At 38.2% G+C, this 57,671-nt stretch carries 57 protein-coding genes, 1 other RNA gene, 1 pseudogene and 1 riboswitch (1 of these 60 running past the window's edge); of the genes and pseudogenes, 35 read left to right on the top strand and 24 right to left on the bottom strand.

The features are described from left to right. Positions 1 to 24: the start of an S-layer homology domain-containing protein gene (locus M3Z76_RS09845; RefSeq protein ID WP_293926032.1), read on the bottom strand. 1,008 nt of this gene lie to the left of the window's left edge; only the first 24 of its 1,032 coding nucleotides appear in the window; the start codon lies at positions 22 to 24; its stop codon lies beyond the left edge, outside the window. A gap of 142 nt (positions 25 to 166) precedes the next feature. On the opposite strand from M3Z76_RS09845, the gene M3Z76_RS09840 reads away from it, so the two are divergent. Together M3Z76_RS09840 and M3Z76_RS09835 are read left to right on the top strand one after the other, a co-directional pair. Then, a complete protein-coding gene (locus tag M3Z76_RS09840; RefSeq protein ID WP_293926031.1) occupies positions 167 to 1,939 on the top strand; it encodes an S-layer homology domain-containing protein in 1,773 nt (590 codons plus the stop codon). A 102-nt stretch (positions 1,940 to 2,041) separates the two neighbouring features. After that, positions 2,042 to 2,971: an AEC family transporter gene (locus M3Z76_RS09835; protein ID WP_293926029.1), complete on the top strand. Its 930-nt coding sequence runs from the start codon at positions 2,042 to 2,044 to the stop codon at positions 2,969 to 2,971. 152 nt (positions 2,972 to 3,123) lie between these two features. On the opposite strand, the gene M3Z76_RS09830 is transcribed toward M3Z76_RS09835, so the two are convergent. Continuing rightward, positions 3,124 to 4,611 (bottom strand): catalase, encoded by a 1,488-nt coding sequence (locus M3Z76_RS09830; RefSeq protein WP_406601075.1) that lies wholly within the window; start codon positions 4,609 to 4,611, stop codon positions 3,124 to 3,126. Between the two features lie 437 nt (positions 4,612 to 5,048). Here M3Z76_RS09830 and M3Z76_RS09825 point away from each other — a divergent pair, with 437 nt between their 5' ends. From M3Z76_RS09825 to M3Z76_RS09805, 5 genes are all read left to right on the top strand, one after another. After that, a complete protein-coding gene (locus M3Z76_RS09825) occupies positions 5,049 to 6,896 on the top strand; it encodes an SLC13 family permease (RefSeq protein ID WP_293926027.1) in 1,848 nt (615 codons plus the stop codon). Positions 6,897 to 6,998: 102 nt separating this feature from the next. Continuing rightward, positions 6,999 to 8,117 carry an ABC transporter gene (locus M3Z76_RS09820; RefSeq protein WP_293926026.1) on the top strand — a complete coding sequence of 373 codons (1,119 nt, stop codon included), beginning with the start codon at positions 6,999 to 7,001 and terminating at the stop codon, positions 8,115 to 8,117. Positions 8,118 to 8,128: 11 nt separating this feature from the next. After that, positions 8,129 to 9,343, top strand: coding sequence for an ABC transporter permease (locus M3Z76_RS09815; protein ID WP_293926024.1), 1,215 nt, complete (start codon positions 8,129 to 8,131; stop codon positions 9,341 to 9,343). A gap of 13 nt (positions 9,344 to 9,356) precedes the next feature. Beyond that, the gene (locus M3Z76_RS09810) at positions 9,357 to 10,259 is read left to right on the top strand and encodes an ABC transporter ATP-binding protein (RefSeq protein ID WP_293926021.1); all 903 of its coding nucleotides are present in this window, start codon (positions 9,357 to 9,359) and stop codon (positions 10,257 to 10,259) included. A gap of 42 nt (positions 10,260 to 10,301) precedes the next feature. Continuing rightward, positions 10,302 to 10,880 carry a type 1 glutamine amidotransferase family protein gene (locus M3Z76_RS09805; protein WP_293926019.1) on the top strand — a complete coding sequence of 193 codons (579 nt, stop codon included), beginning with the start codon at positions 10,302 to 10,304 and terminating at the stop codon, positions 10,878 to 10,880. 69 nt (positions 10,881 to 10,949) lie between these two features. Here M3Z76_RS09805 and ahpF read toward each other — a convergent pair whose 3' ends face one another. Further along, positions 10,950 to 12,479: an alkyl hydroperoxide reductase subunit F gene (gene ahpF / locus M3Z76_RS09800; protein WP_293926016.1), complete on the bottom strand. Its 1,530-nt coding sequence runs from the start codon at positions 12,477 to 12,479 to the stop codon at positions 10,950 to 10,952. Positions 12,480 to 12,628: 149 nt separating this feature from the next. Next, the gene (gene ahpC / locus M3Z76_RS09795) at positions 12,629 to 13,192 is read right to left on the bottom strand and encodes an alkyl hydroperoxide reductase subunit C (RefSeq protein ID WP_293926014.1); all 564 of its coding nucleotides are present in this window, start codon (positions 13,190 to 13,192) and stop codon (positions 12,629 to 12,631) included. Positions 13,193 to 13,985: 793 nt separating this feature from the next. On the opposite strand from ahpC, the gene M3Z76_RS09790 reads away from it, so the two are divergent. Genes M3Z76_RS09790 through M3Z76_RS09780 form a run of 3 tightly spaced genes read left to right on the top strand, consistent with a single transcriptional unit; the run spans position 13,986 to position 16,806 of the window. Then, on the top strand, positions 13,986 to 15,227 hold the full coding sequence (locus M3Z76_RS09790) for a polysaccharide deacetylase family protein (protein ID WP_293926012.1): 1,242 nt from the start codon (positions 13,986 to 13,988) through the stop codon (positions 15,225 to 15,227). 20 nt (positions 15,228 to 15,247) lie between these two features. Then, complete coding sequence (locus M3Z76_RS09785) at positions 15,248 to 15,745, top strand: sigma-70 family RNA polymerase sigma factor (RefSeq protein WP_293926010.1); 498 nt, start codon at positions 15,248 to 15,250, stop codon at positions 15,743 to 15,745. After that, on the top strand, positions 15,742 to 16,806 hold the full coding sequence (locus M3Z76_RS09780) for a S26 family signal peptidase (RefSeq protein WP_293926007.1): 1,065 nt from the start codon (positions 15,742 to 15,744) through the stop codon (positions 16,804 to 16,806). Before M3Z76_RS09785 ends, M3Z76_RS09780 begins: the two co-directional genes overlap by 4 nt. A gap of 76 nt (positions 16,807 to 16,882) precedes the next feature. Here M3Z76_RS09780 and M3Z76_RS09775 read toward each other — a convergent pair whose 3' ends face one another. Continuing rightward, entirely contained in the window at positions 16,883 to 18,325 is a 1,443-nt protein-coding gene (locus M3Z76_RS09775) for a response regulator transcription factor (protein ID WP_293926004.1), read from the bottom strand. Positions 18,326 to 18,477: 152 nt separating this feature from the next. Between M3Z76_RS09775 and M3Z76_RS09770 the strand changes: the two genes are divergently transcribed. The 4 genes from M3Z76_RS09770 to M3Z76_RS09755 are packed head-to-tail and all read left to right on the top strand — an operon-like array spanning position 18,478 to position 23,709. Continuing rightward, on the top strand, positions 18,478 to 19,800 hold the full coding sequence (locus M3Z76_RS09770; RefSeq protein WP_293926001.1) for a YjiH family protein: 1,323 nt from the start codon (positions 18,478 to 18,480) through the stop codon (positions 19,798 to 19,800). Between the two features lie 12 nt (positions 19,801 to 19,812). Then, a complete protein-coding gene (hutU, locus tag M3Z76_RS09765) occupies positions 19,813 to 21,477 on the top strand; it encodes a urocanate hydratase (RefSeq protein WP_483310160.1) in 1,665 nt (554 codons plus the stop codon). Between the two features lie 4 nt (positions 21,478 to 21,481). Next, complete coding sequence (hutI, locus tag M3Z76_RS09760; RefSeq protein ID WP_293925995.1) at positions 21,482 to 22,750, top strand: imidazolonepropionase; 1,269 nt, start codon at positions 21,482 to 21,484, stop codon at positions 22,748 to 22,750. Then, complete coding sequence (locus tag M3Z76_RS09755) at positions 22,747 to 23,709, top strand: agmatinase family protein (protein ID WP_293925993.1); 963 nt, start codon at positions 22,747 to 22,749, stop codon at positions 23,707 to 23,709. Before hutI ends, M3Z76_RS09755 begins: the two co-directional genes overlap by 4 nt. Before the next feature lie 83 nt (positions 23,710 to 23,792). Here the strand turns inward: M3Z76_RS09755 and M3Z76_RS09750 are convergent, their stop codons facing one another. Continuing rightward, positions 23,793 to 24,077 (bottom strand): hypothetical protein, encoded by a 285-nt coding sequence (locus tag M3Z76_RS09750; protein ID WP_293925990.1) that lies wholly within the window; start codon positions 24,075 to 24,077, stop codon positions 23,793 to 23,795. Positions 24,078 to 24,175: 98 nt separating this feature from the next. Continuing rightward, the gene (locus M3Z76_RS09745; protein WP_293925987.1) at positions 24,176 to 24,979 is read right to left on the bottom strand and encodes a hypothetical protein; all 804 of its coding nucleotides are present in this window, start codon (positions 24,977 to 24,979) and stop codon (positions 24,176 to 24,178) included. Between the two features lie 415 nt (positions 24,980 to 25,394). Between M3Z76_RS09745 and M3Z76_RS09740 the strand changes: the two genes are divergently transcribed. Next, positions 25,395 to 25,868 (top strand): sigma-70 family RNA polymerase sigma factor, encoded by a 474-nt coding sequence (locus M3Z76_RS09740; protein WP_293925984.1) that lies wholly within the window; start codon positions 25,395 to 25,397, stop codon positions 25,866 to 25,868. Further along, a complete protein-coding gene (locus M3Z76_RS09735; RefSeq protein ID WP_293925981.1) occupies positions 25,865 to 26,764 on the top strand; it encodes a hypothetical protein in 900 nt (299 codons plus the stop codon). The genes M3Z76_RS09740 and M3Z76_RS09735 overlap by 4 nt, the downstream gene beginning before the upstream one ends. Positions 26,765 to 27,143: 379 nt before the next feature. On the opposite strand, the gene M3Z76_RS09730 is transcribed toward M3Z76_RS09735, so the two are convergent. Continuing rightward, complete coding sequence (locus M3Z76_RS09730) at positions 27,144 to 27,287, bottom strand: hypothetical protein (RefSeq protein WP_293925978.1); 144 nt, start codon at positions 27,285 to 27,287, stop codon at positions 27,144 to 27,146. Between the two features lie 165 nt (positions 27,288 to 27,452). On the opposite strand from M3Z76_RS09730, the gene M3Z76_RS09725 reads away from it, so the two are divergent. Next, positions 27,453 to 28,493 carry a nitric oxide synthase oxygenase gene (locus M3Z76_RS09725; protein WP_293925976.1) on the top strand — a complete coding sequence of 347 codons (1,041 nt, stop codon included), beginning with the start codon at positions 27,453 to 27,455 and terminating at the stop codon, positions 28,491 to 28,493. Between the two features lie 97 nt (positions 28,494 to 28,590). Beyond that, positions 28,591 to 29,295 carry a toast rack family protein gene (locus M3Z76_RS09720; protein ID WP_293925974.1) on the top strand — a complete coding sequence of 235 codons (705 nt, stop codon included), beginning with the start codon at positions 28,591 to 28,593 and terminating at the stop codon, positions 29,293 to 29,295. A gap of 39 nt (positions 29,296 to 29,334) precedes the next feature. Here the strand turns inward: M3Z76_RS09720 and M3Z76_RS09715 are convergent, their stop codons facing one another. Both M3Z76_RS09715 and M3Z76_RS09710 read right to left on the bottom strand, forming a co-directional pair. Then, positions 29,335 to 29,889: a restriction endonuclease gene (locus M3Z76_RS09715; protein WP_293925972.1), complete on the bottom strand. Its 555-nt coding sequence runs from the start codon at positions 29,887 to 29,889 to the stop codon at positions 29,335 to 29,337. Between the two features lie 62 nt (positions 29,890 to 29,951). Next, a complete protein-coding gene (locus M3Z76_RS09710) occupies positions 29,952 to 31,139 on the bottom strand; it encodes a CynX/NimT family MFS transporter (RefSeq protein ID WP_293925971.1) in 1,188 nt (395 codons plus the stop codon). A gap of 131 nt (positions 31,140 to 31,270) precedes the next feature. Here M3Z76_RS09710 and M3Z76_RS09705 point away from each other — a divergent pair, with 131 nt between their 5' ends. From M3Z76_RS09705 to M3Z76_RS09695, 3 genes are all read left to right on the top strand, one after another. Continuing rightward, positions 31,271 to 31,966 carry an RNA 2'-phosphotransferase gene (locus M3Z76_RS09705; protein ID WP_293925969.1) on the top strand — a complete coding sequence of 232 codons (696 nt, stop codon included), beginning with the start codon at positions 31,271 to 31,273 and terminating at the stop codon, positions 31,964 to 31,966. Between the two features lie 67 nt (positions 31,967 to 32,033). Then, a riboswitch (purine riboswitch) is annotated at positions 32,034 to 32,135 on the top strand. A 119-nt stretch (positions 32,136 to 32,254) separates the two neighbouring features. Then, complete coding sequence (locus tag M3Z76_RS09700; RefSeq protein WP_293925968.1) at positions 32,255 to 32,827, top strand: xanthine phosphoribosyltransferase; 573 nt, start codon at positions 32,255 to 32,257, stop codon at positions 32,825 to 32,827. Positions 32,828 to 32,850: 23 nt separating this feature from the next. Then, positions 32,851 to 34,122 (top strand): nucleobase:cation symporter-2 family protein, encoded by a 1,272-nt coding sequence (locus M3Z76_RS09695; protein WP_293925966.1) that lies wholly within the window; start codon positions 32,851 to 32,853, stop codon positions 34,120 to 34,122. Positions 34,123 to 34,502: 380 nt separating this feature from the next. On the opposite strand, the gene M3Z76_RS09690 is transcribed toward M3Z76_RS09695, so the two are convergent. Both M3Z76_RS09690 and M3Z76_RS09685 read right to left on the bottom strand, forming a co-directional pair. Then, entirely contained in the window at positions 34,503 to 34,814 is a 312-nt protein-coding gene (locus tag M3Z76_RS09690; protein ID WP_293925964.1) for a hypothetical protein, read from the bottom strand. A gap of 72 nt (positions 34,815 to 34,886) precedes the next feature. Beyond that, entirely contained in the window at positions 34,887 to 35,444 is a 558-nt protein-coding gene (locus tag M3Z76_RS09685) for an SLOG family protein (RefSeq protein ID WP_293926082.1), read from the bottom strand. Between the two features lie 77 nt (positions 35,445 to 35,521). Between M3Z76_RS09685 and M3Z76_RS09680 the strand changes: the two genes are divergently transcribed. Then, positions 35,522 to 36,424, top strand: a complete 903-nt coding sequence (locus M3Z76_RS09680; RefSeq protein WP_293925961.1) for a DMT family transporter — start codon at positions 35,522 to 35,524, stop codon at positions 36,422 to 36,424. A gap of 46 nt (positions 36,425 to 36,470) precedes the next feature. Here M3Z76_RS09680 and M3Z76_RS09675 read toward each other — a convergent pair whose 3' ends face one another. The 3 genes from M3Z76_RS09675 to M3Z76_RS09665 all read right to left on the bottom strand — a co-directional run bounded on the left by M3Z76_RS09675 (position 36,471) and on the right by M3Z76_RS09665 (position 39,776). Next, the gene (locus tag M3Z76_RS09675; RefSeq protein WP_293925958.1) at positions 36,471 to 37,037 is read right to left on the bottom strand and encodes a hypothetical protein; all 567 of its coding nucleotides are present in this window, start codon (positions 37,035 to 37,037) and stop codon (positions 36,471 to 36,473) included. A 161-nt stretch (positions 37,038 to 37,198) separates the two neighbouring features. Continuing rightward, entirely contained in the window at positions 37,199 to 38,386 is a 1,188-nt protein-coding gene (locus M3Z76_RS09670; protein ID WP_293925955.1) for an ornithine--oxo-acid transaminase, read from the bottom strand. Positions 38,387 to 38,597: 211 nt separating this feature from the next. Beyond that, the gene (locus M3Z76_RS09665) at positions 38,598 to 39,776 is read right to left on the bottom strand and encodes an MFS transporter (protein WP_293925952.1); all 1,179 of its coding nucleotides are present in this window, start codon (positions 39,774 to 39,776) and stop codon (positions 38,598 to 38,600) included. A 156-nt stretch (positions 39,777 to 39,932) separates the two neighbouring features. Between M3Z76_RS09665 and M3Z76_RS09660 the strand changes: the two genes are divergently transcribed. Continuing rightward, a complete protein-coding gene (locus M3Z76_RS09660; RefSeq protein ID WP_293925951.1) occupies positions 39,933 to 40,532 on the top strand; it encodes a histidine phosphatase family protein in 600 nt (199 codons plus the stop codon). A 19-nt stretch (positions 40,533 to 40,551) separates the two neighbouring features. Here the strand turns inward: M3Z76_RS09660 and M3Z76_RS09655 are convergent, their stop codons facing one another. From M3Z76_RS09655 to M3Z76_RS09640, 4 genes are all read right to left on the bottom strand, one after another. Continuing rightward, the gene (locus M3Z76_RS09655) at positions 40,552 to 41,715 is read right to left on the bottom strand and encodes a YbfB/YjiJ family MFS transporter (protein ID WP_293925948.1); all 1,164 of its coding nucleotides are present in this window, start codon (positions 41,713 to 41,715) and stop codon (positions 40,552 to 40,554) included. A gap of 161 nt (positions 41,716 to 41,876) precedes the next feature. Beyond that, positions 41,877 to 42,404, bottom strand: coding sequence for a spermidine N1-acetyltransferase (speG, locus tag M3Z76_RS09650; protein WP_293925945.1), 528 nt, complete (start codon positions 42,402 to 42,404; stop codon positions 41,877 to 41,879). Between the two features lie 209 nt (positions 42,405 to 42,613). Then, positions 42,614 to 42,803, bottom strand: a non-coding RNA gene (ssrS, locus tag M3Z76_RS09645) — 6S RNA. Positions 42,804 to 43,059: 256 nt separating this feature from the next. After that, positions 43,060 to 44,535, bottom strand: coding sequence for a methyl-accepting chemotaxis protein (locus M3Z76_RS09640; protein ID WP_293925943.1), 1,476 nt, complete (start codon positions 44,533 to 44,535; stop codon positions 43,060 to 43,062). Between the two features lie 107 nt (positions 44,536 to 44,642). Between M3Z76_RS09640 and M3Z76_RS09635 the strand changes: the two genes are divergently transcribed. Beyond that, positions 44,643 to 45,683 carry a DUF418 domain-containing protein gene (locus tag M3Z76_RS09635; RefSeq protein ID WP_293925941.1) on the top strand — a complete coding sequence of 347 codons (1,041 nt, stop codon included), beginning with the start codon at positions 44,643 to 44,645 and terminating at the stop codon, positions 45,681 to 45,683. Between the two features lie 152 nt (positions 45,684 to 45,835). Here M3Z76_RS09635 and M3Z76_RS09630 read toward each other — a convergent pair whose 3' ends face one another. Beyond that, the gene (locus tag M3Z76_RS09630; RefSeq protein ID WP_293925939.1) at positions 45,836 to 46,540 is read right to left on the bottom strand and encodes a CPBP family intramembrane glutamic endopeptidase; all 705 of its coding nucleotides are present in this window, start codon (positions 46,538 to 46,540) and stop codon (positions 45,836 to 45,838) included. Positions 46,541 to 46,625: 85 nt separating this feature from the next. On the opposite strand from M3Z76_RS09630, the gene M3Z76_RS09625 reads away from it, so the two are divergent. Continuing rightward, positions 46,626 to 47,357, top strand: a complete 732-nt coding sequence (locus M3Z76_RS09625) for a MerR family transcriptional regulator (protein WP_293925938.1) — start codon at positions 46,626 to 46,628, stop codon at positions 47,355 to 47,357. 168 nt (positions 47,358 to 47,525) lie between these two features. Here the strand turns inward: M3Z76_RS09625 and M3Z76_RS09620 are convergent, their stop codons facing one another. Next, entirely contained in the window at positions 47,526 to 48,164 is a 639-nt protein-coding gene (locus M3Z76_RS09620; protein ID WP_293925935.1) for a YfbR-like 5'-deoxynucleotidase, read from the bottom strand. Between the two features lie 181 nt (positions 48,165 to 48,345). On the opposite strand from M3Z76_RS09620, the gene M3Z76_RS09615 reads away from it, so the two are divergent. From M3Z76_RS09615 to M3Z76_RS09575, 9 genes are all read left to right on the top strand, one after another. Then, positions 48,346 to 48,783 carry a hypothetical protein gene (locus M3Z76_RS09615; protein WP_293925933.1) on the top strand — a complete coding sequence of 146 codons (438 nt, stop codon included), beginning with the start codon at positions 48,346 to 48,348 and terminating at the stop codon, positions 48,781 to 48,783. 132 nt (positions 48,784 to 48,915) lie between these two features. Then, positions 48,916 to 49,710 (top strand): basic amino acid ABC transporter substrate-binding protein, encoded by a 795-nt coding sequence (locus tag M3Z76_RS09610; RefSeq protein WP_293925931.1) that lies wholly within the window; start codon positions 48,916 to 48,918, stop codon positions 49,708 to 49,710. Between the two features lie 82 nt (positions 49,711 to 49,792). Beyond that, positions 49,793 to 50,497, top strand: a complete 705-nt coding sequence (locus M3Z76_RS09605) for an amino acid ABC transporter permease (protein WP_293925929.1) — start codon at positions 49,793 to 49,795, stop codon at positions 50,495 to 50,497. Then, the gene (locus M3Z76_RS09600) at positions 50,494 to 51,216 is read left to right on the top strand and encodes an amino acid ABC transporter ATP-binding protein (protein WP_293925927.1); all 723 of its coding nucleotides are present in this window, start codon (positions 50,494 to 50,496) and stop codon (positions 51,214 to 51,216) included. Before M3Z76_RS09605 ends, M3Z76_RS09600 begins: the two co-directional genes overlap by 4 nt. A gap of 162 nt (positions 51,217 to 51,378) precedes the next feature. After that, on the top strand, positions 51,379 to 52,350 hold the full coding sequence (locus M3Z76_RS09595; RefSeq protein ID WP_293925925.1) for an ABC transporter substrate-binding protein: 972 nt from the start codon (positions 51,379 to 51,381) through the stop codon (positions 52,348 to 52,350). A gap of 68 nt (positions 52,351 to 52,418) precedes the next feature. Next, positions 52,419 to 53,423: a FecCD family ABC transporter permease gene (locus tag M3Z76_RS09590; protein ID WP_293925922.1), complete on the top strand. Its 1,005-nt coding sequence runs from the start codon at positions 52,419 to 52,421 to the stop codon at positions 53,421 to 53,423. Next, positions 53,420 to 54,454: a FecCD family ABC transporter permease gene (locus M3Z76_RS09585; RefSeq protein ID WP_293925920.1), complete on the top strand. Its 1,035-nt coding sequence runs from the start codon at positions 53,420 to 53,422 to the stop codon at positions 54,452 to 54,454. Before M3Z76_RS09590 ends, M3Z76_RS09585 begins: the two co-directional genes overlap by 4 nt. A gap of 10 nt (positions 54,455 to 54,464) precedes the next feature. Continuing rightward, positions 54,465 to 55,259 (top strand): ABC transporter ATP-binding protein, encoded by a 795-nt coding sequence (locus M3Z76_RS09580; protein WP_293925918.1) that lies wholly within the window; start codon positions 54,465 to 54,467, stop codon positions 55,257 to 55,259. Then, the gene (locus M3Z76_RS09575; protein ID WP_293925916.1) at positions 55,256 to 55,885 is read left to right on the top strand and encodes an IucA/IucC family C-terminal-domain containing protein; all 630 of its coding nucleotides are present in this window, start codon (positions 55,256 to 55,258) and stop codon (positions 55,883 to 55,885) included. Before M3Z76_RS09580 ends, M3Z76_RS09575 begins: the two co-directional genes overlap by 4 nt. Before the next feature lie 54 nt (positions 55,886 to 55,939). Here M3Z76_RS09575 and M3Z76_RS09570 read toward each other — a convergent pair whose 3' ends face one another. The 3 genes from M3Z76_RS09570 to M3Z76_RS09560 form a co-directional block, all read right to left on the bottom strand. Next, entirely contained in the window at positions 55,940 to 56,308 is a 369-nt protein-coding gene (locus M3Z76_RS09570) for a hypothetical protein (protein WP_293925914.1), read from the bottom strand. Positions 56,309 to 56,372: 64 nt separating this feature from the next. Continuing rightward, complete coding sequence (locus M3Z76_RS09565; RefSeq protein WP_293925911.1) at positions 56,373 to 56,687, bottom strand: hypothetical protein; 315 nt, start codon at positions 56,685 to 56,687, stop codon at positions 56,373 to 56,375. Positions 56,688 to 56,697: 10 nt separating this feature from the next. Further along, complete coding sequence (locus tag M3Z76_RS09560; protein WP_293925908.1) at positions 56,698 to 56,946, bottom strand: hypothetical protein; 249 nt, start codon at positions 56,944 to 56,946, stop codon at positions 56,698 to 56,700. Between the two features lie 147 nt (positions 56,947 to 57,093). On the opposite strand from M3Z76_RS09560, the pseudogene M3Z76_RS19830 reads away from it, so the two are divergent. Next, positions 57,094 to 57,671: pseudogene (locus M3Z76_RS19830) on the top strand (IS3 family transposase); the annotation flags it as partial.

Raw genomic sequence — 57,671 nt, 5'->3', positions numbered from 1 at the left:
AATGTTAAAAATAGATCGAAGCAAGAAAATTCCTCCTTCCAAAAAATTCTTACTTATAGTGTAGACGGATATTGTGAAAAATTTCAAGATGGAATTTGTCCTATGTCTTTTTAGTATTTTTGTTTATAATTGTAATTAAGATATATTGTAGCTCGGAGGGGAAAAAATGAAAAACAATCGGTTTGCACAAGCATTGCTATTATCTGCCTCGGTATCTTTAGTTGCAGCTCCTGTTAGCTATGCTGCTGATGCGTCGGATGCAGAAAAACAAGCAGCTGCCGCAGTAGAGACAAAAATAAAAGCATTAACAAGTAGCTCTACAGAGCAGCAAGTAAGAGAGGTACGTCAAGCTTACAATGCACTGTCAGCAGAAGCGCAGAAACTTATTACACCAGCAGTGTTTAATATATTAATAGCGGCAGAAGCGCGCATACAAAGGGAGCAGGAGCAAGCGGAGAAAAAGGCGAAGGAAGATGCTTGGGCTGTTGAGGCAATGATTAATCGCTTAACATATAGCTCTTCAAAAGAGGAAGTGTTTGCAGCCAAAAGTGCCTATGATAACTTATCTGTTGCAGCGAAAAATCGCGTATCGAATTCAAGCTATAATTATTTAATAAAGCTATTACAGGAAATTGCAAAAGAGGAGGCTGCTATTGCAGCGGCAAAGGCGAGTGCTGCAGCCTTTGACCGATATATGGCAAATGTAACGCGACAGTCCTCTGGTACAGTGTTAGCAAATGCCCGTTCCTATTATAATCGCCTTTCTTACGAGGCGAAGCAGTATGTGACGACATTATCGAAGCTAGAAAGACTAGAACAGGCGTATGGCAAAAACCCATCAGGTCCACCGAAGCAGCCTACACATCCGAATACAAAGCAGGAGGATTTAACAGGGATTGTCGACTCGCAGGGTACAAGTGACCCAGTGTCGTTAAAATATATTCCAGATAATGAATTTGGAACGATAGTACCTGGTAGTACGGATTTGCAATTTGTGCGAAGTGGTGATGAATTATTTGCCTATATTCCATCTGATATTATTTATTATCAGCAGGAGCCAATTACGATTACAGCATCGAACGGTGTGAATGTTAAATTACCTATTACTGATTTAAAGGGATATAGTGGCACAGTAGCTGTGGCGTTGACAATTGAAAATGATAAATTCCATCTGTCCGTAAAATCGCGTGGGAATGATATTACCTTTAGAGATTATTTAGAAATCACGATTCCGAAAAAGGAGTTAAAGGCATCTACAAATGCAATTATTTATCAAACAGAGGGTAAATTAAAGCGAACTCGTGTACCGCTAACAATTAAAAATGATGCCTTTGTTGTGAAAACGAAAACGCCTGGAGATTTTGTTGCTTCAGCAATTGACTCTGAGGCAAATTATTCTGATATTGCTAGTGATCCAAATGCCTTTTATATTAATGAGCTAGGGAAAAGAGGCATTTTAACAGGAGCTTCTGGCAGCAGCTATTTACCAACGAAATCTGTAACACGTGCAGATTTTGCAGTAATGCTAGCGAGAGCAGCTAATTTATCCTCTTCAAGCCCAACACCATTTAATGATGTACGTGGCAAAGCCTATGTAAAAGAAGTACAGGCATTACATGAAAAAGGTATTATGCCAGGCTCGGGGAGAGTTTATTATAATGCGAATGGACAAATGACGCGCCAACAAGCAGCAGTTATTTTAGATCGCTATTTAGATTATTTAGGGGTAGATGTATACCAAATATCTAAAGCAGGGAATTTGCATTATAAAGATGTCTATATGCTAACAGAGGCAGAGCAAAAGAGCATCGCATTAATGGATACATTGGATATTTTTACACCGAGCATAAATGGCGAATTTCGTCCAAATGCCACTTTAACACGCTCTGAGATGGCGAGAATATTATATATCACGATGGAGCTAGGTGGGCTACTTTAGAAAGGGAGGTGTTGGGAAAGGGAAATCCTTTTCAACGCCTTTTTTTCAGCTATGCTTGAAAAAATTATACCGAGGTGTAATGGGTGAGAAGGAGAGAGATGGATGCACTATTTATCAATGATTTTTTTCAATATTGTTACGCCTATTTTAGTCTTGCTATTTATTGGGGGAATACTGCAAAAGAAGTTTTCCTTTAATTTAAAGGCGATGTCACAGCTTATTACATATTGCTTTATGCCAGCAGCAGTGCTGCTAAATTTGTATGAAACGGCTGTTCAACTTAGTTTAATTGGGCAAGTCGCACTGTTCATACTGTTTTTTATTGGCTCGCAAATGCTGTTAAGTCATCTGATTGCGAAGCTGCTACGTTTACCCAAGCAGGAGGCGGCTATTTTTAAAAATAGCGTTGTCCTCATTAACTCTGGTAACTACGGTATACCTGTAGCACAAATGATTTTTGCAACACAGCCAATCGGCGTGGCAATTCAAGTGATTATGGTTATTTTCCAAAATGTTACGACCTATACATATGGCTTGTATAATTTAATTTCAACAGCGAAATCAGGCAAGGAAATTTTGAAGGATTTCTTTAAAATGCCGATTATTTATGCATTAATTTTAGGAATTTTATTAAATATGCTGCATATACCAATTCCGCAGCCACTGTATATCCCATTAAACTATGTGGCGGAGGGCTTTGTTGCCATTGCCTTAATTACACTTGGTGCGCAAATTTCCCAAATCGAAATGCGTGCAATGTTTAACAAAGTTATTTTTATTAGCTGCTTTACTCGTTTAATTGTAGGTCCTGCCCTTGCGCTGCTCGTTATATTTGCTTTAGGGTTGGATGGTGTTGTTGCACAGTCGCTTTTAATTGCAAGTGCTTTCCCAACATCACGCAATAGCTCAAGCTTAGCACTCGAATATGATGTGGAGTCAGATACAGCGGCACAAACGGTGTTATTTTCAACGATTGTTAGCTGTTTAACAGTGACGGTTGTTATCTATATGTCGCAAATGTTATTTGGGTAATGAAAAGGCCATCATGAAGCTTCGTGATGGCTTTTAGGCTTATTTGAGAAGTTTAACAAAACAACACCGCCAATAATTAATAAAAAAGTAATTACAGCAAAAGCTGCCGGAAAAGAGGCTTGTTTACTCTTTTCGGTAGCTTTTCATTGTGATTATTTTTTTGTATATGGATTTGTTAAGTCCATGCCATCTAACGTTAAGCCCATCGCTTTTGCTACACCTTCACCATATGCTGGGTCAGCTAAGTAGCAGTGTAAAATATGGCGACGTTTAATGAATTCTTCAACAGGTGCCATTTCAGCAGCTGTTGTTTCAAATAAACGCTGTTGCTGTTCAGCCGACATTAGGCGGAATAGCTTACCAGGTTGCTCGAAGTAAAGGTTATCATCTTCACGGAAGTCGTGAATTCCTGCACCACCTTCAAGCGCTAAATGTGGCTCTGCTAGCTCTGTATTGTGCTCCCACTCACCATAGCTATTAGGCTCGTAGCTTAATGTTGAGCCTAAGTTGCCATCAAAGCGCATTGCGCCATCACGATGGAATGTGCGGAATGGGCATTTTGGTGCGTTAACAGGTAGCTGATAATGGTTTACACCTAGACGGTAGCGCTGTGCATCTGCATATGCAAAAATACGCGCTTGTAGCATTCTGTCTGGTGAGAAGCTTAGACCTGGAACAATGTTTGATGGTGCGAATGCCGCTTGCTCTACTTCTGCAAAGTAGTTGTCAGGGTTGCGGTTTAATTCGAATTCACCAACAGGGATTAATGGGAAGTCACCTTTATACCAAACCTTTGTTAAATCGAATGGGTTGTATGGTAATTTACGTGCTTCTTTTTCTGTCATTACTTGAATGTACATTTTCCATTTAGGGAACTCTCCACGCTCGATTGCCTCGTATAGGTCGCGTTGTGAAGATTCGCGGTCATTACCAATAATTTCAGAGGCTTGTGCACCTGTTAAGTTTTCAATGCCTTGCTCTGTGCGGAAGTGGAATTTTACCCATACGCGCTCGTTATCTGCATTAATCATTGCATATGTGTGAGAGCCGAAGCCATGCATATGACGGTAGCCTTTAGGAATACCACGGTCAGACATAACAATTGTTACTTGATGTAATGCTTCTGGTAATGAAGTCCAGAAATCCCAGTTTGAATTTGCATTGTGCATATTTGTGCGTGGGTCACGTTTTACAACGTGATTTAAATCTGTAAAGTGTAATGGATCACGGAAGAAGAATACAGGTGTATTGTTACCAACTAAATCCCAGTTCCCTTCCTCTGTATAAAATTTTAAAGCGAAGCCGCGAATATCGCGCTCAGCGTCTGCTGCTCCACGCTCACCAGCTACTGTTGAGAAACGTGCGAACATTTCTGTTTTCTTTCCAATCTCAGAGAAGATTTTTGCTTTTGTATATTTAGTAATATCGTGAGTTACAGTAAATGTTCCGAATGCACCAGAGCCTTTTGCATGCATGCGGCGCTCAGGAATTAATTCACGATTAAAGTTTGCTAGTTTTTCAATTAACCAAACGTCTTGTAATAATAGTGGACCGCGTGTCCCTGCAGACATTGAGTCATGGTTGCTTACTACTGGTGCACCACCAGCTGTTGTAAATCGGCGTTGTTTATCCATTGTCATAGTGAATAGACCTCCTAAATATATTTTAAAAACCTTTCGTCTATAACTATACCAAATCTACATCATAATTGCTACTAAATTATAATAATTCTATTTAAGTAATTTATCGTACGTTCAGAAAATTCTATTATTTTAGACGTTTTATTATGATTCACTATAAGTCCCCTCTATAAAAGGGGGATGAATATTTAGATTGCCCTTCATTACAGTAGGTGTCCAAACATTAACTGAATCCCGACGCAATTATACCAAGGCGTAATGGATACAAAATCCTATATCCACATCTTAAATATGTAGAGAAAGCGATATGATTGAAAATGATTTATACTAATTGAAAAAATATATGACATTTTAAAGGCATATTACAACTATAGGCGACCTTTTCGTTGGTTTCTTATAGAATAGAAGGTAATTATAGCGCGAAGGAGTCGCAGTGTATGCAGTTAACATTAACCTTTATTATTTTAATTACGACAATAGTTTTATTTGTTACGAATCGCTTTCGAGCGGATTTAGTTGCCATGCTAGCATTGCTTACTTTTGTTGTCTGTGGCATTTTAACACCCCCTGAGGCACTTGCAGGCTTTTCGAATTCGGTTGTTATTATGATTGCGGGATTGTTTGTCGTAGGTGCAGGAATTTTGCGCACAGGGCTTGCAGGAATGGCAGGAAATTTACTATTAAAATGGTCGGGAAATAGCGAGCGCAAATTATTTATATTGCTTTTAGTCATTGTGGCAACAGTTGGTGCATTTATGAGCAATACAGGCACAGTCGCATTAATGCTACCGATTGTTGTCAGCATTGCCATGAGTATACAAGCGAGCCCCTCGAAGTTTTTAATGCCGTTGTCTTATATAGCGAGTATGTCAGGGCTTATGACATTGATTGCTTCACCACCAAATTTAATTGTTTCGCAAATTTTAGTTGAAAATGGTTTTGCCAAGCTAGGCTTCTTTACGATTACACCAATCGGTATTATTGCAACGATTACGGCGATTATTTATTTAGTGTTGATTCGCAATAAGCTGCTGCCAAATGATAAAAAGCGATTACAAACGAATGCAGGCTATAAGCTATCACCCAAAAAAATAGTGCAGGAATATGATTTGCACGATAAGCTATTTTGTGTAAATGTGCCCGAGGCTTCTTCCATTGTTGGACAGGGACTGGCGGAGTTGAAGCTACCTGCAAGCTATCATATTTTCATTATGAAAATTCAACGTCGTGCAACAGAAGGGATTAATTTGCTGCCAGTGACATATCAAGAAATGGCAGGACCGACAAGTGTTATTCGTCCAAATGACGCCCTTTATGTGCAAGGGACGCAGGAGGATGTAGAGCGTTTCGCAGCTGATTATGGATTAACGATTGACTATACGACAGATGAGCATGTTGAGGAGCTAATCTCAAAAAAGATTGGCGTTGCAGAAGTGTTATTAACACCACAATCAAGTTTAATTGGTGAAACAGTCAGCAAAATGGGCTTTCGTAAAAAATATAATTTAAATATTATCGGTATCAACCGCAAAGGGGATTATATATTGCAGGATATGGCAGAGCAAAAGCTACGCTTTGGGGATGCCATTTTAGTACAAGGAACATGGGAGGAAATCGATTTATTATCGCGTGAAACACAGGATGTTGTCGTGATTGGGCAGCCGCGTGAGCATGCGGGTGTAGCAGCTGCTACAGGGAAAGCACCGATTGCTGGGGCAATTATGGCATTAATGGTCGGTTTGATGGTGTTTGAGGTGTTCGATGCTGTTATTTCGGTTTTAATCGGTGCTATTTTAATGATTATTACAGGCTGCTTGCGCAATATGGATGATGCATATGGCAAAATGAATTTTGAGAGCATTGTACTTGTAGCCGCAATGCTGCCAATGGCGACGGCGCTACAAAAAACGGGTGGGATGGTTATCATTTCTGATGCAATCATTCGTGTGCTGGGGGAATATGGACCATATGGTGTCTTAATCGGTATTTATTTATTGACGGTTGTTTTTGGTCAATTTGTCAGCAATACGGCAACGGCTGTGTTATTTGCGCCAATTGCGATGACGGCAGCGATGACGATGGAGGCAAATCCGTATACATTTATGATTGCTGTAGCTGCCGCCGCGGGGATGGCATTTGCTACACCTATTGCGTCACCAACAAACTCGCTTGTGTTAACAGCGGGTGGCTACAAGTTTATGGACTTCGTGCGAGTAGGTGTACCACTACAAATTATTATGTTTATTGTCATGATGATTGCTATTCCACTGCTATTCCCATTTTAAAAATGAAGGCTGCACCTCTTGTAAAGGTGTAGCCTTTTTACGTTGAAAATATATCCCATTTGCATCCAATTTTACTGTATAATAGTTTGCGGGAGGGATAAAATGATTCGTGCATTAAAAGTGGGACTCAAAATTGAGTTAACTAATCGAAAAAATTTATTTTTATTGCTTATCGTTGCGCTTATTACAATAGGAATGATGTTTTATATTAAGTCGCAATCAGCTGGTAATCAAATCGTAGAAAAAACAGGGGATTTTTATTCTGCACAGGCAGCATTGACGAAGTTTCAAGTAGTAGATGCCTCAGAGGATGGGGATGGAAGCGATTTATATAAAAATTTAAACAAGCAAAAAATTGCTGTCGCCTTACAAATTGCTGCGTTAAAAATGCAGAAGAGCAAAATGTATTATGAAACTTCAATCGAAATCGCTGAATTGCGTGCCAAGGCATATGACTATGAGGAATATGATAAAGTAGCTTCACTCATGCCGTCACGTATAAAAAATACATTAAATCATATGTATTTTACACATTTGCTAAAATCGGAGCAGTCTGTAGTGCAAAATCCGCTACAATTTTTCCCGTTTTTACTGTTTTTCTTTAGTATTGTGGGAGCTGGCTGGTATATTTTCATTAGCTTTTATACAAGCTCTATTTTGTTAGATGATTTCGAGCATTCAAGTATGATTAAAGGCTATCCAATTCGCTTTGACCAATACATATTTACAAAATGTGTAACTTATTTCTTATACATATTAGCATTTATTGTGGTCATTATTGCTTGTGCAACGCCGTTACTATTTATAAATGGAGCGGGAGACGCAAGCTATCCAATTGCGGTTTATGTAGGTGAACCTGCGATTTATTCAATAATTCATTATGTGATTATTAGCATTGGCTACATGATTGTAGTGGCTATTTTTGCAATGCTCTTATCTATTATTTTAAATGTTGTCTTGAAAAATATGTATTTAACACTGTTCGTACAAAGTATTTTATTCTTTTTACCAGAAGTATTCCCATCGATGATTAGCTTTATGCCGTATAATCCGTTTAATTTTTTGAATTTTAACAAGATTTTGAGTGGTTACCCTTTAGAGCTTGCAAAGCCTGTAGATGTGACGATGACAATAGGTTTGATCATCTTGCTTGTTTGCATTGCATTGATGATGTTTGTTATTAAAACATTCTTTTCAACAGGGAAAATAGCGAGAGTATAGGAGGGGTTATCATGTGGGCATATTTTAAATTCGAGCTTGTGCAGTTTTTTACGAATAAGAAAAATATCGCAATCTACGTATTGTTATTATTCGCTGCTTTATTTTATGCAATTAAAATCGCACCTGCCTATGATCCCATTGAGCAGGTAGATGTTGATGAAATTGAGGCACGCTATTTAACGAGAGAGACATTTATTAATCATATGGCTGGGAAGGATTTGCGATTTGTGCATCCAGCTGTGAGAGAGGCATTACAAATGTTCAATGATATTAATCCATTGGATGCCGATCGTTTAGAGAGCTTGGAAAGTGGCGATTTACAAAAATATGCTACTGCAACAAGTAGCTGGTATTACATTACAAATGCCTACACACAGCATAGTGGCAATCTTTACTATAATCCGCGTTACTACACATACGGTAGCCAGTATGCCGATGCCGATGCTTATTATGCTTATTTGGAAGCTGCTAAACGTTACGAGGAGTTTGCACAAGCAGAGTACGAGCTATCAATTAATTTATTTGAGCAAAGAACAGCATGGCAAACAGTAGAACGCTTAATGAAAGGTGTACTACCAATCGTTTTGATTGTTTGTGCATTGCTGTTAGCAGTAGATATTGTGACAAAGGATCGCTTGCATCCAACGCTGTTAAAGGGCTTTCCAATTGCTGATTGGAAAAGGCTGTTGATTAAAGGATTGGTAGTCTTTGTTGGTAGTCTTGTTTTATTCGTGCCACTCGCCATTGGATTTTTAATTGTAGGTATGCAATTCGGCTTCGGTTATCTCGACATTCCGGTGCCACAATACATTGTTAACTATAAAGAACAACAGCAACAAGGCATCTTTACAGTAATATCTTTAGGAGCCTTTTTAGGACAATGTATTCAGCTGTTATTGCTATGGTTTATGGCTATTATTACGCTTGTATTATTATTCAGTGTTGTACTGCGCAATGAAGTAATTAATTTAGGAATTGGTCTTGTGATTATTTTCGCGGAATATTTCTACTTTAGTCGAGGTGTTGGCTTCTTATGGCATATTGAAAATTACCCAACATCGTATATGCAAATTGGACAAATTGTATCTAAATTACGCAATTACTATTACGACACAGAAATAATGTCAGCACAGCTAGGAATGAGGCTGTTAGCGATTTATATAGTAGTTATGCTAGTCATTACACTATGTATCTCACTTAATAAACGTTTTAAATTGGTGAAGTAGGAGGGGAATGGAATTGATTGAACTACAAAATATTAAGCTAAGCTTTGGCGAGAAAAAGGTATTAGATAACATTAGCAATACCTTTCAGCAAGGGGAAGTAATTGGTCTTGTTGCACCTAATGGAACAGGAAAATCTACATTGATGAATGTGATGATGAATTATGCAACACCAAATAGTGGGAAAGTAGTTTTTAAAAATAATTTAACTTATTCCAGCAAAGCGAATGAAGTGAAAATCCATCAATTGATTTCAATGATGCCTGATCAAAGTGATTTGTACAATCATTTAAGCGGTCGTGACCATTTAAAAATTTATTGTACAATGTGGAATTCAGATCCAAAGCTCATTGACACAACGATTGAAGCCTTGAACATGGGGCATTATGTCAATAAAAAAGCTGGTACATACTCATTAGGGATGCGCCAACGTTTATGCTTTGCAATGCAAATTGTTGCCAACACAGAAATTATGTTAATGGATGAAGTGATGAACGGACTTGACCCGATTAACGTAGAAATTATTTCAGGTGTGTTAATGGAGAAGAAGGCTGAAGGTAAGCTTATCGTCATTGCCTCACATTTACTCGATAACTTAGAAAAATATGCAGACCGTATCTTTTTATTTAAGGATGGTCAGCTAATTGATGTCGATGAAGTTGTTAATGGCTTTAGTGGAACTGCTATGACAACAGTACGTGTGAAAAACATGTCAGAGGATATGAAGGCAGCATTCCAAGTACGTTATCCAAACTTGCGCGTCCAAACATTAGTTAATGATATGACGCTGTTAACGCTAGATAAAAAAGATGCAGAAACTCTTGGCGAGATGGCAGTACATCTAGCTGAACTTAAAATTAATGATTTTACGTTTGGCAAAGTAACGTTGAATGATTTGTATGCCATGTATTATGGGTAAGTAAAAGGGAAGTATCATCAATACAAAAGAAGGAGGATGCGTATGAAAAAAGAGGTTCTGGTATTTATTTCAGAGGGCTATGCTGACTGGGAAGGTGCATATATTTGCTCAGAGCTAAATAAGCCAGAAACAGAGTTCGCTGTAAAAACGTTAGCTATTAGCAACATGCCTGTAAAATCAATGGGTGGTTTTAGTGTTGTACCTGATTATTCTATTGATGAACTCCCCCCACATTTCGAAATGCTCATTTTGATTGGTGGCACATCTTGGGCTAAAGGTGAAAATAATCGCATTCAAGTTGTTATTGATATTTGTTTAAATAAAAATATCCCTGTTGCAGCAATATGTGATGCTTGTACTTTTTTAGCTGATAAAGGTTACTTAAATAATATTGAACATACAGGAAATTCAGTTACCTATTTGGAGAAATTCGCACCTCATTATAAAGGAACACAGCATTTTGTTGAGAAGCAGGTAGTGTCAGCGGATGGATTTATTACAGCGAATGGGACAGCGGCGGTAGAGTTTGCAAAAGAAGTGCTGAGCTACTTACATGTAATGGAGCCCGACGTTTTAGAAGAGTGGTATCAATTATTTAAAGTCGGGTTTTATCAAAAATAAAAGAGATTAACCTTAGAAAAACAATAGATAGGTGGCAGAGAAGCAGTGCTTTTCTGTCACCTATAATTTTTAGTTACGAATCAAATAATCAAATGCGCCAAGTGCAGCTGTTGCACCAGAGCCCATTGAAATAATAATTTGCTTATAGGCACTATCTGTACAATCACCTGCTGCGAATACGCCAGGGACGCTTGTTGCGCCATGTCGATCAACAACGATTTCACCAAAGCGTGTACGCTCAAATTCCTCGCCTAACCATTCTGTGTTTGGTACAAGACCGATTAAAATGAAGACACCTTGTACGTCAATATGGCGCTCCTCACCTGATTCACGCTCTACATATGTTAAACCGTTCACTTTATCTGTCCCTGTAATTTCCTTCGTTTGGGCGTTTGTTACAACCGTTACGTTTGGTAAGCTAAACAGGCGTTTTTGTAAAACTTCATCTGCCTTTAATTCGGCGTTGAATTCAATGACTGTTACGCTCTTTACGATACCTGCTAAATCAATAGCAGCCTCGATACCAGAGTTCCCCCCACCGATTACCGCTACATCTTTACCTGCGAATAATGGACCGTCACAGTGTGGGCAGTATGCAACACCTTTATTTTTGAATTCAGCTTCACCAGGAACGCCAACATTGCGCCAGCGAGCGCCTGTTGATAAAATAACCGTTTTACTTTTTAATACGGCACCGTTTTCAAGCTCGACTTCAATGAAATCTTTCTTTTCTAAACGTGTTGCACGCTGTGAATTCATAATATCTACTGGATAGTCCTTCACATGCGCTTCAAGACCTGCTACAACGCGTGGTCCCTCTGTATGTGTTGTCCCAATAATATTTTCGATTGATAATGTATCATTCACTTGACCGCCGAAGCGCTCTGCTACAAGACCTGTACGAATACCTTTACGCGCTGCATAAACAGCGGCACTTGCACCAGCAGGGCCACCGCCAACAACTAATACGTCGAACGGTTCTTTGTTTTCGAATTCAGCAGCATCTGGGCCGCCACCTAGCTTACCCAAAATCTCTTCTAATGTCATACGACCGCTACCAAATGGCTCACCATTTAAATAAACAGTCGGCACAGCCATGATGTCCTTGCTTTCTACCTCTTCCTTAAATGCTGCACCATCAATCATCGTATGAGAAATATTTGGATTCAATACGCTCATAATGTTCAGTGCTTGTACAACATCAGGACAGTTGTGACAGCTTAAGCTAATATATGTTTCAAAGCGATATTCACCTTGAATCGCTTTCACTTGGTCAATAACAGCTTGCTCTACTTTTGGTGCGCGACCACTTACTTGTAATAAAGCTAAAACAAGTGATGTGAACTCGTGACCTAGTGGAACGCCTGCGAAGACGATACCAGTTGCTTCGTTTGCACGGTCGACTGTAAAGCTAGGTGTGCGAGCAAGTGTTGTATTTTCTACTGTAATACGCGAAGACATTGTTTTTAGTTCATTTACTAGTTCAAGCATTTCTTTAGAAACGCTATCATCACCAGCGCTTACTTTTAGTACAATATCACCCTCCATTAATTCTAAATATTGGGCTAATTGTGCTTTAATATCTGCATCTAATAACATCAATAAAACTCCTTGTTTTAATAAATTTAAAAAGCTCCAGAACTATTAAAAGGCAAAAAAAAATCAACATGGCCTTTTATATATTAAAAAATAGCTGTCTGGAAAGTGGTGTGTTAGCCTACTTTCCAGACAGCCTTTGTTTTTGTTGCTTAGATTTTACCTACTAATTCAAGGCTTGGTTTTAATGTAGCAGAACCTTCTTGCCATTTAGCTGGGCAAACTTCGCCTGGATTGTTGCGTACATATTGTGCTGCTTTAATTTTGTTTACTAATGTGCTTGCATCGCGACCGATACCGTCAGCATTGATTTCAACAGTTTGTACAACACCATCTGGATCGATGATGAATGTACCACGGTTAGCAAGACCAGATTCTTCATCCAACACATCAAAGATTGTAGAAATATTGTGAGATGGGTCACCAATCATGATGTACTCGATTTTGCCGATTGCTTCAGAAGAATCGTGCCATGCTTTATGTGTAAAGTGTGTGTCAGTTGATACAGAGTATACTTCAACACCTAGTTCTTTTAGAGTTGCATATTGGTTTTGTAAATCTTCTAATTCAGTTGGGCAAACGAATGTGAAGTCTGCTGGGTAGAAGCAAACAACGCTCCATTGACCTTGGAAGTTTTCTGAAGATACGTCGATGAATTCACCTTTTTGGAAAGCTTGAGCTTGGAATTCTTCTATTTTTTTGCCGATTAATGCCATGATAAATTTCCTCCTTGTTTATGAAAAACTACAATCACTATTCTACACGAAGCGCCTCCAAGTGAGAAATGAAATGCATTATAGACATGCTAAAAGGCGTTGGAGCCATATGTAACAAGCTTAACAATGACAGTGAATGTCAAGCATATTGCATATATAAATGCGCTTTATTAATAGTTATTGCTTTTTTATAATAATTATTGCTTACGACTAAAATTATGGTGGAAAACCATCTATTCTGTCAAGGTTATGGTAGCCAAAAACGAGTGTTTTATACAGAAAGTTTGAAAATTGTTCATAATTGGCGATATTTTGCTGAAAGCTCTTGAATCAGTAAGTGCAGGCGGAGAGGAGCCGCAAATAAATCTGAGAAGTCGCAAATATAAAAGAGAAAGTCGCAAATAAATCCGAGAGTTCGCAAATAAAAAGGGAAAGTCGCAAATAAATCTGAGAACTCGCAAATAAAAAGGGAAGTCGCAAATAAATCTGAGAGTTCGCAAATAAAAAGGGAAAGTCGCAAATAAATCTGAGAGTTCGCAAATAAAAAGGGAAAGTCGCAAATAAATCCGAGAGTTCGCAAATAAAAAGGGAAAGTCGCAAATAAATCTGAGAACTCGCAAATAAATCCGAGAGTTCGCAAATAAAAAGGGAAAGTCGCAAATAAATTTGAGAACTCGCAAATATCCCAGAGAAACTATAAATAAAATAGCTCATAAAAATTTTCCAATTATTTTTTGAAACTATTTTTTCATTTCTCCGTCTGTACGGTGCTTAAATGGCAGAGGGAGGCAAAATGATGAGAAAAGTTTATATAAATGGGCTGTTACTTGTTGGCTTAGTTATATTGATTATAATTATTTACACGAAGTGGATTTCAATTGAAACGGAGGCATTCGCGCAAGGCTTCCAAGCTGAGGAGCGAGAGTTTATCATATTGCAGGAGCGTCAGCCAATTTATATGAAAGATATGACATTCCTGAAAATAGGTGAGATAGAGGCGAATCAGCCTTTTGCAATTATCGGCGAAGATGAGGCTTATTATGAGCTGCGTTTAGGGAAAATGCCTGTCTTTGTTCGCAAAGGGCAAGCGATTGTTGAAAAAAAGAAGATAATGACATCGGTACATACAGAGCAGCATGCTGCAATCAAAACACAACAAAAAACCATTGTTTATGATGAAGCTAATTTGCAGAGTGCAAAGTTAATGTATTTAGAAGCAGGCTATCGTTATCCAGTAGTGCAAGAAGAAAGAGATTGGTATATCGTAAATATAGGGGAACGCTTAGGGTATGTGTCTAAGCAATCTGTTGCTCTTGATGAAGGGCTGCCAGTGCTTGTTTATCATCATATTTTGCCAAAAAGCTTAATGAAAACGACAGCAAGTACAATTTCGCTAGAGGCTTTTGAACAGCAAATGGACTACTTAGCGGATAATAAATTTAAAACATTGACGGCAAATCAATTTTATGATTATTTGGAAGGACGCCTTGTTGTACCAACAAATGCGCTATTAATTACATTTGATGATGGTTTACTATCAACGAAGGAGTATGCCTATCCTATTTTAAAGCAATACGGCCTTACCGCGATTCAGCATATTATTTCCTCGCGTGTAAATAGAGCGCAAGAGGGGCAAGTATTCGATGCAGAAGGGCCACTACAATTTTTCACGAATTCCGATTTGATAGAGCTAGCAGATGTCTTTCAGTTTGAAGCACACACATATGACTTGCATTCACTTAATGAGGGTATAGGAATTGCTTTAGAGCGCTCAGAGGAAGAGATTATAATGGATTTACAACATAATCGACAACAAGTGCCAGACGCCATTTCGTTAGCTTATCCATATGGGCATTATAATGAGGAGTTTATGCGGGCAGCTAAAGAGGTAGGATTATTAATTGCCTTTACAACAGTGGAGGGTTATGCAAATATGAATGCTTCCAACTATGAAGTATGTAGATTTGGAATGACAGAGAAAAAGTCATTCGAACAATTTACCACTTACGTAAACGGTAACATGATATGGCAATAGAAAAGGGTGAGATTTGACAAATGAATGATATTGACCAAATTATTGATGAGCATTCACGCTATTTAGTGCGTATCGCTTATTTATACGTAAAAAATTGGTCGACAGCTGAAGATATTGTACAGGAAGTATTCGTTACATTTTTTCAAAAAAGCGAGCAATTTCGTCAGGAAGCGTCATTAAAAACCTATTTAACTAAAGTGACAGCTAATCGTGCAAAGGATTATTTACGCTCGTGGAAGCATAAAAAAGACGTATTATTTGAAACGATTTTTACATCGACAAAAGGTGTAGAGGAAATGATGTTAGAGCAGGAGCAACTTGCAGCGCTCGAGAAAAATCTTTTTCAGCTACCATTAAAATATCGTGAGCCATTAATACTCTTTTATTATGATGAGCAGTCGATTGCAGAAATAGCAGACTATTTACAGCTCAACGAAAATACGGTGAAAACACGGCTGCGACGAGCGAAGCAGCAATTAAAAGAGTTTTTTGAGGAAGAGGAGGTCGAAAGTAATTGAGCGACTTTAAACGCAAGCTTGATAAAATGATGGGCGACACATCCATGCAGGAGAGACGAATAAAGCAACGTGTATATGAAAACTTGCGAGCGCCAGCGAAAAAGCCTTCTTGGCAAGTACCATTTGTAACCGCAGCAATCGCTGTAGTAGCGCTGTTTCTATTTATTACGTTTAACCCGATAGAGCAGCTTTCATCAAATGAAGGACCAGAAATCCCATATGATCCACTCGATGATTTAGCACAAATTTCTGCCTTGCAAAAAAAGCAGGAGCTATCTTCGATTCGCTATGAGGAATTGGCAGAGCTGCCGCATTTTGATAAAGTGGATGGATTGCATTATGTCGATCGAGAAGCCTTTTCGTTAGAGGGAAGTACAAATACTTTCCATACAGTCATCGAACGCAAAGCGAATTTATATGATGGCGTTGTCTATAAGGCTGGTGATATTGTCCGTACAATGACAAATACGACAAGTCATTTGCCGACATATTCGGATGCTTATTACGAGGTTATTGCTGTGCCAGGAGATCGGATTGTACTGAAAAATGGGCAATTAAAAGTAAATGGCAAGCAAGTGCAATCAGAAATTATGGACTATTATAAAGAAAATGGTGTAACAATTGTAGGTGGCTATGACCAGCTATTGAACGCACGCGAATATTTTTTAATTAATCATTTTCCTGCTAGAAACACCGTACAGGCAGGGACAATTACACCTGTCCATAAAATTTATGGTGAGGTTGTTGGGCTAGCAACGGAAGAGGATACAACCTCTATCTATTTAGCTGGACAAGAAACAGCGGACTATACACCTGAGCAACATTTTGATTTGTTTTTATATGATAGTCTTTTTGGTGATGGTGCATTGGCACAATCCATGTTAGATTCTTCAGTATCGATTACACGTATGGGCGAGCTATTTTTAGAGGCAGCCTATCGAAAGGTTTCGCCGATTGCTGATAATCAGGTAGAAGTGCGATATCAATACGGGCGAGCAGGGGTTAGTGAACATGTATTTCATATGACAAAGCAAGCAGATAAATGGATTATCAATGAATAAAAGAGCGCATGAAATCGAGGTTAGATTTCATGCGTTTTGATAGGTTGCGTGCGAAAAATATGCTTTAATGTGCGCATCAGGTTAACATGCGATAGCGATACGGTGTTGTCCCTTGTTGCTGCTTGAATACTTTAATAAAATAATTAACATCCTCAAAGCCATTCAACTGTGCAACCTCTGTAATGGAGGCATCGGTTTCTAATAACGTTTTACATGCCGCTTGAATGCGCACATTTTGCACATAACGCTTAAAAGGAATGCCCTGTTTTTTAGAAAAGAGGGTACTTAAATAATTCGGGCTAATACCGAGCTGCTGAGCTACACTGTGCAAGTTCAACGTGCTATCGCTAAATTCACGCTGGATGAGCTCGATGGCTAACTCGCTGTAATCTGCCTTCAACTGCTCCTTCGACTTTTCCACAGCATCTATAAGCGTTTGCGTAAACAGCATCATTTCCTGCAAAATCGAATATAAAATCGGCCCCTCCAAAATCAAGTGAAAAAGCTTGCGATAATCTGCCTCGATTGATGCTTGCTGCTGCAAATGATATTTCATCATATAGCGTCGCAATTGCGCAAGTACACTTGTTAAATGAATGCGTACATCATCATGATGATAAAATGTATCTGCCTTTGCGAGCTGATAAAGGAATGCTTTAATTGCACCTGTATTTCTCTCTTCCAAGCTATTAATCCATAGCTGCTGCTCCTCTGGTGTTAATAGTGGGTCAAGCCTCACAATTGAAAATTGCTCAGAGCTAAGGAAAATATGCTCATAGCCTTTGTAAAAGCGTTGAATCAACACTTTTTTTACCTCATCATACATTTCACGTATCGTGGCATTATCACCATCGTACAATGCAATATTCATATATTGTGAGCTGACGACATGCCATTCTTGAATAAGTAAACGGAGCTGCTTTAATAATTCGTCACGCCCTACATTTTCCACAACACAAATAATGCGATTTTGTAGAGGTAAAGCCGTCATTTGCTGGAACAAACGCAGCTCAATAAACCATTGATAAAGCTGTAAATTTGATTCAAAATGGGATGGCTCAATAATGAAAAAATGCTTTTCCTTTACATCAATAATTGTTGGCTTTTTTAAATATAAATCAACATATAGCTGGACATCCGTTGCGGCTGTTGTTGCTATAGGTCTAGCGCGATCAATATTTAAAGCGAGCAATGTTGTTTTTAACTGCTCTAATGGAATAGGCTTCACAAATAACTGGGCAGCTTGTAATTGAATGGCTTTTGCAGCATGCTGAAAAATCGGCTGTGCAGTTAATGCGACAATATGTGGCTGATAGCGTTGCAGCAGCTTTTCAATAGAAGGTGTCACCATTTCAATTTCAACGATGATGACATGTGGCTGCAATGTCTCCATAGAAATTTGTAGCTGCGCTGTATCTTGCACATACTCCACCTCAACATGGCTAGGGAAGTAATTTTTTATATACCAGCTAATGCCTCGTGCCTCTTCAATATCTCGATCAATTAATAAAATACGCATGTTATCACCTTTAATAAATTCTATTTCTTATATTATTTATATTTTAAATCGTAAGTAGATATTTATTTCTTTAAATATTACTATATTGTGCAATGTAAATCCATTTATTCAGAATTGAAAGAAATTTAAAGTGTAAGTAAGGGGGGGATAGAATGACAACTAATCAACAAACAGAGCTCCTAGGGTTTCGCCCTCAACAAGCTGTGAAAATGATTGTGTGTAGTTTGATTGGGATATTTAGTTTCTTTGTAACGTTTGAATGGCAAGGAAAGTCATCTATTTTAATTGATCATATTGTAACGTTTCTTTCGACAAATGTTCCACAAGTAATCAATGTTTATATTATTCTCATATTAGTCCTTGGGGCGTTATATCCGTTTGTTACAGGCAAGTGGAAAAAATCGAAAGTTGACATTATATTATCTATTTTCAAGATTGGCGGATTAGCTGCTGGTATTATGCTAATTTTTGGCTTCGGCCCAGCATGGTTGTTTAATCCTGATATTGGCCCGTTTTTAATGGAAAAGCTGATTAAGCCTGTAGGGGTCTTGATTCCAATTGGTGCAATCTTTTTAGCATTATTGGTTAGCTATGGCTTATTAGAATTTATTGGGGTATTTATGCAGCCCGTTATGAAGCCGCTGTTTAGAACACCGGGACGTTCAGCAGTCGATGCTGTAGCGTCGTTTGTAGGGAGCTACTCAGTCGGACTATTATTAACAAATCGCGTTTTCAAAGAAGGGAAGTATACGATCCGCGAAGCGGCAATTATTGCAACAGGCTTTTCAACTGTATCAGCTACATTTATGGTCGTTGTTGCCAAAACGCTTGATTTAATGGAGCATTGGAACGCATTCTTCTGGGTGACTTTAGTCATTACCTTTATTGTAACCGCTATCACTGCGAGAATTTACCCGCTACGCTCCATGAGTAACGATTGCTATGAAGGCTCAACACATCAACCAGAAGTGATTGTACGCAAGGACCGTTTGAAAACAGCATGGCATGAAGCGATGGTGGCAGTTGACGCAACACCGCCACTAATGAAGAATTTATATCTTCATTTGAAAGATGGACTCATTATGACGATGGGGGTTATTCCTTCCATTTTGTCAGTAGGCTTATTAGGAGTGGTACTTGCAACGTATACACCTGTTTTTGATATCGTTGCGTATATCTTTGTGCCATTTACTTATATATTGCAAATACCAGATCCAATGCTTGCAGCAAAAGCGGTATCGTTATCAATTGCAGAAATGTTTTTACCTGCATTAGTCGTAACACAGGCAGCAATGGTGACGAAATTTATTGTAGCAGTTGTATCGATATCAGCCATTCTATTTTTCTCGGCTGTTATTCCAGTTATTTTATCAACAGACATTCCGTTATCTATTCGTCAAATGATTATTATTTGGTTTGAACGCGTAGTTTTAACGTTAATTTTAGTAACACCAATTGCATTTTTATTATTTTAAAGGGAGAGATTGATAATGACTTTTAAAACAAACATTAAAGCACCAAGAGGAAATGAATTAACATGTAAAGGATGGACACAGGAAGCGGCAATGCGCATGCTAATGAACAACCTTGACCCTGAAGTAGCAGAAAATCCAGACGAGCTAGTTGTTTATGGTGGTATCGGTAAAGCGGCACGTAACTGGGAAAGCTATGAGCAAATTATTGAATCGTTAAAGAAGCTTGAAAATGATGAGACATTAATTGTGCAATCAGGGAAGCCTGTAGCAGTATTCCGCACACATGAAAATGCACCACGCGTATTAATTGCGAACTCCAATTTAGTGCCACAATGGGCAAATTGGGATAAGTTCTATGAGCTAGAAGAGCGCGACTTAATGATGTATGGACAGATGACAGCAGGTAGCTGGATTTATATCGGAGCGCAAGGTATTTTACAAGGGACGTATTTAAGCTTTGTAGAGGCTGGTAAAAAAGTATTTGGCTCTGCGGATTTACGTGGTAAATTTATTTTAACTGGTGGTATGGGCGGTATGAGTGGTGCACAGCCACTTGCAGGTAAAATGGCTGGGGCAGTTATTTTAGTAGTGGAAGTAGAGCGTGCGAAAATCGAACGTAAAATTAAAGAAGCATATTGTGATTATTTAGTAGAAACAGTAGATGAGGCGATTGCGTTAGTAAATGAGCTACGTGAGAAAAATGAGCCTGCATCAATCGGTCTTGTAGGCAACTGTGCAGATGTTAACCGTGAGCTATTAAATCGTGGCATTATTCCAGATTTCGTAACAGACCAAACATCAGCGCATGACCCAATCAACGGCTATGTACCAAATGGCATGACTTTAGAGGAAGCATTTGCACTGCGCAAGGCTGACCCGAAAACATATGAGCAAAAAGCGAAGGAAACAATGGCAGAGCATGTGCGCACAATGTTAGAATTCCAAGAGAAGGGTGCGGAAGTATTCGACTATGGCAATAATATTCGTGCATATGCGCAGGAAATGGGTGTTGAAAATGCCTTCGACTTCCCAGGCTTCGTACCAGCGTACATTCGTCCACTGTTCTGTGAGGGGAAAGGGCCATTCCGTTGGGCAGCATTATCTGGTGACCCAGAGGATATTTACAAAACAGATGCATTAGCGAAGGAAATGTTCGCACAGGATGAAGGCTTAGTCAACTGGATTGATATGGCTCAGAAAATGGTGAAATGGCAAGGGTTACCTGCACGTATTTGCTGGCTAGGCTATGGTGATCGTCATCGCTTCGCATTACGCGTTAACGAAATGGTAGCAAGTGGCGAGCTAAAAGCGCCGATTGTGTTTGGTCGTGACCATTTAGACTCAGGCTCTGTAGCCTCACCGAACCGAGAAACAGAAGGAATGCGTGATGGCACGGATGCAGTGTCAGACTGGCCGCTATTAAATGCACTTGTTAATACAGCGAGCGGTGCAAGCTGGGTAAGCTTACATCATGGCGGTGGCGTAGGTATGGGCTTCTCACAGCACGCAGGTCAAGTGCTTGTGGCTGATGGAAGCGAGCTAGCAGCAGAAAAAATTAAACGAGTATTAGTAGCAGACCCAGGTATGGGGGTTGTGCGTCATGCCGATGCAGGATACGATATTGCAATTCGCACAGCAAAAGAAAAAGGCGTACAAATGCCGATGTTAAAGGACTGAGAAAATGGCGTTATTAATTATCAATGCAAATGAAGTCGTGACATTAGCGAGTGAGAAAAAAGGGCCTCGTGTCAAAGAGGAAATGGCAGAAATCAATGTGCTACAAGATGTAGCAGTGTTAGTAGCCGAGGGGAAAATCGTCGAGATTGCTCCCCTTGAGCAGCTAAAAAGCGAATATGCAGCATTAGTAGAAAGTGCGGAAGTGATTGACGCAAAAGGACAAATCGTCTTACCTGGCTTCGTTGATGCACATACACATTTAGTGCATGGTGGCACACGTGAAAACGAATTTAATATGCGTTTAAACGGTGCAACATATATGGAAATTATGAATGCTGGTGGTGGTATTCATTACACGACAACAAAAACGCGTGAGGCGAGCTTTGATGAGCTATACGATAAAACGTATGCGCATTTAAACACTTTTTTAAAGCATGGTATTACAACGGTTGAAGCAAAATCAGGCTACGGTCTTGATTGGGAAACGGAATATAAGCAATTAACTGTTGCGAAAAAGCTACAGGAAACGCATGCAGTAGATGTTGTTTCAACATTTATGGGTGCACATGCTGTCCCGAAGGAATATAAGGAGGACAGCGACAAATTCGTTGATATTGTTATTGAAGAAATGCTGCCAAAGGTAGCGGAGCAAGGCTTGGCTGAATTTAATGATGTCTTTTGTGAGCACGGTGTTTTTACGCCAGAGCAATCACGTCGCATTTTATTAGCAGGAAAAGCTTTAGGCTTAACACCGAAAATTCATGCGGATGAAATCGAGCCATATGAAGGGGCGGAGCTTGCGGCAGAAGTTGGTGCCATTTCTGCAGAGCATTTACTTGTTGCTTCAGATGAGGGCATTCGTCGCATGGCTGAGGCTGGCACAATCGCTGTGCTTTTACCAGGAACAGCCTTCTTCTTACGTGCACCTTTCGCAAGAGGTCGTTTAATGGTTGATTCAGGTGTACCTGTTGCCATTTCGACAGACTTCAATCCAGGCTCATCGCCAACAATTAGCCTGCCATTTATTCAAAACTTGGCATGCTTAAATATGGGCATGACGATGGAAGAGGTGATTACTGCAACGACAATCAATGCCGCATATGCAATTAATCGTGGCGATGAAGTCGGCTCATTAGAGGCTGGTAAAAAAGCAGATATCGTGATTTTAAACGTACCAAACTATAAGCAAATGCAATATTTCTACGGCATGAACCATACACATACAGTTATTAAAGGTGGTCAAGTCGTTGTGAAGGATGGCGTTCTTGTATGAGTGAAGTCATTGTACAACCAAGCTTTAAATGGCAGCGCCAAGATGGGCAGGATATAAAGGTTAAGGACTGGATTTGCCCTGTAGCAGAAATGACAGAGGAGCCACAGGTCGTTGTGCTAGGTGTACCATTATCACGCTCATCCATTAGCGCATCAGCAGCCTCAGAGTTTCCGAGCGCCTTCCGCAAAAGCTGGGAGCTATTCACAACATACTATATTGATGAGCAAGTTGATATTCGTGATTTGCGTGTTGCAGATATTGGCGATGTCAAAATGCATACGACCGATATTTTGCAATGTCATCGCAATATTGAGGAAGCGATGCAGGAAGTAATGCAAAAGCATCCTCAAAGCTTTTACGTATCCATCGGTGGCGACCATTCTATTACAGCACCGCTTATCCGTGCATTGCGTGAAGGAAAACGTGTCGGCATTTTGCAGTTTGATACACATTTAGATTTACGTGATTTATCAAATGGTCCATCAAACGGCACGCCAATTCGCCAATTACTAGAGGCTGGCGTTGTGCAAGGCGGGGATGTTTACAATATTGGCTTGCATGGCTTCTATAATGCGCCATCTTTAATTGAGGCAGCAAAGCATTATGGTGTCAATATGATTACATTAAAGCAAATGCGCAGCAAAGGGGCACAGCAGCAAATTGCTGAGGTCATGGCGGCATTGCAAGAGAAAGTGGATTTCATTTATGTAACGGTCGATATTGACGTGCTAGATATTGCCTACGCTCCAGGTGTACCTGCTTCAACACCGGGCGGGATGCGTACAGACGAGCTATTTGATTTACTATATGAAGTGGGCAAGTATGATGCAGTACGCGCAATGGACTTCGTGTGCATTGACCCGCACCGCGATACAAGTGAGCTGCAAACAGTAAAAGCTGTGACCTATGCATTTTTGACGGCGTTGAGCTCGCGGTATATAAGAACTATTGGCAACTGAGAACTTGATTTATGGTTGAAAGCATTCTAAAAAAGCAAAGAACCGTTTGAAAAGCTGTGCATTTGCACACTTTTCAGACGGTTTTAGTCATGCTTATTTTTAGAGTTCTTGTTCTTTATATAAAGTAAAAGATTTGAAATTGCATAAATTAACATTAGAAATACTGGTATTTTGAAAAGCCAATGACTTTCTACGAATATTAATTGTGGATAAAGCAGTATAAGAAAAGCGAAAACCAACAATGCAATTGTTTTGCTAAAAGATATCTGCTCATCATGCTTTTTTACATCACTGTATTTTATAGCTGCTATATTTTGTACTAGCGCTATGGCAGTAGCTACAGCAATTAAAATTGCAGGTATTTTCAAGGACCAATGCTCCCTCACAAATATTTCACGTATGAAGAAAATTGTGAAAAAAGCGGGGATGAGTATTCCTATTATTCTTCTAAAGGACATTATCGTTTTTAATCACCCCAAAACCCACCTGTATGTTTTACAGGTATATCATACCATGCATTAATAGCTTTGTTGTAGTCCCAAACCCAATGAGCAACTTCCCAAGCTATATTAACAGGTACAGCAAGTTTTTTTGCAAGGGTAAAAAGATCACCAATTGACCATTGTGTAAAACCTTTATCGATTATATGAATTATAGCACTCACTGCTGTTGCTTCAAAAATAAAAGTAGATTCCCTACTTCGTAAAGCATCAACTTGGGATCTAAAAGAATCGAAATTTGCATCATTAAGCTTAATTTTCGATTTAGTCATGGAGCTATATTTTGCATCTCCATAATTTGCTGATAAATCTCTACGATATCCGAGCTTGGAGCCTAACACCATTGAATTGACCCAACTACTATAAGCGAAAGGTTGTATGAGGGCTATTTCAACATTGTTTGATTCTGCTAAATCAAAAAAGATACTTTCATCATCTTTAATAATTTCAATGAAAGAGTTTGTTTCTATAAACTCTTTCTTAGAGTCCTCTATTAATACCTTTTCTCCATTATTTACTTGATAGATTTTAGTTTTGACTTCCGTTTTATTTTCATATTCTTGGATTTCCTCTTCGTAACGTAAAAGCACTCCATCTTGTTCAACTTCATAAATCAATTCACTATTTGTTTGTTTAATCATATTAATAGAATTATTTGAAATTTCATTCTTAGCAGCAGCATAACTTTCTAATGGGAATATTACTGTTGTGAACCCTGTAATGAAAATTGCACTGATTAATAGCCATTTTTTAAAATTTACATTCATCATTAAATAGTCCTTTCTTCTGTCTACTAAGATTCAATATTAATAGAAAATTCGTAGACTATACTAGGTAAAGATTTAGGTATTTGAATTTTTTGCTATAGCATAGTGTCTTACCTCAAGGTAATAACATCGTATCAATCTACGTACCGCAATTACAATTGCGTGTTTCCGCAAATATATATGCGTGATACCGCAGCGGTAATTAACAGGAGTAGGGAATGGCAAAATTAAGGTTCTGTTTCTAATTGTAATCAAAGGGGAGAGGAGCAATATTTTACGGGGGAATCATACATATTTTTTAACAATATTGAGCGCACATTATATTCATTGAAAATGAGGAGCATTTTTTATTCGCTAAAAAAATTATTCGTCTTTTTCGATGATGAGAATCGTTTATAGTAGTGAGAGGAGGGCGAAAATGAATCATTTAGAAGATGTAATGGAGGAATATACCGACCAGCTATTTCGTATTGCCTATTATTACACAAAGGATGTGCAAGCAGCTGAGGATATTGTGCAGGAAGTCTTTATTAAATATTATTACACCTACAATCACCAAGCACACGAAGAATTAAAGGCATTACTTGCTAAAATGACCGCCAATAAGTGTAAAGATTATTTAAAGAGCTGGGCTTATCGAAAACTTGTCCTATATAAAAAGCTGCCTCTTTTAAAAATAACAGACATTCTCTATGAATCCTCAGCATTGGAGGAAGAAGTGTTGGAATTACCGCTAAAATTTAGGGAAATCATTACGTATTATTATTTTGAAGGATTTACAACAAAGGAGATTTCAACAATTATAGCGACACCTGAAAGCACGGTAAAATCTAGGCTGAAACGAGGTAGGGAGCTTTTGAAAGAAAAGTTGGAAGGAGTTGACTTCACATGAGTAAATTGCAATTTAAACGCTTTGAGGCAATGCAAGGTAGTAAAAGGAGAATTATCGAAAATACGAGAAAGCAAATTCAGCAGAACACAAAAGCTAAGCAAAAAAATAACTCATTTTATATCGCAACAATTTTGCTGATGAGCTGCCTAATGTTGTTTGCTTTGCTCCAGCTGATTCCATCAGATAAAAATGCCAATTTGGCTAATTTTGAAGGTAATTTATTAGGTATGATTCACTATGAAAATGATGTATTTTACTTTCAAGTAAATGAAAAATCTATCGAAGATTATCCCGAATTAAGAGGGGCTATTAAAGCTTCAACTAAAATTATGTTTCCATCTAATACAGAGAGAGTTTTACGTGACATGCCAGAACTTTATATAGATATACCCGCAATTATTACAGTTAAAGGATTAGAGAAAAGAAAGAACGCTTATTTAGCAAAAGATACAAATATATTAGATTTAGGAACTGATTGGGCTGAATATGAGCATTTATTTACTTTTCAATTGATTTTAAATGAGCGGAGCGAGGTTCTATTAGATGAGAAACTTGAAAAAATATATCTTCAGTTTTCACAAGAACAGAATAAGGCTTTGCTGATGAATCTTGCGCCACATGAAGTTTTTCAGTTATATCAATTTGCAATGGAGCAAAATGATAGCCGAGTTATTTACGAATTAATCAATGAAGAGGGTGTTAAACCAACATTTGAGGAATTTAGCAAAGACATAGGCGATTTAAAAAGCAGCGCTGCTTTTAAGCATACACAACTTTACGAGAAAATTGAAGAAAATCAACATGCTTATATTTTTACAAAATATAAAGATGCCTTCTTTGGTTTATCGAAAACAGCAGATGGCGTTTGGCAGGTGAATTATTTGCCAGAGCAATAAAATAGGCTGCCTAAAGCCAAGTTTTTAGGCAGTTTTCTTGGCTTTTAAATAGTGCACGAATTGCAAGAGGGCGTAAAAAATAAGCAGCAGCACAGGTATTTTGAAAAGCCAATGACTTTCTATGAAAATTACTTGAGGGAACAAAATAATAATAACCGAAAAGACAAATAATCCAATGATTTTCTTTAATGATAGTGGTTCACTTGTATTCCCTTTAGCACGGTATTTAAATGCCAATATATTTTGTACGAGTGCACATACAGTAATGATTGCTAGCAAAATAGCAGGTACTTTGAAAGACCAATGTTCTCGTACGAATATTTCTCTTATAAAAAAGATAGTGAAAAAAGCAGGAATCAGTAACCTTATTATTTTTCTATCATCGTGTGATTCTCTTAGTTTTAAATAATACGAAAATCCCCCAAATCATTAATGCCACACTAATCGGAAGTGTAAATAGCCCACTAATTGGCGTTAAAAACCCGATAAAAAATATGACGATACTTAAAATAATCCAAATCATTTCCATTCCCCCTTTTTATTTATAGTAATTGATAAATCTTTAATTCTCTATCCTTATTTTGACTAAATTTAGTCATATATGAAAAATACATGTTTTGTAACGTGCATCAAGCATTGGTTTCCCTTTACGCATCTTCTACAATGAAGGTGAGTGGAGGATGGAATAATGAAGCAACAGGAAATATATGATTTTTTCAATTTATATAAAAAAGAATATCAAAAAACAGACGAATGGCTAACGCAGCGACTACAGCAGAGACCGTATGAGCTAACGGCAGAGGAGTTAACATTTGGTGCACGGGTTGCGTGGCGCAATAGCAATAAATGCATTGGGCGTCTTTTTTGGCAGTCGCTCCATGTTTTTGACGAGCGCCATTTATTAGAGGAAGAAGCTATTTTCGAAGCCTTGCTGCGTCATATTGATTTTGCGACGAATGGTGGAAAAATTCGACCAACACAAACGGTTTTTGCTGCGGGGCGTGTAAGAATTTGGAATCATCAGCTGATTCGCTATGCAGGTTATGAAACAAAGGATGGTATAGTTGGTGATTCAGATTCATTACAGTTTACGCAAATGTGTATGGAGCTTGGCTGGCGAGGAGAAGGAACACGCTTTGATGTCTTGCCATTAGTAATTCAAGTAGATGACCGAAAGCCGAAATGCTTTGAGATTCCGCGCAAGCATGTGCTAGAAGTTGAAATAACGCATCCAGATTATCCTCATTTTGCGGAGCTACAGTTGAAATGGTATGCCGTTCCAATTATTTCAAGTATGCGCTTGAACTGTGGCGGGATTGACTATACAGCAGCACCATTTAATGGCTGGTATATGGGGACGGAAATTGGCGCACGCAATTTTGCTGATGTGGAGCGCTACAATATGCTGCCTGCTGTAGCAGATATTATCGGCATCGCACGTGAATCAAACAGCTCTTTATGGAAGGATAAAACATTAGTTGAGTTAAATATTGCTGTACTACACTCCTTTAAAATGGCGGGGGTTAGCATTGTCGATCATCATACAGCAGCACAGCAATTTAAGCTTTTCGAGCAGCAGGAGCAAGCAGCAAATCGCGAAGTGACAGGCAATTGGACATGGTTAATTCCGCCGCTATCACCAGCTACGACACATATTTATCATAAGCCAATGTCGAATGATATTAACAAACCGAACTATTTTTATCAAAAATCACCATATCAGCCTTAAGACGTAGTTGCAATTCCACCGCAGGAGGGTTTCTAGAAAAATACAGCTTCTATATACTGAAAGTAACAGATAAAGTATGTAGAGGGAGGATATTAAAATGAAAAAATTAGTAGTGCTTGGTGTTTCGATTGCCATGTTAGCGGGGTGTAGCTCTATTTTGCCTAGCAAAACTGAGGAGGAAGCCATTGTTGTTGAGAAAGATGGAGCGAAGCAGTTAGATGTTAATCTTGAGCTTGGTGTAGGTGAAGTGACAGTTGCCAAGGGTGCAGAGCAATGGTTAGAAGGCGTTGCAGAGTATAATAAAAAGAAATTGGCACCACATACTCGTTATAAGCTAGCTGGCGATACAGGCGATCTTACAATTGAACAAAAAGGCTCAAGAAATCTTGCATTATCCGAAATAAAAAGTAATTGGGCTTTAAAGCTAAACGAAGATGTACCAATGAATTTGTATGTAGAGACAGGGGCTGCTGTTGCCAATCTTGATTTACAAGGGCTACAGCTTGAAAATTTAGAAATTGAAACAGGTGTTGGTGATTTATCTGTCAATTTAGGTGGCGATTGGGAAAAAAGCTTTGATACGACAATTGAGTCAGGTGTCGGACAAACGACTGTCACTCTACCATCAGAGGTAGGGGTAAAAATTACAGTGGAAAAGGGAATTGGCTCAGTCGATATTGATGGCTTTATTGCGCAAGGTAAGGATACTTATGTGAATGAGGCATATGGCAATAAGGAAGTCACAATTAATATAAATGTTGAAATGGGCATTGGCAATGTCGTGTTCAAGTTAGATAAATAAAAGGCAAGCCGTCTGAACATCCAATTCAGACGGCTTTTATTATTTTTTCAAAATCAAATCAATCAGCTCTTCACGGTCAACTAAGTAGACATCATTAATATTCGCCAGCTTAATTGCTTGCTTTGTAAAATGGCTATTTGTAACAACCCACGCCTCTGTAGCATTGTACATTTTAACCGCCCCGATAATTTCCTGCACCGCTTTTACGCCGACTGTGCCGCTATAACGCTTCGCTTGTACGGCGATAATGTCTTTGCGGTCCTTTAAAATTAAATCTGCTCCGTAATCACCAGAAGTAGCGGTATAAGAAACTTTATAGCCACGTCGTTTGAATAATTGACCTAAAAACTGCTCGAATTCCTCGCCAGACATCGCGTCTACTTCTTTAATTCCTGCTTTGCGTAAGCGGGCAAGTCGTCTCGTTTTAAACCAAATCGTGCCACAAATAAGGACAATGCAATAAATAACAACGGCGGCTACAATGCCTTTCCACGTTTTTGTATAATACCAGCCAGCAGCACCGGCAGCTAATAACAACAATTGAAGCAATGAAGTGACGAAGCTCGTTTTACGTTTTTTCTTTCTTTTTTTCAAAATTTGTACTCCTTACTATAATGATACCTTTCATTATATCACAAAAAGCACAAATGTTCGCATTAGATTGTGCGATTTTGAGAGCTAATCATACTAGTAATAAAAATCATGATTGTAATGACAAGAAAAGTCGCATTTGGAACAAACCAGCTGTCCGTTACATCATGAATATAGCCTAGCGCAGTTGGACCAATAGCGGCGAGTAAATAGCCGATAGATTGCGCAAAGCCTGATAATTCAGCGGCCTCATAGGCTGTATTTGTTCGCAATGTAAAGAGCATCATACATAAGCCAAAAGAAGCACCCCCTGCAAAGCCTAAAAAAATCATCCAAACAATCGCTAAGCTAGTCCATTCCAGCCATAGCCCTGTAAAACCGATAAGATAGCAAATGGTAAAAAATATAGCGATAGGACGCTGAGAAGAAAGCTTACTTGCGATAATCGGCATAATAAAAGTCATAGGAATTTGCGCAAACTGCATAACTGTAACCATCCAGCCTGCATTTTCAGGAGCGATACCTTGTGACACAAATATTTCCGGTAGCCATGTAGCTAAAGAATAGAAAAAGAAAGATTGCAGCCCCATTGTTAAAGCGACAGCCCAAGCAAGCCCAGAGCGAGAAAGCTTTGTGCGTTGCTGATTCGTGCTTGGTGTCATTGTCTCTACTTTATTGCTACGTAATAATGGCAACCATGCAATCATCGTTGTTACACAAAGAATGACGGAAAAACCAAGCGCCCCTTGCCAGCCTGTTGATGCAGCGGCAATAGGATGACTTATGCCAGCAGCTAACCCGGCGGAAGCATTCATTGATACTGTATAAATACCCATTAAAAGTCCGATATGTAAAGGGAATTTCAATTTAAAATAACTAGGAATCAGCACATTGCCAAAGGCGATTGCGATTCCGATTAATGCGGTACCACCAATAAGCAAGGCTGTATATCCTGTAGAGCGTAAAACAATGCCTGCAGCCAGTAAAATGACAGAATAAAACAGCGTATGCTCCATTCCAAATTTACGTGCAATCGGTGCCGCAAATGGTGAAATGATGGCAAAGGCTAATAATGGAATTGTCGTTAAAAAGCCTGCTAACCCATTAGAGATGCCTAAATCTTCCCGAATAAATGGGATAACAGGTCCAACGACAGTAAGCGGTGTACGCAAAGTTGTTGCAATGAGAAAAATGGCTATGACGAATAGCCATGTTTGTTTAGTAATTTTTTTATTTGTATGGTGCGAATCCATTTCGATCCTCCTCGTCGTTCATAATTACTCCATTATATAGCAACTGGATAGCGATTTCTAAAAGGTTGCTTACAACAGCGCTGAAAGTATGCTAAAATGCAAGCAATCATTGTTCGAAGGAAGTGAAGCAAATGGCAGTATCGACAGGATTTTATAAAAAAATAAAAGCATGGGTAACAGAGGGCGATGCACGCTTAGCGTTTCGACCATTTCAAGTGGATGGCAATCCATATAAATCAGCAATATTTGTGGTAGGTGCATTCGCTGCACCAAAAATTGATAGTAATACGACAGATGAAGGTGTCTATATCGATGCATTAGTAAATGGTCTGCTATTTGATGAAATGTATGGCTATGAGATGAAGCAAAAGTCGCGAGAGTATCTCGGAACGACTTATTTTATGGAATGGCTGGCGCAACAAGTAAATGAGCAAGCTGTTGCTACGTATGTTAACACATTGCAAGTGCAGAATGCGCAGGAGCGTAAGCAAGCACAGAAGGAAAGTCCTGCTTTATATAAAAGAGGACAGGCTATTTTCCAAGAGGTTTTGGAGGAGTTTCAGCCAAAATGGATTATTTTACATGGTACAGAGGCTGTCCAGCAGTTTAGAGCTAACTTTGCCGAGCAGCTAACAGATCATTATAGTCAAATAAATAAAGTACAGGAGCTAGAGGAGCTGGGTGTTTTTGCTGAGCTAAGCTGTAAAAATGGCAATACCGTGAAAGTTTTAGCCTGTCGCAGCATGAGCTACTATGGCAAAGAAGGCAAGGCATTTCAAGCATTTAAAGAGCAATTACAAACGACAATTAAGCTAGCAAACAAATAATTCCAATAAGATTTTTGCTTTTCTGCTCTTGCATTCAAGCAAGTAGGTGCGTATAATTGGGACGTTCTTTAATTTAATTTATTTTACTCATATAATAACGAGAATATGGCTCGTAAGTTTCTACCGACATCCCGTAAAGAGGTCGACTATGAGAAGAAGTAGCAAAAAGAGCATTCGTCTCTATTTTGTTATACGTTCTTTCAGTAACTTCAACTCGAAAGGCTCTTCTCTTATGTGGAGAAATAGCCTTTCGAGTTTTTTCATTATTTTAAAAGGAGGAGCTTTGATATGAAGCTTTTAAAAGATAAAATTCAGCACGAGGGAAAGGTATTATCGGATGTTGTATTAAAGGTGGATTCTTTCTTGAATCACCAAATCGATCCAATGCTAATGCAGGAAATAGGAGAAGAGCTTGCGAATCGCTATAGCGATGAAATTATTACGAAAGTATTAACAATTGAATCTTCTGGTATCGCACCTGCTACATTTTTAGGCTTAGTGCTTGGCGCACCAGTCGTTTTTGCACGCAAACGTAAATCGTTAACGCTAACAGATAATTTATATTCAGCACAAGTTCATTCCTTCACGAAAAATGAGGTAAATGAAATTTCAGTTTCAAAAAACTTCCTATCAGCAGATGACCGCGTTGTCATTATCGATGACTTTTTGGCAAATGGCGAGGCATTAAAGGGCTTAGTTGATATTGCCCAGCAAGCAGGTGCACATATTGTTGGTGCAGGCATTGTTATTGAAAAGGGCTTCCAGCAAGGTGGCGACAAGCTGCGTCAAGAAGGCTTGCGTATCGAATCATTAGCAAATATTAAATCATTAGCAAACGGCAAAGTCGAATTTTTCGATTAGGACTGTAGGAGGTCAAACTTTTTATGAACGGCTTTAAGGCAACAACATTAGGTATCCAGCATTTACTTGCGATGTATGCAGGCGCAATTTTAGTGCCGTTAATTATAGGTGCAGAGCTTAATTTCACACCAGCACAAATGACATATTTAGTCGCAATAGACATTATGATGTGCGGTATCGCAACATTATTACAAGTATGGAAGGGCAAATATATCGGTGTCGGGCTACCTGTTGTACTTGGCTGTACCTTTACAGCGGTAAGTCCGATTATTGCAATCGGCTCATCAGGTGGCTTAGGAGCAATTTATGGTGCCATTATTGCTTCTGGTATTATCATTGTATTAATTTCAGGTATTTTTGGTTTATTAGTGCGCTTTTTCCCACCTGTCGTGACAGGCTCTGTTGTCACAATTATTGGGGTTAGTCTTATCCCTGTAGCAATTAACAATATGGGTGGCGGACAAGGAGCAGAGGATTTTGCATCAGCATCTAATGTTGGCTTAGCCTTTATTACATTATTAATTATTATATTGATTTACCGCTTTTTTGATGGCTTTATTCGTGCAATTGCCATATTGCTAGGGCTAGTAATTGGCACAGTTATTGCTGTGTTTATGGGGAAGGTTGATTTTACACCAGTTATCGAAGCATCTTGGTTGCATGTGGCAATGCCATTTTATTTAGCAACACCTACCTTTGATACATCTGCGATTATTACAATGACGTTAGTAGCGATGGTTTCACTTGTGGAGTCTACAGGTGTTTATTATGCGCTAAGCGATATTTGTGATAAGAAATTGACATCAAAGGATTTAGCGAGAGGCTATCGTTCAGAAGGCTTAGCATCTATTATCGGTGGGATTTTTAATGCCTTTCCATATACGACGTTTTCGCAAAATGTTGGCTTAATTCAAGTGTCTGGCGTCCGTGACCGCAAAGTGATTTTCATTACAGGTGGAATGTTAGTTGCATTAGGCTTTTTACCGAAGCTTGCGGCATTAACGACAATTATTCCAACACCTGTGCTTGGAGCAGCAATGCTTGCTATGTTCGGTATGGTCATTACACAAGGCATTAAAATGCTTGCACCAGAAATCGCAAAATCAATGGAAAATGCGATGATTGTTGCCATCGCAGTTGGACTTGGTATCGGCGTAGCTGTTGTACCAGAGCTGTTTGAATCATTACCTAAGGAATATGGCATAAATATTTTAACATCAAATGGTATCGTCTGTGGCTCTGTCACTGCAATCGTCTTGAACATTCTCTTTAATATGATTGGACGGAAAAAATAGAGGATGTAACTAGAAAATCCAAATTATTTTGGGGGTTTCTAGTTTAGAAGTAGTAAGGCGTTTATTTAACAGCTCAACGAAAAATAGGGACATGTCTTGTTAGACAGTCCCTATTTTTCGTTCAGGTTACATTTGGCTAAGGAATAGAAAAAAGAAAACTGTCGTAATAAAGATTATACCGAATAAGGCAGAATATCGTGAATATTTAAGCGCTGCTACACTTATCTCAGGTGGTTTTTCATACATCCATTTCCTTCCCCATAAAAGGGAGGCCTTTGGGTTTCTATAGAGTTGAAACATGATAAAATATAAAGGAATAGAGAAGATAAAGCAAACAATGACAGTAATCATTTTGTCCTCCTTCATCAAGTCACAGGGTATTATGTTAGCTTCACATAAAAATCCTTACCATTATTAAGACCAATAATCTCAGTGTTTTTCATTTTTTTATAATAATCATCAATTTGTCTTGCAAGGCTTGAATGTCCATTCAAATAAATACCAGGCTCAATTTTTTTCGCTACATTATGAAACTCAAAGTACAGCTTCGTATCTTCTTCCATCAGGTTAATAATTTGAGAGAACTCATCAACGGGGATATGAATGCCACGCGTATAACGGCATTCTCTGCGATATGTGTCGTGTGAAATATAGAGCGGCTGCTGTTCGACTGTCATTTCTAATTTCATCATAGTGAGAGCCTCCTAATTATGTTGCTTTGCCTGTATTATATCAAATTTTCTCAATATGAAAAGATGCGTATACTACCAATTTTCCTGCTGCATTTCCTCTGCAATCATTTGTAAATCGTAAGCATTTATTGTAAAAAGCTCGTAATTGTCATGCTGCTCCATATATTTTTTCACAAGGTTGAGCACATATTTTGGAGAAGCCTCATTTTCTTCATCATAAACGAGCAGCATTGCATCCGTGTTATCAATAATAAATTTATCCTTTTCAATAAATTGCCATGGAGCCTCATAAGGTCGCTTCGTCACACTTGTGACGAAATCAGCCTGTAAAATCATTCGTTGATATTGCTCCTGCTTATGCTCGTTCCAATTTTTCTCCTGCTCTAAAAATGGTGTAATGACGGAGTATTTAAGTGTTGGGTACTGCTCCTTTAATGAACGAACAACCTCAGTTGCCCACAGCTCAACACCTAATTGTCCGCTAACAATCACCCATTCTAAACCGTCATCGAGCAATGTTTGCAATTTATTTTTTAACGCCTTTTTAATAATTTCAATGCCTGGATGTTTGTCATTAAAAATACCAAGCTCATGTGGGCGGTAGCCTGTAATGAAAAGAGTTTTAATCATCATCCTCACTCCTTGGTGAAATATGTTAAGATGTTTCTAATTGTACGAGATTTTATCAATAGAAAGAAGGGAATGATATGGGGAAAGCGAAAATTTACCTCATTTTATTAGTTGTTATGCTAGCCTGGGGCTTAAATGTCGTAGCTTTAAAGCTGCTCGTTTCTTATTTTAGCCCACTAACAATGACAGCTGTACGCATTTTCATTGCAGGGATAACAGTCGTTGGGATTTTAGCGCTTTTAAAAAAGCTGCAAAAACCTACGCGTAGCGATATATATGCGGTGATGACGGCAAGCATATTAGGTGTCGTGCTTCACCATGGCTTGCTAGCATTTGGCTTAGCCAATACTTCCGCAGTAAAGGGCAGTATTATATTAGGCTTTAGCCCGTTGCTAACAGCCATACTAGCAATTGTTTTTGGTTTTACACAAATGAGCTGGAAGCGTTTTGTCGGCTTTGTTATTGGCGCATTTGGTGTTATCATGGCTGTGCTACGTGGGGGAGAGGGTGTTACAGGTGTGGCACTAGGCGATTTATTCGTCTTCCTATCGATTTTAGCACAGGCCTTTAGTTTTTTAGTCATTAGTAAGGCCTCGAAAACATTAAACCCAGTTGTGTTAACAGGCTATATGATGCTGAGCGGTTCACTTGTTTTATTGTTGCTCGCGTTGATTATAGAGCCTGCACAATTTATCACGTTTACCACCGTCGCACCAAAGGCTATCATTTTACTATTAACCTCAGCCATTTTTGCAACAGCTATCGGGCATGTAATTTACAACTCAGCAATCGCCAAAATAGGTGCAGCTGAAACAGCGATTTTTGGCAATTTCAACACATTGTTTAGCTTGCTCGGAACGGCTATTTTGTTGAAGGAGCCAGTTGGTATCAATCAAGTCGTTGGCTGTTTGTTAATTATTGTTGGGGTATTAATCGGAACAGGAGCGTTGGAGGCATTTATACGAAGTCGCAAAACATGAGTGCCAGGCACAGAAACAATTCTGAATTGTTTCTGTGCCTGGCACTTTAATATGCTGCTCGCCGCGTCAGAGGAAGTGTTTTCACTGCCCACATACCTATAACCACCCCTAGCATAGAGCCTGCTAATGTTAATATATTTAATAGACTTGTGCTTTTTAAAATAAAACCATAATACGCTAAAGCAAACTCAATTAATTCTAGGGAGAAGCCACTAATCAGTACAATGACAAGGCTTTTCTTCAAAGGCTGTTTATTGAAAAGAAGCGCAGCAAATATGCCTACTGGAATCCATAATAGCATATTGTAAATAATCGCTAACGAATGGTAACTAGCTGCAACAGTATAAAGTGTTTCATAAATAGTATTTGTTTTGCTAGCATTGGAGGAGACGAGAACATTTAGTGTATCTGTATTTTTAGCAGGGAAAATGAGCCCACCCCATCTAATTTGAACAAGGTTTATTAAATAAAAAAGAAATCCATAAAATACAAAACGGTGCACTTTGTCTGTCTGAGATTTTCTAAAATAATCTAAAAATATATCAATGAAAGCATAGACTAATAATAAAATGATACCGAAGGGAACTACATTATAAATAAATGATGTCGTCATGATAAAGCCTCCTTAAAATTGAAATTTAATTCGGTACGCCTCTAATTATTTTAACATTTTTTGTGAAAATAGGTTGTGTTATATCATAACTGTTGAATTTTTAATCATAAAATGCCAGACACAAAAACAATTCTGAATTGTTTCTGTGCCTGGCACCTTTTTTAAAACACTGCTTTAATTTGGTCGATTGCCCAATCTAATTCTTCTTTTGTAATAACTAATGGCGGGGCAAAACGAATTACTGTATCATGTGTTTCTTTACATAATAAGCCGCGCTCCATTAATTTTTCGCAATATGGACGTGCTGCTTCGTGTAATTCTAAGCCGATAAATAGTCCGCGTCCACGCACCTCTTTGATGGCAGGGTGCTCGATTTGGCGAAGTGCTTCTTGGAAGTAGTCACCTAAGCCTTGTGAGCGTGCTGCTAAATCTTCCTCTTCGATTACTTCAAGCGCTGCAAGAGATACTGCACATGCTAGTGGGTTTCCGCCGAATGTTGAGCCGTGTGAGCCTGGGTTGAATACACCTAAAATGTCACGGTTTGCAACAACACATGAAATAGGGAATACGCCGCCACCTAGTGCTTTACCTAAAATTAAAATATCTGGTGTAATATCTTCCCATTCGTATGCAAACATTTTACCAGAGCGCGCAAGACCGCTTTGGATTTCGTCCGCGATAAATAGTACATTGTTGTCTTCACATAATTGCTTTGCTGCTTTTAAGAAGCCAGCTGGTGGAATAAGGATGCCTGCTTCACCTTGGATTGGTTCTACGATAAATGCTGCTGTGTTTGGTGTGATAGCATTTTTTAATGCTTCGATATCGCCATATGGTACTAAGCTAAAGCCTGGTAATAATGGACCGAAGCCACGTTGATATTCTGCCTCTGATGATAAAGAAACAGCTGCCATTGTACGACCGTGGAAGTTGCCGATACAGCCGATAATATGTGCTTGGTTTTCCGCAACACCTTTTTTCTCATATGCCCAACGACGTGCAGTTTTAATTGCTGTTTCAACTGCCTCTGCACCTGTGTTCATTGGCAATACCATTTCTTTATTTGTTAATTTACTTACTTTTTCATACCAAGGGCCAAGCTGATCTGAGTGGAATGCACGAGATGTTAATGTTACGCGATCTGCTTGCTTCTTTAATGCTTCAATAATTTTAGGATGACGGTGACCTTGGTTAACTGCTGAATAAGCAGATAACATATCCATATATTTATTGCCCTCTGGGTCTTTTACCCATACACCCTCTGCCTCTGAGATAACAATCGGTAGTGGATGATAGTTATTTGCACCGAAATTTTCAGTTTGTGTAATAACCTCAGTTGTTTTTGTCATAATATAAATCCCCCTTTTTAGTAAATAAAGGCGCAAAAGAAATTTGCACCTTATTGTACTTTATACTTACTATAATGCAGAAATTTCTTGCTTTTTTCAAGTTTTATTTTTCAGCAAGCAGATAGTTATTGTTTCCGATATTTCTTCAACATATTCGAGAGCATGTAAAAAGCTTGAGCAAAATGGGAACTGGCTCAAGCTTTTCAAATATTTAATAGCTGCTATAATTTTTTGGCTTTCTCCAGAAAATCGTAATGATAAAACCGATACCTAGTACGAGAGCTGCAAAATAGTACGGGTAGTCAAAGTTTTTATCGAACAATGCACCGCCGATAATTGGGCCGAAAATATTAGCAAGGCTCGTAAACATGGAGTTCATGCCTCCAACAAAGCCTTGTTCATTTCCTGCAATTTTTGATAAATAAGCAGTAACAGCAGGTCGAATTAAATCAAAGCCAACAAATACTAAAAATGTTGTAATTAAAATCGCCATATATGAGTTAACGACTGTCATGATAAATACAAGTAATGTTGAAAAAATAAGCGAGTAGCGAATTACTGCAATTTCACCTAAACGCTTTGTCAGCCTATCGAATAAGACAACTTGTGCTACTGCACCAACAATCGCTCCACCTGTAATAACGATGGCGATATCCTTTGGTGTAAAGCTGAATTTATGGTCAACGAAAAGGCTAAATAATGACTCAAAGGCAGCTAGACCGAATGAAGAAATAAAAATAATTAAAAAGGCGATTAAATACATTGGTACAAAAATGCGCTGGAAGCCAGACTTTTGTTCCTCGCCTTGCTCCACAGGTTCAGCCTCTGCTCGCGTTGGTTCCTTCAGCAATAGCATAGAGCCAATTGCTGCGACAACCCCTAAAACTCCTGCTGCATAAAACGGAATGCGTGTGCCAAGCTCTGCTAAAAATCCACCGATGCCAGGCCCGATAATAAATCCTGTACTAATTGCTGCAGACATATAGCCTAAAGCTTTCGCACGTGTAGCCATTGTTGTAATATCAGCGATAAATGCTGTTACAGCAGGCATAATAAACGCCGCACTGACCCCACCAAGCATACGAGATATGAAAAGAACAGATACAGTAGTTCCAATACCGAATAAAAACTCTGAGAAGCCGAAAATAAATAGCCCAATTACAATCATAATTTTACGACCATAACGATCTACCCATTTTCCTGCGATAGGTGAGATAATGAGCTGTGTAATAGCGAAGGCAGCAACCATATAGCCAACCACTGAGCCGCTTATATTTAATTCGTTCATAATTGTCGGAAGAACAGGAATGACGAGGCCGATACCTAGAAAGGCAATAAATAAATTGATTAATAAAATACTTAAGGTGACTTTTGAACTTTTCTCAAACATAAAAAATTTCTCCTAATTATTAAATTGTGCTCTTTATAGAATAAACCCTATAGTAACTATATGGTCAATGTTTTTGCTTTCATTTTATAAAACTATTTACAATAAAACGCTTTCAAATACATAATTTACTATATTGATTTTTGAGGAGGATATATATTGAAATTATTACTTATTAGACATGGACAATCACAGGCTGATATTTTAGAAGTACATGAAGGTAGGGCGGATTTTCCTTTAACAAATTTAGGTATAGAACAAGCTGAAAAACTAGCTAGCTTTGTTGCAGCTCATTTTCAAATAGAGGCAATCATCGCAAGTCCTTTACAAAGAGCATATCAAACAGCGGAAATTTTAAGTGATCAATGTCGATGTGAGGTTGCTATTGAAGGTGATTTGATGGAATACAATAACGGTGTATTAGCTGGAATGTCTCGACAGGAAGCACTCATCAAATATCCATTGCCAGAGGGGGGACGTCCATTGCATATAGCGATTGAGGGTGGTGAATCACAATTGCAATTTCGCTCTCGCGTGGAGCAAGCGTTATATACCATTTTACATGATTATGGGCATTTACAATGTATAGCGCTTGTTGCACATGGCGGCACATTGCTACATTTATTAAATATTTTGTTAGGAAAGACAATAGAGGAGCAATGGCTGTTTCATACAGGGGATACAGGGCTGCATGTCATTGAATTGAGGGATGGGGAAAAGATCGTTCATTATTTAAACTCACAGGCTCATCTAGCTTAAAAGCGATGCGAAAAACAACTTAACTTGTTGCTTTTCGCGTCGCTTTCATATGACCGACTAATAAAATAAGCAATGCGATTGTTACGACAGCGCCAGCAAGAAGCAGTGGAGCTTTATAGCTATTATAATAAGCCTCTAATTTACTTGCTAAAATCGGGCCGATAATTTGCCCAAAGGCATAAAATGTTGTCAGCACCGAAACGACCATACCGCTTTGTTTAGGAAAGAGCTGGCGCGCATAGCCTGTTGTCATAGAAACGAGCCCAACGAACGTCATACCGAATAAAAATGCTGACAGTAACACACTCCATACCGTTTGTGAAAGGACGGGAAGGATGATGCCGAAAATTTGTAATGCATAGGCAATTGCCATCGCCTTCACAGGTGATAGCTTTGTCATTAGCGATACCCATAATGGGGCAGAGGGAATTGCTGCAATTCCTGCAACACCCCAGCTATAGCCTGCAAATGCACGCAAGCTCTCGATATTGTAAATAATATCTACTAAAAATGTACCAGTAATAATATAGCCAAAGCCTTCTAAGCCATAGGCAAGAATGAGCCATGGCATAAAACCTCTCCAAATATTTGTATCATGAGATTTCACAGCCTTTTCACTATTATGTACAGTTAAATTTCGCCATAAAACAGCCGTTGTTGTCACAAGTAGCGCTGATAAAATGCCGAGCCCGATCCATGTACCTTGCCATGCCACAAGGCTTTCTAAATAGGGCACAACCAACCCAGAAATAGCGATGCCAAGACCGATACCACTAAAGACAAAGCCTGACCAGCGAGTTAAAAGGTGTGTTGCTAAATAATCCATGACGATACTAGATGTTAAGACAAAAATAAAGCCACCTGTTAGCCCAGCAATAAAGCGCAAAATAAGCCAAGGAGCTAGCACTGCTGTTAGCCCCATTGCGACAATAGAAAGCACATTAATTACAACATTTGCTAGTAAAAATTCCTTTTTACGTTTAAAAATAAAGCCAGCCCCTAACGAGCCGAGAAAATAACCTATGTAGTTGCTTGATGCTAGCCAGCCCCCAACTTGTAACGATAAGCCTTCATCCTCACGCATAAAAGGTAAAAGGGGTGTGAAGGCAAAGCGGCTAATGCCCATTGCGACAACTAAAAATAAAATCCCACCAAAGATAATTCCAATATGCTGCTTTGACATAATAAAGCCTCCACCTTTATTTTTTGAAAAATCAATAAATTTCATTATACCGCTAAAATTTATATTTAGAAATAGTATGAAAAAATCTATTTCACAGGAGAGTGGTGTATTGATGTTCATAAAACAGAAGGGCCCGTCCGAAAATCAGACGAGCCCTTTAGTTAACAGTATTTTTCGCTATTTTGATGAAAATCACGTTGGAAAATATACATACGATACGCATCGTGATAAGAGCCAGCAGTGAAAAATTCCTCTTTCAGCTCACCTTCAATTTGGAAGCCAGCTTTTTTATAAATATGAATGGCTTTTTCATTTTGTTTATCAACGATTAAATAGAGCTTGTGCAAGTTAAGAATATTGAATGCATAGCGCATTGCGAGCACGGTTACTGAATAAGCGTAGCCCTTTCCTTGACAGTTAGGGTCAATAATAATTTGAAATTCTGCATTGCGGTGAATTAAGTCGATTTCAACTAATTCAACTAAGCCAAGGATTTCCTCACCTTTTTGAATAATGAAGCGCCTTTCACTCTGTTTATGAATATGCTTTTCAAATAAATCCTGTAACTCTACAAATGACTCATACGGCTCCTCAAACCAATAGGACATAATTCTTGAGTCATTGTTAAGCTTATGCACATATTTTAAATCCTCACGCTCTAACGGTCTTAATTTGATACGCTGATCCATCCCATACGCCTCCAAAATCAATAATTATTTATATTCTATAGAAGCAAATGAAATTTTTCACTTTTTTTCTCTTCCAACATATAAAAAGACCACTTCATGACAAGTGGTCTACAAATGATTACTATCAATTTTAGTTTTAATGTAAGTGTAAAAAGCGCTTTTCCATATTGCCTATGTACTTCAAAATGCTGATATATCAACATTTTGAAAGATAAGCCACATTGCCGTAAATATATAGAAAGTTTTAAACCACACTTCTCAAAGTGGGTGTCCGCATGAGCATTCCTGTTTATCCTTAGGTCAAAGGAGCTAAGGCTCGCCATTCCAGCTCGGATATAAAACTCCCTGTTACAGTATAAAGGTTAAAACTTAATATTAATACGTACAACGTAGCTTGATTCTTATTGTAGAGCAACTATTTGCTTGGCGCAAGTAAGTGTCTTTACATGAATTTGTCAAATGATAACATATGGGAATTACTACAAATTGATTTAAAAAAATAAATATTTAAGGATGCTTCTGATAATAAGAAGAACTAAAAGATAAAAAAATCCTTTTAAAGTAAAGCCTGTAATTATGCTTTTCTCCTAGAATCGGCTTCTTATTGAAAAGTCCTAAACAGATAATATGAAAAAATGGATTTGACCAAGTTTTCTTATTTCCCTACCGTGACGAGCGACTTCAATGCATCGTTCAAGCTATGCACCTTCTTAGTAATTTCACTCATCGTTTGCAGCATTTGATTTTCATCCTCGACAGCCTGCACGATTGCGCTTGTCGATGTTGCATTTTGACTAGCCATCTCATTCAGTCTGTCTACCTGTTGTTGGATTGTATTGAATTGCGCCATAGCGTTTGTTAAATCATTCATCCCTCGCGTCAAATCTTCAGTGCTTTGTGTAAAGGAATTTTTTAAGCGATTTAAAAATTCACCAACCTCCTGTAAAGACTGCTCACCTTCTTGTAAAGCTTGTTCACCCTCCTGTGAGCGTTGCTGTGCTTCAGTGGATTTAGCGAACAAGCTTTCCGTTACTTGCGTAATATTCACTGTAATTGAGGCACTTTCTTCTGCTAATTTGCGCACTTCATCTGCGACAATCGCAAAGCCTTTTCCATGTTCACCTGCGCGTGCTGCTTCGATAGCTGCGTTGAGGGCGAGCAAGTTTGTTTGCCCTGCGATATGCTGAATGCCTAGCAGTAGCTGATTCACTAATTGCAGGCTACTTTGTAGCTCGTTCACCGTGTCAGCAGTTGCATGCATCGCATTGCTCATTACAGACATTTGGCTCATCGTATGCTGCATTTTATGCCAGCCTGTCATAACCTCCTGCTGTAAATTTGTTGATTGTGCTACGGTATCTTTAGAAATTTCAAGCGTATCATTGACAAAATAGACCGAATCGCTCATCGCACTACGAATAAATTGTAGGCTCGCGGCTTCCTGCTGTGTGCTTGCGGAAATAGATTCAGAGGCAGATAAAATATATTGACTGCTATTCGCAATCTGCGTCATTGTTTGCTGGAACTGTGTCACGTGTTTGTCCAGCGCTTGTGTGCTTGTTTCAATTTCTTGGAATGTGCTTTGTAGCTGCTGTAATGATTGTTGCATTTCCTCCTGCTGCTGCTTGGCATTGTCAATTAATGCGTTGCCCCATCTAGCAATCAAGTAAAATGCGATAATAACACCGTTTAAAATCGAAAATAGCGTCATAAAAGTAATAAAAGAATTAGCAGCACCTAACAAATTTTCGGGCTTTAAAAGATAAACGGTAATAAAGCTCATATTGATAATAATGCCGAACAAAATGATCAGGTTACTTTTAAAATACAGCGCAATAATTGCAACTGAACAAATTAAAATATAGTGCTTATTTAATGAAAATTGGTCAACTAAAAACAATGTAAAGACAATTAATGTAGGAATCATACCGAAAATAAAGCCTTTAACATAAGGATTGATTGGTAAAAAATAATTAATAAGGGCCAATGCAACAACGATTAAACCGACTGCTAAAAAAAGCATTCCCCTCGAAATAATTAAAGGACCACAAATCAGAATGGCTAAAGCAATAATAATAGCTAAGTTAACACGATGGACTTTTTGTGTGTCATATTGAATTTTAAGCTCCATATAATTCCTCCGAAAATGAATGATTATTCATGTAATTGTACTAAAAAAATGCTATTATGTCATTATTATAAAAGGATGTTAAGTTAGTTATATCGAGGGGGAAAAGTTTGCAACCAATTGAAGGAAAACAGCGTATAGATGTGTTGGATTATTTAAGAGGCTTTGCATTGCTCGGCATTATTTTAGTGAATATACCTGCACTGATGAGAGTAGGTTTACTAGAAACGACAATAGATATTGCATATAACCGATTTTTATTATTATTTGTAGAAGGAAAGTTTTTCTCTATTTTTTCATTTTTATTTGGAGTGGGTTTTTATTTGTTTATTTCACGTGCTAAAGCGAGAGGGGAGAGAGCATATCTGTTATTTACACGGCGTCTCGCTATCCTTTTTAGCATGGGAATTATTCACTTCTTCTTTCAGCCAGGAGAGGCGCTCTCTGTCTATGCAATATATGGTTTTATAGCATTGCCATTTTATAAGGTAAGGAAGGAAACAACACTTGTCATAGCATTATTATTACTAGCAGTTACAGCGTATTATGGTATAAAAATCGCCATGCCATTACCGCTCATTTTACTCGGCTTAGCAGCTGGACAGTATCGGATTTTTGAAAAGTTAAAGGAGCTTCGTAAGCAGCTTGTTATTCTTACAATACTAATGCTGTGCTTTAGTGTAGCTGGGTTATTTTATCAGTGGAGCTATGTACCAGCAGGAAATGTACAATTTGAGCAACTAACGGACAATGAGCTAAAACAGCATATTACAAATGTTCAGCAATTTAACTTAATTGGTTTACAAGTGAGCCCTTTTGTATCAGCATTTTATGTCGGTGCCTTATTATTACTGCTTCAATATCCGGTTATACAAACAATATTATCGCCATTAAAAGCTTATGGACGTATGGCACTAACGAATTACTTAGGACAAACGGTGCTTATTCTGCTCGTTGGACGTACATTTGACTTAATCGGTAATATCCAGCTCATTCAAACACTCTGGATTTGCCTTGCCATCTATTGTGTTCAGCTATTATTTAGTAAAGCATGGCTACACTATTGTCGCTTTGGACCAATGGAATGGCTATGGCGGATGGGGACATATTTATCAGTGCCACCGCTATTTAATAAACGAGAAAAGATATAATTTACATGTGGCTATCCGAAAAATACCGTTTCGGATAGCCTTTAAAAGCTTTACTAAGATTTTCTGTTTGTAAAATAAACTGCTGCATTCACCATCACCCTTTCTGATGGCTTTAGTGTAAAAAACAATTATAAGGAATCAGTTAAATACCGTTATCCCCAAATTATCAGTAAAACCATTACTCCATTCGTTAAACCATGAATAACAACAGATGGCCAAATCGAGCCTGTTCGTTCATATGCTAACGCGAAAATAACACCACTAAAGAAATTTACTGGCATGACGTTATATGTTGGAATATGAACAATTGTAAAGATGAGGGAGCTAATGATCAGTGCACCTGTAAATCCTATGCGTGTACGTAACCAACGATATAAAAAGCCACGATAAAAAATTTCCTCATAGATCGGTGAGATTACAGCCGCAGAGACGAAAGCGATTAGAGCTGTAAGGAAAGTTACGTTTTGTTGGATGGCTGCTGTTTTGCTGTTCTCCCACGAATTCCCTATAAAGCTAGTAAGTATGACAATGATTGTAGCTCCAACCAGTAAGAGAATGGAGGATAGTAGAATATGTTTCCATTCCTTCACGCTAAATGATTTTATTCCTAACTCGCTCCAGGAAAGCTTTTTGGGGTAGAGTGCAATAACATAGACACCTAACATTAAAATAAGTGCTATTGTTAGCCCCGTTAATGTTCCAGCATATAGCTCATCATCAAGCAATCTCAAATAAATTGGTTTTACAAAAAATTTAATACATCCTATTACAATTACGAATTCAAGCAACAATAATAATACGAATTCTTTCAAACTCCAAAAGTCTTGCTCTTTCCAGCCTAGTTGTTTCATTTCCATTCGTGCGCTCTCCTTATTTTTGATATACTTCGAGTATAGAAGATGACGTAACGTCACCCGCAACCCTTTTTTAGGAGGATATGAGATGAAGCAATGGACAACAGGAGAAGTAGCTAAACAGAAAAATATTTCCATCCGCACGCTGCGCTATTACGATCAAATTAACCTTCTTACGCCAAGCGATAAGGATGATAATGGACGGCGCTACTATTCAGAAAAGGATTTATTTCAATTAGAGAAAATTCTTATTTTGAAATCTCTAGCACTTCCTCTTGAAAATATACGTGATTTATTGGATAAACTCTCCTATAAACAAGTTCTAATTTCGCATTATAATTATCTACAAGAGCAACTATCGAATATTCAAATGAACATTTCTCATACAGCCTCATTAATTAATATGATTGACTTGGAAGCTCCTTTATCTTGGGAGCATGTAACGGCACTTGTTCAAAATTCACAAAAATCATCTAAAAAATGGATTGACTATTTTCAAGATGAAGACAAAACCTTGTTACAAGAAGCACTTCCAAACATTAGTCATAACGATAAAACAACGCAGCAATATATTGCATTGCTACGACGAATTGAAAGGTGTATACAAAATAATATAGAGGCTGAATCAGACGAAGGTTTTCAAATTGCCTCTGAGTTAATTGAAATATCCAAAGAGACCTTTCAGGAAGATACAAAGTTAATGGAGGAATTTTGGGAAATTAGAAAACGCCCTATCGAAGAAACGGGGCTATATCCAATTTCAGAAGAAATCTTGGAGTATGTCGAACGGTGTATTGCTTATGCAACAGCTTTGAAGTAGGGGTATAAATGCTTAATTATGAGAGAAAAATCAACCAGCATATACAAATAGTATTGACAATAATTTTTATTCAAAAATGTATCCTATAACAAAATAATGTAAAGTAAACTTTGTTATAAAGCTAACTTTACAAAATTAAGATAAGAAACTGAATCAAGAAGCTTCGCATCAGGACTTATTTAAAATTTCATTTGTCAGTGTGGCAACATCAATATGTGTATCTTCCTGCATCGCATCCTTTAAAATTTCAGTGCGGAAATAGTGCACTGTGGCATCCAGTGGAATTAATAATAGCTTTGCTAAGGCGGTTTGATACATATAAACAAACTCTGTATCAGTATTGCCACGCTTTAACTCTGCGAATGCCTCATAAAATTGATCAAGCTTGTCTGCAAATTCCAGTAGTCTACCTTCGATTGTAGCGTCCTTGCCTTCCTTCATACGCTCAAAAAAGACTTCTTGAAAATCGGGCGGTATTTCTTCCCGAATAAATTTCTCCATCATCTTTTCTTCAACATGTGCAAGCATTTCCTTTAATTCAGGTGAGGCGTGCTTCACGGGTGTTTTAATATCGCCGATAAAGACTTCTGCAAAGTCATGATTAATTGTTTTTTCATATAGAGCTTTCCAATCGATTGTATTGCCAGCGCGCTCCTCTAGCGTTGCAAAGAACATGGCATATTGTGATACTTTCCACGAATGTGCCGCTACATTATGTTCCTCGAACTTAAAGCGGCCAGGACAGCGGATAATGCGCTCCAAATCATTTAAGCTTGTGAAAAAACGATGAATACCTATAACAATCACTCCGTTTCTTATTTTAATGTTGAGAAGGCTTGTCATAAGGGAGGAATGAGCAAGCTTTCTCACTAACAGCATACTTTAATTTATACCCAAAAAGTCCGTTTTGTAAAACATTTTACATATTATTAACAGCATCTTTACACTATACTAAAAAGTAGAGACAAACTTAAAGAGGTGTTAAGCAGTGCTACTTTTTAATATTTTATTATATGTACATATAGCAAGTGCAATTGTGTCAATCGGTCCATTGTTTGTGCTATTTTCTATTTTAAAACGCATGGAAACGGCCGATGATGCGGCACTTGTAGGCTATGTTCATTCATTTCAAGCGAGCATTACAACGGTAAAGCATGGTGGGCACGTTTTAGTACTATCAGGAATTTTGTTAATTTGGAGAGGTGGATGGCCATGGCACACATCATGGATTGTGCTGACGATTGCTTTAATGATTGCTTCCATTTACTTTTTGGCGCAAGCCTTTAAGCCAACGATGAAAACATTTGGTACACCGGCATTCAATCGAAGGCAGTTTATAGCAAAGCTTAGACGCTCTACATGGCTATATGTTGTGCTCTTGCTTATTATGCTTTGGTTTATGGTTGCGAAGCCTATGCTATGGTAAATGTAAACTATCAGAATAAATGGTTTTTTCTGAAAACTATTGCTTTTCCGCTAACAATATTACTATAATAAATATAAGAATTACTTTTCTGAATTATTAGATAAGGTATTTATATTTAGGGGGAGATTGTTTATGAAGCAAAAGTTTTCAGTATTACTAATGGTTATCACAGCAGTGCTTGTATTAGCAGCCTGTGGAACAAAGGATGGCGGTAACGCTAGTAATGATCCTGGCACAGATGGGGATAATAAAGTATATATGGTAGGTACAGAGGCAACATTTGCACCGTTTGAATCCATCGATGCAGATGGCAATATTGTCGGTATTGATGTGGATATACTGCAGGCAATCGCAGATGAAGTAGGTATTCAAGTAGAGTGGAGAAATGTTGGTTGGGATGCAGTTTTCTCTATGATTAATAACAAAGAAACAGATATTGGTGCATCAGGTATTACGATTACAGAAGACCGTCAAAAGACATTTGACTTCACAGAGCCATATTATGAATCAAAGCTATTAATTGCCTTACCTAGCGATTCAACAATCAGCTCATTAGATGAGTTAAAGGATAAAAAAATTGCTGTACAAATTAATGCGACAGGACATGTGGCAGCGAAAAAGCTTCAAGGTGAAATGAGCAAAAATATTTTAGCATTTGAAAGTCAGCCACTTGCGATTCAAGAAATGTTAAATGGCAATGCAGATGCAGTAATTGGTGATAATGCAGTTGTTTATGAATATATGAAAGCAAATCCAGATAAAAAATTAAAAATTGTTGAAGATGACGCATTTGAAAGAGAATATTACGGTTTAATGGTACGCAAAGGTAATAAAGAGCTATTAGATAAACTAAATGAAGGCTTACAAAAAATTAAAGAGAACGGAAAACTAGAGGAAATTACAGGCTCAGCATTTTGGAAAGAGTAGTAGATAAACGCCATTCAGAGAGAAATCTCTCTGAATGCACTATCTAGGTTTACGTAATTTCGAATAGGAAGTAGGTTCGTATATGGATTTATTAAATTTAGAGTGGGGCGTCATTTGGAATTACCGTGATATGTTTATACGTGGTGTTGGGATAACGCTAGTTTTAACTTTAGCAGGCTACTGTGGCGGTATTGTTTTAGGGCTACTGCTAGGGCTTGGGCAAGTATCAACGAAAAAACTTATTTATTGGCCATGTAAAATCTATGTTGATTTAATACGTGGTACACCGATGCTTGTGCAAATTTTTATCATTCACTTTGCCTTGTTCCCAACAATTTTTGGGCACTCATTAGGCTATATGGTATCTGGTATTACGGCGCTTATTATCAATTGTGCTGCCTACAATGCAGAAATTTTCCGTGCGGGTATTCAAAGTATTGCGAAGGGGCAAATGGAGGCAGCACGTTCGCTAGGTCTAACATATGGACAGGCAATGCGCAAAGTCATTTTGCCACAAGCATTTAGACGTATGATTCCGCCATTAGGAAATGAGTTTATTGCCTTATTAAAAGACTCTTCATTATTGATGGTAATTGCAGCACCGGATATTTTGTATACGAGTAAAGTAATAGCTGGTGCGACATTTAGACAGTGGGAGCCATATCTTTTTGCAGCGCTTTTATATTTGATTCTCACATATATAGCAACAAAAGTAATTGCATTTATTGAGAAGCGCTATAGCAATACGTACATCCCTCGTAAAGCAAAAGGGAGGTTAGCGCGATGATTAAAATTGAAAACTTGCATAAATCCTTTGGTGAACTTGAAGTATTAAAAGGGATTGACTATGAAATTAAAGAGCAGCAAGTAGTTTGTGTTATCGGTCCATCCGGCTCAGGAAAAAGTACATTTTTACGTTGTATTAATTTGCTTGAGGAAATAACAGATGGTGCTGTTTATATTGGAAATGTGAAAGTAAATGACTCAAAGACAAATATTAATGAAATTCGCGCAGAGGTAGGTATGGTATTCCAGCAATTCAACCTATTTCCTCACATGAATATCCTTGATAATGTCGTGATGGCACCGATGCAAATACGCAAAATGGGCCGTGCCGAAGCGGAGAAGCTGGCACATGAATTACTGAAAAAGGTAGGCTTAGATAGCAAGGCATACAATTATCCAGAGCAGCTTTCAGGCGGACAGCAGCAGCGTGTAGCCATTGCACGTGCTTTGGCAATGAAGCCGAAAGCAATGTTATTTGATGAACCAACCTCCGCACTTGACCCTGAAATGGTAAAGGAAGTGCTAGAAGTAATGAAAAATTTAGCTGCAGAAGGCATGACAATGGTTGTTGTCACACATGAAATGGGCTTTGCACGTGAAGTAGGAGATCGTGTTGTCTTTATGGACGGTGGTTATATCGTTGAGGAGGGCACACCAGACGAGCTTTTCGGTAACCCTAAAAATGATAGAACGAAGGCATTTTTAGGAAAAGTATTATAAATGTAAGACCGTCCAGAAAAGGAGCATCTTTCTGGGCGGTTTTTTTGTGAAATAAAATGCATAAAAATTTTTGCAAATATTAATAATTCTCATTGAAAATGATAATCAATTAGATTATTATTTAATAGTAATGAAAATCACTATCATTTAGGAGATGAACAAATGAACAAAAAGCTAGGATTCCTATTTACAACAATTATTGCTGCATTGCTAGTGTTAGCTGCCTGTGGCAATACATCAGATAAGAACGAAGGCACTTCTACAGAGAAAAAAGAAGAGGCTGAAGACACTGTACGTGTTATTGAGCATGTACTAGGTAAAACAGAAATTAAAGGTAAGCCACAAAAAATTGTGACATTATATCAGGGTGCAACAGATACAATTACACAATTTGGTGTGAAGCCTATTGGTGTTGTTGAATCATGGGCAGAGCAGCCGATGTATGAGTATATTAAGGCAGAGGTTGGAGATGCGAAGATTGTTGGGCAAGAAACGCAGCCAAACTTAGAGGAAATTGCCGCATTACAGCCAGATTTAATTATTGCTACACAAGTACGTCATGAGGAAATTTATGAGCAGCTTTCTCAAATTGCGCCAACTATTGTCAATACAACTCTTTATGATATTCATGAAACAACAGAGCTTTTAGGAAAAGCTTTGGATGAAGAGGAAAAAGCAAAAGAGCTGATGACAGCTTGGGATACACGTGTTGCAGATTTCAAAGAAAAAATTGCAGCAAAAGGAGATTATCCACTTAGCGTAGCAGTGACAAACTACCGTGAAGACCATGCCCGTATTTATGTGCAAGGCTTTGCTGGTTCAATTTTAACAGAGCTCGGCTTTACTGAACCAAAAAATTTAATCGGACAAAATCTTGAAATTGTTAAGCTTACAGATAAAGAGTCTATTTCAAGTATGAATGCTGATATTATTTTCGAATTCATGGAGGATAATGCAGCTGTAAAGAGCACACATGAAGAATGGACAAAACACCCGCTTTATGCAAACTTAGATGCAGTGAAGAATAATCAAGTATTTACAGTAAATGAAATCATTTGGAACTTCGCTGGTGGTTTAAAAGCAGCTAATTTAATGCTAGATGATTTATACACATATTTTGAACTTGAACAATAATAGGAAAGATGCTCGAAAAGGTAATATTTTTCGAGCATCGTTTTTCAATTACTTGAAGAGGGTATGCTATGTTACATTCCATACAATATAAAACAATAGGCTTATTACTATTAGTTGGGTTACTCGGTATTCTTTATTTTTGTAGTCTCGCTATGGGACAAACTTCTATATCGTTTCCACTTGCATTAGAAGTTATTACGAATTATGACCCAAATAATGAGACACATTTAATTATTGCGACAAGTAGGCTTGCTCGTGCAACAATTGCGTTAACAGTAGGAGCCTCATTAGCGATTGCTGGTATTTTAATTCAATCATTAACGCGCAACCCATTAGCGGCTCCTGACTTATTAGGCATTAATGCGGGAGCTATTTTCTTTATCGTATTTGCATTAACTTGGTTAAATATGCAATCGCTCACACAATATATGTGGTTTGGATTTTTAGGGGCAGCAGTTGCAGCAGTTGGGGTGTTTCTTTTAAGCAATATTGGGCGTGATGGTGTTACACCAATGAAGGTAATATTGGCTGGTACAGCATTATCTGCATTTTTTATCTCCTTTACACAGGGGATGCTCGTTATTGATGAGCAATCCATTCAAACCGTGTTATTTTGGTTAGCGGGCTCAATTGCAGGCAGAGATTTGCAAATGTTATTTGATGTGCTACCATTGCTTGTCATCGCACTTATTGTGAGCGGCTTTATGGGCAAGGCAATGAATATTTTTAGCTCTGGTGATGATGTCGCAAAAAGCCTTGGGCAAAATGTCGCGATTTTAAAGCTATTGATGGGGATATTAATCATTATATTAGCAGGTGGATCAGTGGCGATTGTTGGTTCAATTGGCTTTATTGGTTTAATTGTTCCGCATATTGCGAAGGGCTTGGTCGGCAATGACTATCGTTGGATGATTCCATACGGTGCATGTATTGGTGCTGCCTTATTAATTGCTGCGGATATTTTAGCTCGATTTTTAATTAGTCCAATGGAGGTACCAATTGGTGTAATGACTGCATTTATTGGTGGCCCATTTTTCATTTATTTAGCTAAAAAAGGGGTGTCGAAACAATGAAGTATTGGAATATACGCTTGTTCCAAAACAAGGCATCCTTTCAGCTTTCAAAAAAATGGCTGATTACATTAACGGTAAGCCTGCTACTGCTGCTGGCTATTTTCATGCTGAGCCTTTCAGCAGGAAGTAATTGGATTTCCCCGATAGATGTATTACGTCAGCTTTTTAATCGAACAGATGAATTTACATTTGTCATTGAAACATTGAGATTACCACGTGTGCTTTTAGCTATTTTAGTAGGAAGTGCATTAGGTGTCTCTGGGCTCATATTGCAAAGTATTGTCCGCAACCCGTTAGCTTCGCCTGATATTATAGGTATTACAAGTGGTGCTTCATTTGGCGCAGTGCTATTTATTACCTTAGCTACTGGTGTTATTAGTATGTCCTTCCTACCGCTAGCTGCGATTTGTGGGGGTCTCATTACAGCAATTATCATTTATTTGTTATCGTGGAATAAAGGTGTGACACCCGTTCGACTTGTGTTAATCGGAATTGGTATTTCAGCGATTCTAAAATCAGGTGTTACTTTTTTATTAGTCTATAGCGATACATTTATTGTATCGAAGGCGTATATTTGGTTAACTGGTAGCCTATATGCTGCAACGTGGAAGGATGTAATATCGCTCAGCTGCTGGCTGTTAATTCCATTGCCAATTATTCTTTTACTTGGGCGTAGCATGAATGTGACGGAGCTAGGTGATGATGTAGCGATTAGTACAGGTATTCGTCTGCAACGTCAACGCTTTTTATTTCTAGCATGTGCTGTACTGCTAGCAGGTAGTGCAGCAGCCTTTGTTGGGGGAATAGAATTCGTCGGTCTTATGGCTCCACATATTGCTCGTCGCTTAGTTGGTCGCTCTTTTATTGGCTTAGTACCGATTACAGCAATTGTTGGTGCATTGCTTGTCCTTATTGCAGATTTAATTGCTAGAACAATGTTTTTACCGCTTGATATACCTGCTGGCGTCTTTACAGCAGCAATTGGCGCACCATTTTTTATCTTTTTACTATTCAGAACGCGCAATCGATAGGAGGTTTACAATGCAAGGACTTCAAACGAAAGGTCTTACATTACAGTATGGCAATCAAACGATTATTGATTGTTTAGATTTTGATATTCCGCTTGGCAAAATTACTGTGTTAGTTGGTGCAAATGGAAGTGGTAAATCTACATTGCTACGCTCATTAGCGAGACTTTTGAATCCCGCCTCAGGAGAAATTTTACTTGATGCACAAAAGCTGCATTCCATGTCTACAAAGCAAATTGCGAAGCAGCTTGCCATTTTACCTCAAGGTCCAGTTGCCCCTGAAGGTATTACAGTGCAGCAGCTAGTTAAACAAGGGCGTTATCCACATCAAAGCTGGTTTCAGCAGTGGTCAAAGAAGGATGAAATGCTAGTAGAGCAGGCATTAGAGGCTACACAATTATTAGCTCTAAAGGACAGACCTGTAGATGCTTTGTCAGGTGGACAAAGACAGCGTGCGTGGATTGCGATGACTTTAGCGCAGGAAACACCCATTATATTATTAGATGAGCCAACAACTTATTTAGATATGACGCACCAAATCGAGCTGTTAGACTTTTTGTTTGAGCTAAATCGACAATCAAAGCGAACGGTTGTCATGGTATTGCATGATTTAAACTTAGCATGCCGCTATGCAGACCATTTAGTTGCTATTCATAATAAAAAAGTAGCAATCGAAGGTGCCCCAGAGGAAATTGTGACCTCGCAAATGGTGGAGGAAATATTTCAATTGAAATCCATCATACAAAAAGATCCTTATTTCGGTACACCTTTATGTATTCCAAATGGAAAAGGTCGGCATATTAAATGAATTTACAGGCTTATGGAGTTGCCTTCGTAGAACAAGCACAGGGCTTACCGATAAAGAAGCTAGAAAGTCGGGCGATGCTTGAGCAAATTGTTAAGCAGTATGCAGACTATTTACAAACTGATTCCATGGCAGTTTCAGCGTCCTTATTTATTAAACGCTATGCGGTACTGACTGCGGCTGCCTGTGTAGATTATTACGAGCTACAGCAGGGGAAAAGCAATTGGTTAGATGCGGCATATTTTGATACTGCTACCTTTACATTGCAAATAAGTGAGGGAGAGAGGCTATCACAAATGAACTGCTGGAAAAAATATTTGCTACAGGAGCATCTAGCAAATATTGTAGATATTTTAGCTGTGGACTATAAAATTAACCGTCGTATATTGTGGGAAAATATTGCGGTGCGAATAAATGCCGCACTTGAAAAAAATAGCACCTCTTATGAGCAAGAGCGCCTTGAGGAAATAGTTGAAGAGCTTTCACGCCCGATTGCTGGTTTAACAAATCCAATTCGAGACTATATTCATGTAAATAAAGCTGTTCGTAAAACCTGCTGCCGCTATTATCAGCTGGAGAAAAAAGAAGAGGGCATGCCTTACTGTTTAGTGTGCCCATTGAAAAAATAAAGAATGTGTTAAAGGCCATAGTTGGCTTTTAGCACATTTTTTGATGGATCTCTCTTATTCTATAAATGATAGTTTACTTAATATTCTTTTCTCCACAAACTGTTGAACGATAAAGTAAACAAAACCAGCGAACAGGCTTGCGAGAAGAAATCGCAGCATCGTATCATTTGACTCAAAATAGAGCCATTCTAAGCAAAGAGCAGCTAAAAAGGTGACGCCCATACATAACAAAAGCTGCAAAGGCATAGAGGCTCTTGCGAAGTATAAAATCGCGATAAACGGAAAGAAACAACTAAAATAGATGAGGTACATAAGAAAAGCGCTAAATGGTATCGCCTCAAATGTAAATCCTTCTAATATGATAGCTGCAACAAATGGGGATAAAAGAATAGAAATGGCATTGCTAATCATAATGCGGTTCATATTTTTCTAACCTCCAATCTTATTTTAATACTCGTTTTGAAATATAGATGCAACACAATGTATGTTATTTAACTACAGGTTTTACTGTGAAGGGAATATACCAGCCTAAAATGCCAGTTCCTTTGATGAACATTAACATGGTTTGGCGATTATCTTTTTCCTGTAATTTAATACTTCTCATATTAAAAAAGAAATAATCTTTCTCTTCTTTCGTGATAATTATATTTTCTTTTGAGGATTTCTGGCTTACACATATATCTTCAGTACAAGCATAGCCATATTTTTTCAATACCCATTTATCAAAAGTGGCTTCAGATGGCTTTGTAATGAACAAGACGATTAGTATAATAAATAAAATAAACGTTTTTTTGAATTTCAAGTAAATGCACCTACCTTTTCAATACCCATTTAGCTAATGCCCATTGAATAGAGTAAAGAATATAAACTACAATGATTGCATCAAGAAATGCGATAAAACCTATGAAAATATATGTACCCAATCTCCCCAGTTGTTCAAAATAATAATATTGAACTTGCCAATTGATAAAAAGCTCATAATAAATAGCGATTAAAAATACGGGTATAAACAACCAACGATAAATTTTAGGTAGATATAAAGAACGCTTTAAATATTGCATCTAAGTTACTCCTTTAAAATAAAAATTTCCTTATCGTAAATAGACATAAATTTGTAAGATTAAGTGATGATAGTCTAAATTATGGACACAGTAAATTGGGAGTTTATAAAGTATAATAGTCTCAATAATTTACTAGGAGTGTCTAAAATGACCAATCGAAAAAGTTACGACAAAGAATTCAAATTAGAGGCAGTACAGTTAGTTGAAAGTGGCAAGAGAGTTGCGGAAGTTGCACGTGAGCTAGACCTTGCGGAACAAACGTTACACAACTGGGTTAGAAAATTTGGTAAAGATGGAGAAGCTGCTTTTGTTGGTAGCGGAAATTTAAAACCAGAGGACAAGGCAAATAAAGAGTTACAAAAAAGAATCCGTGATCTAGAAGAGGAAAATGCCATCTTAAAAAAGGCTATGAGCATCTTTGCAAAAGACCAGAAGTAATTTATGACTTTATTCAACAGCACCGACACGAATACCGTGTGGCAAAGATGTGCGAAGTATTAGGTGTTTCAAGAAGTGGTTACTATGAGTGGCTGAACCGCCCAAAAAGTAAGCAAAAAGAGCGTAAAGAAAAGTTAACAAGCCAAATAAAACGAGTGTATTTAGATTCCAGAAGAAATTATGGTAGTCCTAAAATCACAAAACAATTGAATTCGGAAGGAGTCCATGTATCACAAAAAACAGTATCGAGAATTATGAAAAATGAAGGAATACGTTCAAAAACAGTG

The organism is Metasolibacillus sp. (assembly GCF_025291715.1).
Lineage (GTDB): Bacteria > Bacillota > Bacilli > Bacillales_A > Planococcaceae > Metasolibacillus > Metasolibacillus louembei.
The sequence above is the reverse complement of the archived record's forward strand: the minus strand, read 5'-3'. Positions and strand labels throughout refer to the sequence as shown.

Coding starts and splice junctions, on each gene's coding strand:
- M3Z76_RS09840 (WP_293926031.1), top strand. CDS start 167: ATGAAAAACAATCGGTTTGCACAAGCATTGCTATTATCTGCCTCGGTA.
- M3Z76_RS09835 (WP_293926029.1), top strand. CDS start 2,042: ATGCACTATTTATCAATGATTTTTTTCAATATTGTTACGCCTATTTTA.
- M3Z76_RS09830 (WP_406601075.1), bottom strand. CDS start 4,611: ATGACAATGGATAAACAACGCCGATTTACAACAGCTGGTGGTGCACCA.
- M3Z76_RS09825 (WP_293926027.1), top strand. CDS start 5,049: ATGCAGTTAACATTAACCTTTATTATTTTAATTACGACAATAGTTTTA.
- M3Z76_RS09820 (WP_293926026.1), top strand. CDS start 6,999: ATGATTCGTGCATTAAAAGTGGGACTCAAAATTGAGTTAACTAATCGA.
- M3Z76_RS09815 (WP_293926024.1), top strand. CDS start 8,129: ATGTGGGCATATTTTAAATTCGAGCTTGTGCAGTTTTTTACGAATAAG.
- M3Z76_RS09805 (WP_293926019.1), top strand. CDS start 10,302: ATGAAAAAAGAGGTTCTGGTATTTATTTCAGAGGGCTATGCTGACTGG.
- ahpF (WP_293926016.1), bottom strand. CDS start 12,479: ATGTTATTAGATGCAGATATTAAAGCACAATTAGCCCAATATTTAGAA.
- ahpC (WP_293926014.1), bottom strand. CDS start 13,192: ATGGCATTAATCGGCAAAAAAATAGAAGAATTCCAAGCTCAAGCTTTC.
- M3Z76_RS09790 (WP_293926012.1), top strand. CDS start 13,986: ATGATGAGAAAAGTTTATATAAATGGGCTGTTACTTGTTGGCTTAGTT.
- M3Z76_RS09785 (WP_293926010.1), top strand. CDS start 15,248: ATGAATGATATTGACCAAATTATTGATGAGCATTCACGCTATTTAGTG.
- M3Z76_RS09775 (WP_293926004.1), bottom strand. CDS start 18,325: ATGCGTATTTTATTAATTGATCGAGATATTGAAGAGGCACGAGGCATT.
- M3Z76_RS09770 (WP_293926001.1), top strand. CDS start 18,478: ATGACAACTAATCAACAAACAGAGCTCCTAGGGTTTCGCCCTCAACAA.
- hutI (WP_293925995.1), top strand. CDS start 21,482: ATGGCGTTATTAATTATCAATGCAAATGAAGTCGTGACATTAGCGAGT.
- M3Z76_RS09755 (WP_293925993.1), top strand. CDS start 22,747: ATGAGTGAAGTCATTGTACAACCAAGCTTTAAATGGCAGCGCCAAGAT.
- M3Z76_RS09745 (WP_293925987.1), bottom strand. CDS start 24,979: ATGATGAATGTAAATTTTAAAAAATGGCTATTAATCAGTGCAATTTTC.
- M3Z76_RS09740 (WP_293925984.1), top strand. CDS start 25,395: ATGAATCATTTAGAAGATGTAATGGAGGAATATACCGACCAGCTATTT.
- M3Z76_RS09735 (WP_293925981.1), top strand. CDS start 25,865: ATGAGTAAATTGCAATTTAAACGCTTTGAGGCAATGCAAGGTAGTAAA.
- M3Z76_RS09730 (WP_293925978.1), bottom strand. CDS start 27,287: ATGATTTGGATTATTTTAAGTATCGTCATATTTTTTATCGGGTTTTTA.
- M3Z76_RS09725 (WP_293925976.1), top strand. CDS start 27,453: ATGAAGCAACAGGAAATATATGATTTTTTCAATTTATATAAAAAAGAA.
- M3Z76_RS09720 (WP_293925974.1), top strand. CDS start 28,591: ATGAAAAAATTAGTAGTGCTTGGTGTTTCGATTGCCATGTTAGCGGGG.
- M3Z76_RS09710 (WP_293925971.1), bottom strand. CDS start 31,139: ATGGATTCGCACCATACAAATAAAAAAATTACTAAACAAACATGGCTA.
- M3Z76_RS09705 (WP_293925969.1), top strand. CDS start 31,271: ATGGCAGTATCGACAGGATTTTATAAAAAAATAAAAGCATGGGTAACA.
- M3Z76_RS09700 (WP_293925968.1), top strand. CDS start 32,255: ATGAAGCTTTTAAAAGATAAAATTCAGCACGAGGGAAAGGTATTATCG.
- M3Z76_RS09695 (WP_293925966.1), top strand. CDS start 32,851: ATGAACGGCTTTAAGGCAACAACATTAGGTATCCAGCATTTACTTGCG.
- M3Z76_RS09690 (WP_293925964.1), bottom strand. CDS start 34,814: ATGATGAAATTAGAAATGACAGTCGAACAGCAGCCGCTCTATATTTCA.
- M3Z76_RS09685 (WP_293926082.1), bottom strand. CDS start 35,444: ATGATTAAAACTCTTTTCATTACAGGCTACCGCCCACATGAGCTTGGT.
- M3Z76_RS09680 (WP_293925961.1), top strand. CDS start 35,522: ATGGGGAAAGCGAAAATTTACCTCATTTTATTAGTTGTTATGCTAGCC.
- M3Z76_RS09675 (WP_293925958.1), bottom strand. CDS start 37,037: ATGACGACATCATTTATTTATAATGTAGTTCCCTTCGGTATCATTTTA.
- M3Z76_RS09670 (WP_293925955.1), bottom strand. CDS start 38,386: ATGACAAAAACAACTGAGGTTATTACACAAACTGAAAATTTCGGTGCA.
- M3Z76_RS09665 (WP_293925952.1), bottom strand. CDS start 39,776: ATGTTTGAGAAAAGTTCAAAAGTCACCTTAAGTATTTTATTAATCAAT.
- M3Z76_RS09655 (WP_293925948.1), bottom strand. CDS start 41,715: ATGTCAAAGCAGCATATTGGAATTATCTTTGGTGGGATTTTATTTTTA.
- speG (WP_293925945.1), bottom strand. CDS start 42,404: ATGGATCAGCGTATCAAATTAAGACCGTTAGAGCGTGAGGATTTAAAA.
- M3Z76_RS09640 (WP_293925943.1), bottom strand. CDS start 44,535: ATGGAGCTTAAAATTCAATATGACACACAAAAAGTCCATCGTGTTAAC.
- M3Z76_RS09630 (WP_293925939.1), bottom strand. CDS start 46,540: ATGGAAATGAAACAACTAGGCTGGAAAGAGCAAGACTTTTGGAGTTTG.
- M3Z76_RS09625 (WP_293925938.1), top strand. CDS start 46,626: ATGAAGCAATGGACAACAGGAGAAGTAGCTAAACAGAAAAATATTTCC.
- M3Z76_RS09610 (WP_293925931.1), top strand. CDS start 48,916: ATGAAGCAAAAGTTTTCAGTATTACTAATGGTTATCACAGCAGTGCTT.
- M3Z76_RS09605 (WP_293925929.1), top strand. CDS start 49,793: ATGGATTTATTAAATTTAGAGTGGGGCGTCATTTGGAATTACCGTGAT.
- M3Z76_RS09600 (WP_293925927.1), top strand. CDS start 50,494: ATGATTAAAATTGAAAACTTGCATAAATCCTTTGGTGAACTTGAAGTA.
- M3Z76_RS09595 (WP_293925925.1), top strand. CDS start 51,379: ATGAACAAAAAGCTAGGATTCCTATTTACAACAATTATTGCTGCATTG.
- M3Z76_RS09590 (WP_293925922.1), top strand. CDS start 52,419: ATGTTACATTCCATACAATATAAAACAATAGGCTTATTACTATTAGTT.
- M3Z76_RS09585 (WP_293925920.1), top strand. CDS start 53,420: ATGAAGTATTGGAATATACGCTTGTTCCAAAACAAGGCATCCTTTCAG.
- M3Z76_RS09580 (WP_293925918.1), top strand. CDS start 54,465: ATGCAAGGACTTCAAACGAAAGGTCTTACATTACAGTATGGCAATCAA.
- M3Z76_RS09575 (WP_293925916.1), top strand. CDS start 55,256: ATGAATTTACAGGCTTATGGAGTTGCCTTCGTAGAACAAGCACAGGGC.
- M3Z76_RS09570 (WP_293925914.1), bottom strand. CDS start 56,308: ATGAACCGCATTATGATTAGCAATGCCATTTCTATTCTTTTATCCCCA.
- M3Z76_RS09560 (WP_293925908.1), bottom strand. CDS start 56,946: ATGCAATATTTAAAGCGTTCTTTATATCTACCTAAAATTTATCGTTGG.